This window comes from Microbacterium sp. oral taxon 186 str. F0373, assembly GCF_000411455.1.
In the GTDB taxonomy this organism is placed as follows: Bacteria; Actinomycetota; Actinomycetes; order Actinomycetales; family Microbacteriaceae; genus Microbacterium.
Genome location: NZ_KE150457.1, coordinates 863,816 through 919,587, shown reverse-complemented (window position 1 = coordinate 919,587; position 55,772 = coordinate 863,816). Strand labels below are relative to the sequence as shown.

Annotated in this window: 54 protein-coding genes, 1 tRNA gene and 3 pseudogenes (2 of these 58 running past the window's edge); 23 read left to right on the top strand and 35 right to left on the bottom strand. The window is 69.2% G+C overall.

The genetic code is table 11. The features are described from left to right. The 5 genes in view from HMPREF1529_RS04165 to HMPREF1529_RS04145 are tightly spaced (at most 10 nt apart) and all read right to left on the bottom strand, a layout consistent with a single transcriptional unit that may run on beyond the window. Window positions 1-1,201: the 5' portion of a peptidoglycan D,D-transpeptidase FtsI family protein gene (locus tag HMPREF1529_RS04165; RefSeq protein ID WP_016463825.1), read on the bottom strand. It extends 260 nt beyond the left edge of the window; only the first 1,201 of its 1,461 coding nucleotides appear in the window; its start codon is at window positions 1,199-1,201; the stop codon falls past the left edge of the window. Beyond that, window positions 1,198-2,589: an FtsW/RodA/SpoVE family cell cycle protein gene (locus HMPREF1529_RS04160; RefSeq protein ID WP_005054734.1), complete on the bottom strand. Its 1,392-nt coding sequence runs from the start codon at window positions 2,587-2,589 to the stop codon at window positions 1,198-1,200. The genes HMPREF1529_RS04165 and HMPREF1529_RS04160 overlap by 4 nt, the downstream gene beginning before the upstream one ends. Then, window positions 2,586-3,824, bottom strand: coding sequence for a PP2C family protein-serine/threonine phosphatase (locus HMPREF1529_RS04155; RefSeq protein WP_005054736.1), 1,239 nt, complete (start codon window positions 3,822-3,824; stop codon window positions 2,586-2,588). Before HMPREF1529_RS04155 ends, HMPREF1529_RS04160 begins: the two co-directional genes overlap by 4 nt. A gap of 10 nt (window positions 3,825-3,834) precedes the next feature. Beyond that, window positions 3,835-4,386: an FHA domain-containing protein FhaB/FipA gene (locus HMPREF1529_RS04150; RefSeq protein ID WP_016463824.1), complete on the bottom strand. Its 552-nt coding sequence runs from the start codon at window positions 4,384-4,386 to the stop codon at window positions 3,835-3,837. After that, window positions 4,383-5,114 (bottom strand): FhaA domain-containing protein, encoded by a 732-nt coding sequence (locus tag HMPREF1529_RS04145; RefSeq protein ID WP_016463823.1) that lies wholly within the window; start codon window positions 5,112-5,114, stop codon window positions 4,383-4,385. The genes HMPREF1529_RS04150 and HMPREF1529_RS04145 overlap by 4 nt, the downstream gene beginning before the upstream one ends. A gap of 227 nt (window positions 5,115-5,341) precedes the next feature. On the opposite strand from HMPREF1529_RS04145, the gene HMPREF1529_RS04140 reads away from it, so the two are divergent. Next, a tRNA-Leu gene (locus HMPREF1529_RS04140) sits at window positions 5,342-5,425 on the top strand. A gap of 83 nt (window positions 5,426-5,508) precedes the next feature. Here the strand turns inward: HMPREF1529_RS04140 and HMPREF1529_RS04135 are convergent. Then, entirely contained in the window at window positions 5,509-6,177 is a 669-nt protein-coding gene (locus tag HMPREF1529_RS04135) for a GntR family transcriptional regulator (protein WP_016463822.1), read from the bottom strand. 62 nt (window positions 6,178-6,239) lie between these two features. Further along, the gene (locus tag HMPREF1529_RS04130) at window positions 6,240-6,464 is read right to left on the bottom strand and encodes a hypothetical protein (RefSeq protein ID WP_016463821.1); all 225 of its coding nucleotides are present in this window, start codon (window positions 6,462-6,464) and stop codon (window positions 6,240-6,242) included. A gap of 3 nt (window positions 6,465-6,467) precedes the next feature. Between HMPREF1529_RS04130 and HMPREF1529_RS16050 the strand changes: the two are divergent. Then, a pseudogene (locus HMPREF1529_RS16050) lies at window positions 6,468-6,593 on the top strand (alpha-L-rhamnosidase-related protein); the annotation flags it as partial. A gap of 102 nt (window positions 6,594-6,695) precedes the next feature. Here HMPREF1529_RS16050 and HMPREF1529_RS04125 read toward each other — a convergent pair. Beyond that, window positions 6,696-7,382 (bottom strand): GntR family transcriptional regulator, encoded by a 687-nt coding sequence (locus tag HMPREF1529_RS04125; RefSeq protein ID WP_016463819.1) that lies wholly within the window; start codon window positions 7,380-7,382, stop codon window positions 6,696-6,698. 59 nt (window positions 7,383-7,441) lie between these two features. Here HMPREF1529_RS04125 and HMPREF1529_RS04120 point away from each other — a divergent pair, with 59 nt between their 5' ends. Together HMPREF1529_RS04120 and HMPREF1529_RS04115 are read left to right on the top strand one after the other, a co-directional pair. Continuing rightward, the gene (locus HMPREF1529_RS04120) at window positions 7,442-8,647 is read left to right on the top strand and encodes an MFS transporter (RefSeq protein WP_016463818.1); all 1,206 of its coding nucleotides are present in this window, start codon (window positions 7,442-7,444) and stop codon (window positions 8,645-8,647) included. Window positions 8,648-8,656: 9 nt separating this feature from the next. Next, entirely contained in the window at window positions 8,657-9,403 is a 747-nt protein-coding gene (locus tag HMPREF1529_RS04115; RefSeq protein ID WP_016463817.1) for an SDR family NAD(P)-dependent oxidoreductase, read from the top strand. Between the two features lie 46 nt (window positions 9,404-9,449). On the opposite strand, the gene HMPREF1529_RS04110 is transcribed toward HMPREF1529_RS04115, so the two are convergent. Next, entirely contained in the window at window positions 9,450-10,049 is a 600-nt protein-coding gene (locus tag HMPREF1529_RS04110; protein ID WP_232212048.1) for a GntR family transcriptional regulator, read from the bottom strand. A 256-nt stretch (window positions 10,050-10,305) separates the two neighbouring features. On the opposite strand from HMPREF1529_RS04110, the gene HMPREF1529_RS04105 reads away from it, so the two are divergent. Continuing rightward, window positions 10,306-10,512, top strand: coding sequence for a cold-shock protein (locus HMPREF1529_RS04105; protein ID WP_005054759.1), 207 nt, complete (start codon window positions 10,306-10,308; stop codon window positions 10,510-10,512). A 180-nt stretch (window positions 10,513-10,692) separates the two neighbouring features. Here the strand turns inward: HMPREF1529_RS04105 and HMPREF1529_RS04100 are convergent, their stop codons facing one another. The 4 genes and pseudogenes from HMPREF1529_RS04100 to HMPREF1529_RS04085 form a co-directional block, all read right to left on the bottom strand. After that, window positions 10,693-11,388 (bottom strand): HAD hydrolase-like protein, encoded by a 696-nt coding sequence (locus HMPREF1529_RS04100; protein WP_016463815.1) that lies wholly within the window; start codon window positions 11,386-11,388, stop codon window positions 10,693-10,695. Window positions 11,389-11,408: 20 nt separating this feature from the next. Continuing rightward, a complete protein-coding gene (nucS, locus tag HMPREF1529_RS04095) occupies window positions 11,409-12,101 on the bottom strand; it encodes an endonuclease NucS (RefSeq protein WP_016463814.1) in 693 nt (230 codons plus the stop codon). A gap of 50 nt (window positions 12,102-12,151) precedes the next feature. Next, a pseudogene (locus tag HMPREF1529_RS04090) lies at window positions 12,152-13,356 on the bottom strand (HNH endonuclease). After that, window positions 13,353-14,588 carry an MFS transporter gene (locus tag HMPREF1529_RS04085; protein ID WP_016463811.1) on the bottom strand — a complete coding sequence of 412 codons (1,236 nt, stop codon included), beginning with the start codon at window positions 14,586-14,588 and terminating at the stop codon, window positions 13,353-13,355. Before HMPREF1529_RS04085 ends, HMPREF1529_RS04090 begins: the two are co-directional and overlap by 4 nt. A gap of 106 nt (window positions 14,589-14,694) precedes the next feature. Between HMPREF1529_RS04085 and HMPREF1529_RS04080 the strand changes: the two genes are divergently transcribed. The 8 genes from HMPREF1529_RS04080 to HMPREF1529_RS04045 all read left to right on the top strand — a co-directional run bounded on the left by HMPREF1529_RS04080 (window position 14,695) and on the right by HMPREF1529_RS04045 (window position 22,882). Beyond that, a complete protein-coding gene (locus HMPREF1529_RS04080; RefSeq protein ID WP_016463810.1) occupies window positions 14,695-15,744 on the top strand; it encodes a LacI family DNA-binding transcriptional regulator in 1,050 nt (349 codons plus the stop codon). A 56-nt stretch (window positions 15,745-15,800) separates the two neighbouring features. Next, the gene (locus tag HMPREF1529_RS04075) at window positions 15,801-18,728 is read left to right on the top strand and encodes a Na+/H+ antiporter subunit A (RefSeq protein ID WP_016463809.1); all 2,928 of its coding nucleotides are present in this window, start codon (window positions 15,801-15,803) and stop codon (window positions 18,726-18,728) included. After that, entirely contained in the window at window positions 18,725-19,270 is a 546-nt protein-coding gene (locus HMPREF1529_RS04070; RefSeq protein ID WP_016463808.1) for a Na(+)/H(+) antiporter subunit C, read from the top strand. Before HMPREF1529_RS04075 ends, HMPREF1529_RS04070 begins: the two co-directional genes overlap by 4 nt. Beyond that, the gene (locus tag HMPREF1529_RS04065; protein WP_016463807.1) at window positions 19,267-20,832 is read left to right on the top strand and encodes a Na+/H+ antiporter subunit D; all 1,566 of its coding nucleotides are present in this window, start codon (window positions 19,267-19,269) and stop codon (window positions 20,830-20,832) included. The genes HMPREF1529_RS04070 and HMPREF1529_RS04065 overlap by 4 nt, the downstream gene beginning before the upstream one ends. Then, window positions 20,829-21,410 carry a Na+/H+ antiporter subunit E gene (locus tag HMPREF1529_RS04060; protein WP_016463806.1) on the top strand — a complete coding sequence of 194 codons (582 nt, stop codon included), beginning with the start codon at window positions 20,829-20,831 and terminating at the stop codon, window positions 21,408-21,410. The genes HMPREF1529_RS04065 and HMPREF1529_RS04060 overlap by 4 nt, the downstream gene beginning before the upstream one ends. Next, entirely contained in the window at window positions 21,407-21,676 is a 270-nt protein-coding gene (locus HMPREF1529_RS04055; protein WP_016463805.1) for a monovalent cation/H+ antiporter complex subunit F, read from the top strand. The genes HMPREF1529_RS04060 and HMPREF1529_RS04055 overlap by 4 nt, the downstream gene beginning before the upstream one ends. Next, a complete protein-coding gene (mnhG, locus tag HMPREF1529_RS04050; protein WP_016463804.1) occupies window positions 21,673-22,029 on the top strand; it encodes a monovalent cation/H(+) antiporter subunit G in 357 nt (118 codons plus the stop codon). The genes HMPREF1529_RS04055 and mnhG overlap by 4 nt, the downstream gene beginning before the upstream one ends. A 289-nt stretch (window positions 22,030-22,318) precedes the next feature. Next, complete coding sequence (locus HMPREF1529_RS04045; RefSeq protein ID WP_005054798.1) at window positions 22,319-22,882, top strand: GNAT family N-acetyltransferase; 564 nt, start codon at window positions 22,319-22,321, stop codon at window positions 22,880-22,882. Window positions 22,883-22,901: 19 nt separating this feature from the next. On the opposite strand, the gene HMPREF1529_RS04040 is transcribed toward HMPREF1529_RS04045, so the two are convergent. The 6 genes from HMPREF1529_RS04040 to HMPREF1529_RS04015 form a co-directional block, all read right to left on the bottom strand. Beyond that, window positions 22,902-24,347, bottom strand: a complete 1,446-nt coding sequence (locus tag HMPREF1529_RS04040; protein ID WP_016463803.1) for a phytoene desaturase family protein — start codon at window positions 24,345-24,347, stop codon at window positions 22,902-22,904. A 342-nt stretch (window positions 24,348-24,689) separates the two neighbouring features. Beyond that, window positions 24,690-26,543, bottom strand: coding sequence for a YhgE/Pip family protein (locus HMPREF1529_RS04035; RefSeq protein WP_016463802.1), 1,854 nt, complete (start codon window positions 26,541-26,543; stop codon window positions 24,690-24,692). Continuing rightward, window positions 26,540-27,235 (bottom strand): hypothetical protein, encoded by a 696-nt coding sequence (locus tag HMPREF1529_RS04030; RefSeq protein WP_016463801.1) that lies wholly within the window; start codon window positions 27,233-27,235, stop codon window positions 26,540-26,542. The genes HMPREF1529_RS04035 and HMPREF1529_RS04030 overlap by 4 nt, the downstream gene beginning before the upstream one ends. After that, window positions 27,235-27,858, bottom strand: coding sequence for a TetR/AcrR family transcriptional regulator (locus HMPREF1529_RS04025; protein WP_016463800.1), 624 nt, complete (start codon window positions 27,856-27,858; stop codon window positions 27,235-27,237). The genes HMPREF1529_RS04030 and HMPREF1529_RS04025 overlap by 1 nt, the downstream gene beginning before the upstream one ends. Window positions 27,859-27,918: 60 nt before the next feature. After that, on the bottom strand, window positions 27,919-29,361 hold the full coding sequence (argG, locus tag HMPREF1529_RS04020) for an argininosuccinate synthase (protein WP_016463799.1): 1,443 nt from the start codon (window positions 29,359-29,361) through the stop codon (window positions 27,919-27,921). Between the two features lie 22 nt (window positions 29,362-29,383). Next, the gene (locus HMPREF1529_RS04015) at window positions 29,384-30,133 is read right to left on the bottom strand and encodes a DeoR/GlpR family DNA-binding transcription regulator (protein ID WP_016463798.1); all 750 of its coding nucleotides are present in this window, start codon (window positions 30,131-30,133) and stop codon (window positions 29,384-29,386) included. Window positions 30,134-30,341: 208 nt separating this feature from the next. Here HMPREF1529_RS04015 and HMPREF1529_RS04010 point away from each other — a divergent pair, with 208 nt between their 5' ends. The 6 genes from HMPREF1529_RS04010 to HMPREF1529_RS03985 are packed head-to-tail and all read left to right on the top strand — an operon-like array spanning window position 30,342 to window position 35,934. Then, entirely contained in the window at window positions 30,342-31,493 is a 1,152-nt protein-coding gene (locus HMPREF1529_RS04010; RefSeq protein WP_005054816.1) for an extracellular solute-binding protein, read from the top strand. Further along, a complete protein-coding gene (locus HMPREF1529_RS04005) occupies window positions 31,490-32,437 on the top strand; it encodes an ABC transporter permease (protein WP_005054818.1) in 948 nt (315 codons plus the stop codon). Before HMPREF1529_RS04010 ends, HMPREF1529_RS04005 begins: the two co-directional genes overlap by 4 nt. Beyond that, entirely contained in the window at window positions 32,437-33,258 is an 822-nt protein-coding gene (locus tag HMPREF1529_RS04000) for an ABC transporter permease (RefSeq protein WP_016463797.1), read from the top strand. Before HMPREF1529_RS04005 ends, HMPREF1529_RS04000 begins: the two co-directional genes overlap by 1 nt. Window positions 33,259-33,269: 11 nt before the next feature. Next, window positions 33,270-34,349 carry an ABC transporter ATP-binding protein gene (locus tag HMPREF1529_RS03995; protein ID WP_016463796.1) on the top strand — a complete coding sequence of 360 codons (1,080 nt, stop codon included), beginning with the start codon at window positions 33,270-33,272 and terminating at the stop codon, window positions 34,347-34,349. Beyond that, window positions 34,349-35,077 carry a glycerophosphodiester phosphodiesterase gene (locus HMPREF1529_RS03990; RefSeq protein ID WP_016463795.1) on the top strand — a complete coding sequence of 243 codons (729 nt, stop codon included), beginning with the start codon at window positions 34,349-34,351 and terminating at the stop codon, window positions 35,075-35,077. The genes HMPREF1529_RS03995 and HMPREF1529_RS03990 overlap by 1 nt, the downstream gene beginning before the upstream one ends. Then, the gene (locus tag HMPREF1529_RS03985; protein ID WP_016463794.1) at window positions 35,074-35,934 is read left to right on the top strand and encodes an inositol monophosphatase family protein; all 861 of its coding nucleotides are present in this window, start codon (window positions 35,074-35,076) and stop codon (window positions 35,932-35,934) included. Before HMPREF1529_RS03990 ends, HMPREF1529_RS03985 begins: the two co-directional genes overlap by 4 nt. Before the next feature lie 63 nt (window positions 35,935-35,997). On the opposite strand, the gene HMPREF1529_RS03980 is transcribed toward HMPREF1529_RS03985, so the two are convergent. The 4 genes and pseudogenes from HMPREF1529_RS03980 to HMPREF1529_RS16235 form a co-directional block, all read right to left on the bottom strand. Then, window positions 35,998-36,831 carry a MetQ/NlpA family ABC transporter substrate-binding protein gene (locus HMPREF1529_RS03980; protein WP_005054830.1) on the bottom strand — a complete coding sequence of 278 codons (834 nt, stop codon included), beginning with the start codon at window positions 36,829-36,831 and terminating at the stop codon, window positions 35,998-36,000. Between the two features lie 13 nt (window positions 36,832-36,844). Beyond that, window positions 36,845-37,555 (bottom strand): methionine ABC transporter permease, encoded by a 711-nt coding sequence (locus tag HMPREF1529_RS03975; RefSeq protein WP_016463793.1) that lies wholly within the window; start codon window positions 37,553-37,555, stop codon window positions 36,845-36,847. Further along, entirely contained in the window at window positions 37,552-37,971 is a 420-nt protein-coding gene (locus HMPREF1529_RS16240) for an NIL domain-containing protein (protein WP_232212097.1), read from the bottom strand. Before HMPREF1529_RS16240 ends, HMPREF1529_RS03975 begins: the two co-directional genes overlap by 4 nt. Window positions 37,972-38,124: 153 nt before the next feature. Further along, window positions 38,125-38,558 (bottom strand): annotated as a pseudogene (locus HMPREF1529_RS16235) (ATP-binding cassette domain-containing protein); the annotation flags it as partial. Between the two features lie 210 nt (window positions 38,559-38,768). Here HMPREF1529_RS16235 and HMPREF1529_RS03965 point away from each other — a divergent pair. Then, on the top strand, window positions 38,769-40,055 hold the full coding sequence (locus HMPREF1529_RS03965; RefSeq protein WP_036282698.1) for an adenylosuccinate synthase: 1,287 nt from the start codon (window positions 38,769-38,771) through the stop codon (window positions 40,053-40,055). Window position 40,056: 1 nt separating this feature from the next. Then, window positions 40,057-41,097 (top strand): lactonase family protein, encoded by a 1,041-nt coding sequence (locus HMPREF1529_RS03960; protein ID WP_016463790.1) that lies wholly within the window; start codon window positions 40,057-40,059, stop codon window positions 41,095-41,097. A 162-nt stretch (window positions 41,098-41,259) separates the two neighbouring features. Here HMPREF1529_RS03960 and HMPREF1529_RS03955 read toward each other — a convergent pair whose 3' ends face one another. The 7 genes from HMPREF1529_RS03955 to HMPREF1529_RS03925 form a co-directional block, all read right to left on the bottom strand. Further along, window positions 41,260-42,489 carry an ROK family transcriptional regulator gene (locus HMPREF1529_RS03955; RefSeq protein WP_036282696.1) on the bottom strand — a complete coding sequence of 410 codons (1,230 nt, stop codon included), beginning with the start codon at window positions 42,487-42,489 and terminating at the stop codon, window positions 41,260-41,262. Between the two features lie 17 nt (window positions 42,490-42,506). After that, window positions 42,507-43,943, bottom strand: a complete 1,437-nt coding sequence (locus tag HMPREF1529_RS03950) for a glycoside hydrolase family 5 protein (RefSeq protein ID WP_016463788.1) — start codon at window positions 43,941-43,943, stop codon at window positions 42,507-42,509. A 22-nt stretch (window positions 43,944-43,965) separates the two neighbouring features. Further along, window positions 43,966-44,865 (bottom strand): carbohydrate ABC transporter permease, encoded by a 900-nt coding sequence (locus HMPREF1529_RS03945; RefSeq protein WP_016463787.1) that lies wholly within the window; start codon window positions 44,863-44,865, stop codon window positions 43,966-43,968. Continuing rightward, the gene (locus tag HMPREF1529_RS03940; protein ID WP_232212046.1) at window positions 44,852-45,766 is read right to left on the bottom strand and encodes a carbohydrate ABC transporter permease; all 915 of its coding nucleotides are present in this window, start codon (window positions 45,764-45,766) and stop codon (window positions 44,852-44,854) included. Before HMPREF1529_RS03940 ends, HMPREF1529_RS03945 begins: the two co-directional genes overlap by 14 nt. A 16-nt stretch (window positions 45,767-45,782) precedes the next feature. Further along, window positions 45,783-47,030, bottom strand: coding sequence for an extracellular solute-binding protein (locus HMPREF1529_RS03935; protein WP_016463785.1), 1,248 nt, complete (start codon window positions 47,028-47,030; stop codon window positions 45,783-45,785). A gap of 189 nt (window positions 47,031-47,219) precedes the next feature. Next, window positions 47,220-50,057 carry a discoidin domain-containing protein gene (locus HMPREF1529_RS03930; protein ID WP_016463784.1) on the bottom strand — a complete coding sequence of 946 codons (2,838 nt, stop codon included), beginning with the start codon at window positions 50,055-50,057 and terminating at the stop codon, window positions 47,220-47,222. Between the two features lie 111 nt (window positions 50,058-50,168). Next, window positions 50,169-51,359 carry an AI-2E family transporter gene (locus HMPREF1529_RS03925; protein ID WP_016463783.1) on the bottom strand — a complete coding sequence of 397 codons (1,191 nt, stop codon included), beginning with the start codon at window positions 51,357-51,359 and terminating at the stop codon, window positions 50,169-50,171. A 72-nt stretch (window positions 51,360-51,431) separates the two neighbouring features. Here HMPREF1529_RS03925 and HMPREF1529_RS03920 point away from each other — a divergent pair, with 72 nt between their 5' ends. After that, complete coding sequence (locus tag HMPREF1529_RS03920) at window positions 51,432-51,722, top strand: chorismate mutase (RefSeq protein ID WP_016463782.1); 291 nt, start codon at window positions 51,432-51,434, stop codon at window positions 51,720-51,722. 30 nt (window positions 51,723-51,752) lie between these two features. Here HMPREF1529_RS03920 and HMPREF1529_RS03915 read toward each other — a convergent pair whose 3' ends face one another. Genes HMPREF1529_RS03915 through HMPREF1529_RS03905 form a run of 3 tightly spaced genes read right to left on the bottom strand, consistent with a single transcriptional unit; the run spans window position 51,753 to window position 53,751 of the window. Further along, a complete protein-coding gene (locus HMPREF1529_RS03915; RefSeq protein WP_016463781.1) occupies window positions 51,753-52,439 on the bottom strand; it encodes a hypothetical protein in 687 nt (228 codons plus the stop codon). Further along, window positions 52,436-53,362 carry an ABC transporter ATP-binding protein gene (locus HMPREF1529_RS03910; protein ID WP_016463780.1) on the bottom strand — a complete coding sequence of 309 codons (927 nt, stop codon included), beginning with the start codon at window positions 53,360-53,362 and terminating at the stop codon, window positions 52,436-52,438. The genes HMPREF1529_RS03915 and HMPREF1529_RS03910 overlap by 4 nt, the downstream gene beginning before the upstream one ends. Beyond that, complete coding sequence (locus tag HMPREF1529_RS03905) at window positions 53,359-53,751, bottom strand: GntR family transcriptional regulator (protein WP_016463779.1); 393 nt, start codon at window positions 53,749-53,751, stop codon at window positions 53,359-53,361. The genes HMPREF1529_RS03910 and HMPREF1529_RS03905 overlap by 4 nt, the downstream gene beginning before the upstream one ends. 156 nt (window positions 53,752-53,907) lie before the next feature. On the opposite strand from HMPREF1529_RS03905, the gene HMPREF1529_RS16385 reads away from it, so the two are divergent. After that, window positions 53,908-54,033, top strand: coding sequence for a hypothetical protein (locus HMPREF1529_RS16385; protein ID WP_269634096.1), 126 nt, complete (start codon window positions 53,908-53,910; stop codon window positions 54,031-54,033). Between the two features lie 9 nt (window positions 54,034-54,042). Here the strand turns inward: HMPREF1529_RS16385 and HMPREF1529_RS03900 are convergent, their stop codons facing one another. Beyond that, window positions 54,043-54,804: a hypothetical protein gene (locus HMPREF1529_RS03900; protein ID WP_016463777.1), complete on the bottom strand. Its 762-nt coding sequence runs from the start codon at window positions 54,802-54,804 to the stop codon at window positions 54,043-54,045. A gap of 10 nt (window positions 54,805-54,814) precedes the next feature. Next, a protein-coding gene (locus HMPREF1529_RS03895; RefSeq protein ID WP_016463776.1) for a hypothetical protein crosses the window boundary here: on the bottom strand, window positions 54,815-55,772 show its 3' portion. 50 nt of this gene lie beyond the right edge of the window; only the last 958 of its 1,008 coding nucleotides appear in the window; its start codon lies beyond the right edge, outside the window; its stop codon occupies window positions 54,815-54,817.

Below are 55,772 nucleotides of genomic sequence, written 5' to 3'. Positions count from 1 at the left end.
TCAGCGAGGTCATCGTCGCGGCATCCGTCGTGCTCAGTGCGCGACCCAGCTCGGTGTCGGCAAACGTCTCCTGCACCGTCAGATCGGGCGCCACGACGCGATCGACCATGCGCGGCTTCATGACCATGCCCCCGTTGGCGATGCCGGCGGAGACCATCGCCATCTGCAGCGGCGTGGCGGTGACACTGCCCTGACCGAAGCCCGTGAGGGCGACCTTGTCGGCCGAGAGGGCGCCGGTCGGATACGAGGAGGTGACGACGCCGAGCGGGATGTCGATGCTTGCGTTGTTGAAGCCGTACTTCTCGGCCTCGGCGCGAAGGGCGTCCTGGCCGAGCGCGACGGCGAGCTGTGCCATCGGGATGTTGCAGCTCAGGCGCAGGGCGGTGGCGATGGTGACCTGATCGCCGGGGCCGCACGTGTTGCCGTCGAAGTTGCGGATCGAGGTCGACGTTCCCGGCAACGTGTAGGTCGCGGGGTTGGGGAAGGTCGAGTCCGGCGTGAACTTGCCCGATGCCAGCGCCGCGGAGACGACGACGAGCTTGAAGGTCGATCCAGGCGGGTTCAGGGTGCCGATCGCGCGATTGTCGAGCGGATTGACGGCGGCGTTCATCAGCTGGTTGTAGGTCTCGTTGACCTGCTGCGCGTTGTGCACGGCCATCGCGTTGGTGTCGTAGCTCGGGCTCGTCACCATCGCCAGCACTCGGCCGGTCTTGGGCTCGAGGGCGACGACCGCGCCCTGATAGGTGCCGAGCGCGTCGAAGGCAGCTTTCTGGATCGCCGGGTCGAGGGTGAGCAGAACGTTGGAGCCGCGGGCCGGCTGACCCGTGATGATCTGATCGACACGCGAGAGGAACTGCGAGTTGGCGGTTCCCGACAGCTCCTTGTTCATCGACTGTTCGAGGCCGGTGAGCGAGTTGAGCAACGGGTTCATGTACCCCGTGACCGGCGCCCACATCTGCGGGTCGGCGTACTGGCGCTGCCAGGCGTACACGTCGTCGCTCGGCACGGAGTCGGCGATGACGGTGTCGCCGGCGATGATCGAGCCGCGCTGCACCTCGAACGAGTCGTAGAGAGCGCGCTTGTTGAGCGGGTTCTCGCTGAGATCGCCGGCCTGGACGACCTGGATCCAGCTGGTCGCGCCGAACAGGGCCACGAACATGGCGAGCATGATCAGCGACAGCCGTCGCAGTTCGCGGGTCATCCGATCACCACCCTGGGGCGCGAACGCACGGCATCCGAGATGCGCAGCAGCAACGCGACGACGATCCAGTTGGCCACCAGAGACGATCCGCCCGCCGCGAGGAACGGGGTCGTGAGCCCGGTGAGCGGGATGAGACGGGTGACGCCGCCGACCATGATGAACACCTGCAGCGCGATGGTGAACGACAGGCCCGTGGCCAGCAGCTTGCCGAAGTCGTCTTGGCCGGCGATGCCGATGCGGATGCCGCGACTGGCGAACACCATGTAGAGGCAGAGGATCGCGAAGACGCCGATCAGTCCCAGTTCTTCGCCGATGCTGGGGAAGATGTAGTCGCTCTGCGACAGGGGGGTCAGCCCCGGGCGGCCGCGGCCGAGTCCCGTGCCGAGCAGGCCGCCCTCGGACAGACCGAAGATGCCGCTCACGAGCTGGTAGCTGCCGCCCGCGCTGTCGATGACGGCGGGGTTGAAGGCGTCGAGCCAGTTCTGGAAGCGCCCGCCCACGTAGCTCAGCACCTGCGAGGCGATCAGGGCGCCGCCGACGGCCAGCAGCAGACCGAGCACCGCCCAGCTCGTCTTGCCCGTGGCGACGTAGATCATCGCGATGAACATGCCGAACATGAGCAGACCCGTGCCGAGGTCGCGCTGGAAGACGATGATCGCCATCGAGGCGAGCCAGATGAGCAGGAGCGGTCCGAGCTCGCGGGCACGGGGCCACGTCATGCCGAGGAAGCGCGTACCGACGGAGGTGAGCGCTTCGCGCGTGCGCACGAGGTAGCCGGCGAAGAAGATGGCCAACGCGATCTTCGCCAGCTCGCCGGGCTGGAAGGAGAAGAGGCCGCCGATGGAGATCCACACATCGGCGTTGGCGTCGGTGCCCAGCCCCGGCACGAAGGGGAGCACGAGCAGCAGGATGCCGACGAACCCGAAGACGTACGTGTAGCGGAACAGCACGCGGTAGTTCTTCAGGAAGATCACGATCGCGACCGCAGCGGCACTCGCGATGGCCAGCCACACCAGCTGGCGGGTCGAGAGGGCGTCCCACCCGGTGCTCTGGTCCTCGATGTCGATGCGGTAGATCATCGCAAGGCCGAGACCCGACAGCACGGTCGCGATGGGGACGACGAACGGGTCGGCTTGCGACGCTTTGAAGCGCAGCACGATGTGCAGTCCGAGCACCAGCACCGTCAGTGCGCCGCAGTAGTAGAGGAACGTCCAGTCGATGTGGCCGAGCGCGCCCAGCTGCACAAGGGCGACGGCGGCGCCGTTGATCGCGAAGGCGAACAGCAGCAGACCGAGTTCGCGGTTGCGCTGCGTCTGCGGCATCCGGAGCTTTCGCAGCGCCTTCACGACCGTCGTGTCTGCCTGGACGGTGTCTGTCGCCGAGCTCATCGTTCACCCTCCAGAGTGGTGCGCAGGGTGTCGACGATCTGCTCGGCGTCCGAGAGCGAGCGCGCCGAGATCGTCGAGGTCACCGCGAGACGCTGGTAGAAGGGCAGGTCGTTCAGCACGATGCCCGTGTCCTCGTAGACGGACGACAGCGAGATCGGGCCGATGTCCTGCTGGATGCCGCGGTAGATGACGACGGTGTCGGCGTCGGCGCCGACGAAGTACCGCGTCTGGGTCCAGCCGTAGGCACCGAGAGCCGCTGCCGAGAGGGCGGCGAGAATCGCGATCAGGCCGACGACCCACCAGATGCGCCGACGCCGCGCACGGCGACGGTCTTCTTCGATGAGTTCCTCGAGGAACTCGGCGGCGGGCTCGAAGTGCGTCGGCTCGTTGGCGGCCTGGCGGGCGGTGTGCAACCAGCTGGTGCGCCCGGGGCGGGCGGCCGGCACGTCGACGCCCTGCGGGTTGGATGCCGAGCCGACGATCGTCGCGGTGCCGCTGAACATCGGGTGGCTGCCGCCGACGTCCACGATGACGACGGTGACGTTGTCGGGGGCTCCGCCGTCGAGCGCCTGCTTGAGCAGGAGGTCGGCGGTGCGGCCCGGCGGATAGTGGTGGCCGAGCACCTTGCTGGTGTGCGCGTCGTCGACGACGCCGGAGAGGCCGTCGGAGCAGAGCAGCCAGCGGTCGCCGGGCTGGGTCGGCATGATGAACGTGTCGACCTCGGGGTCGGGGTCCATGTCGCCGAGCACGCGCATGAGCACGGAGCGGCGCGGGTGGTAGCGCGCCTCTTCGGGAGTGATGCGACCGGAGTCGACGAGCCGCTGCACGAAGGTGTGGTCGGTGGTGATCTGGGTGAGCGCATCGTCGCGGTAGAGATAGATGCGCGAGTCGCCGATGTGGGCGATCACGGCGTAGTCGTCCACCATGATGAGGCCGCTGACGGTGGTGCCCATGCCGGCGAGTTCGGGTCGGCGCGCGACGGTGTCGATCAGCACCCCCGCGGTCGAGGAAATGGCTTCCTGCAGCGCCTGCTCGGCGTCCGCGGTCGAGGCGTAGGGGTGATCGAGATTCTTGAGGCGGTGGACGGCGATGCTCGAGGCGACGTCACCCCCGGCATGGCCCCCCATGCCGTCGGCGACGACGAAGAGGTTCGAGCCGGCGTAGCCCGAATCCTGATTGTTGGAGCGCACCTTCCCCGTATGGGAGATGGCGACGCTCGATCCCTCGAAGACCATGAGAGGCGGGCTACTTCCTCAGCTCGAACGTCGTCGCGCCGACCTTGATCGGCGCTCCCACGCGAACGGGAACCGGCGTGCTCACGCGGGCACCGTCGTGCCAGGTGCCGTTGGTGGAGTCGAGGTCCTGGATCATCCACTGGTCGCCCCACAGCAGGAGGCGCGCGTGGTGGCTGGAAGTGTAGTCGTCGCGGATCACGAGACCCGACTCGCTCGAGCGGCCGATCGTGAGCGCCTCCGAGCCGAGCGGAAGCTCGAGGCCGGCCTTCGGGCCGCTCGTGATCACGATGCGCGACACGGCGTCGCGGGTCGCCTTCTGCGGGCCGCCTGCGTTCGGCGCGGCGGCAGGAGTCGCGGGGGCGATGGGTGCCGTCGCCGCCTGAGCGGCGGGCGGTGCGGATGCCGCGGCTGCGACGCCCACGCCGGCGGCCGCGGGTTCGGGGAGCTTTCGCACTTTGACGCCGAAGAGGTCTGCGCGCAAGGAGTAGACGACGGCGAAGACGAAGAACCACAGCAGGATCAGGAAGCCGATCTGCAGCAGCAGGAGAGTCAACTCGCTCACGCGGGTCCTCCGATTCCAAAGGCGCGGGTCGCGTCGGCGGCAGAGGTCGTGGGGCGAGGGGGCGCGGCCTGTGCGATGACGCGGAAGACGATGTCGGTGCGGCCGATCGTGACCACCGAGTCGGGGGGCAGCGGCGCTTCGGCGATCTTCGTGCCGTTCAGCTGCGTGCCGTTGGTCGAGCCCATGTCGCGCACCATGGCGCGCTCGCCGTCCCAGAGGATCTCGACGTGACGACGGCTGGTCCCGGCATCCAGGATCGTGATGTCGGCATCGCTGCCGCGCCCGATGACGGTGCGCCCCTTCGCGAGGGTGTGCGAGGCTCCGGCGATCTCGACGACGCCGCGCCAGGCGACCTGGCCGGCCGCGGTCTGCGAGGCTACGCGCAGCGTGCCCGTCGAGAGGGTGGGGTCACCGGCCAAAGCGATGGTGACGGGGCCGGCGAAGCTGAACCCCTGCGCCTTCGCGTGGGCGTCGACGAGGGTGTGCAGTTCGGAGTCGAGCGCGCTGCCCAGACCCAGCATGCGCTCGGCATCGGCCGGCGACATGCGCACCTCGAAGGTGTTCGGGGCGAGAATGCGGTCGCGGCTGACGACAGCAGCCTTCGCGTCGAGTTCGCTGCGCAGGGCGGCCGCGATCTCGACGGGCTGAATGCCGCTACGGAAGGACTTCGCGAACGCGCTGTTGACTGCGCGCTCGAGTCCCTTCTCGAAGCTGTCCAGTAGTCCCACAGGGCTCCTCAGGATCGCCGACCGGTGCGTACATGCTAGTTGCACAGGCTGAGCAGACGCGGAACGTGCGGGGCGGGCGCTGCGTTTCGACTCGCTGCGCGCGCTCAACGACCGGGAGGTGGCCGGCCCGTGCGTGGAGCGAGGCAGGCACCGCCGAGTCGAAACGGGTCTCGGGGCGTGATATCCTCGGGAAGTTGAGTCCGTGAGATCTTCGGATGTCGCGGCTCGCGCGAGTGGCGGAATAGGCAGACGCGCTGGCTTCAGGTGCCAGTGCCCGAAAGGGCGTGGGGGTTCAACTCCCCCCTCGCGCACAGGACGTGCGAACGAAGAGGCCGGGCCGGACATCAGATCCGGGCCCGGCCTCTTCGTCGATGTACCCCCGGCCGAACGGGCCTCACGGGTGCGCGGGCTGCGCGGCGCCGGGCGTGACGCCGTACAGCCGCCGGATGGTCTCTTCGGCGCCGGCCGCGTCGCGCGCCGCGATCCGGTCACGCAGCAGCTGCCAGTTCTCGCGGCGCGGCGCGGCCTCGGCCCGGACCCCCGACCATCCGCGCAGATTGCGTTCGACGACGATCGAGGTCTCATGGATGATCGTGTCGAACACGCTGTTGCCGGTCGCCCGCGCAGCGACGATGCCCAGGCGGGATGCCGCGGAGAACACCGCGGCCGCGTTGCCGGTGTCGATGCCCGCGAGCGCGGCATCCACCGTGGCGACCAGCTCGGCCAGGTCGTCGTCCGAGCACCGTGACAGCGAAAGGCTGAGCGCATTGCCCAGGAAGTAGGCGGCGAACTCGCCTGTGTCGCGGCGCAGTGCGTCGCTGGGCGCGGTGACACGGGTGTAGCGGCCGACCGCGATCTCGACGAGCCCGAAGCGCTCCAGTCGTTGCAGTGCTTCTCGGACGGGTGTTCGCGAGACTCCCAGCTGCTGGGCGAGCTCGACATCGCGGAGGCGATGTCCGGGAGGGAAAGTGCCGTCGGCGATCGCCGCGCCGATGCGCGCGTAGATCTCGTCACTCAGGATCATCCCGCTGACGAGCTCGATCGGGGCGAGGGTGGCACTCATTTGGAACGAATGGTACGTCGCCTCACCCGGTCGCGACAGGGGACGTCGCTGCGGGCCGACACTCAGACGCGCGGCGCGGCCAACGGCGTACCGGCAGCGAACGCGCGCTCCGCGAAGCTGATGCCCATCCGCTCGTAGGCGGCGGCGTTCGGGTGCAGGCCATCGTCGAGGTCTGACACCTCGGCATCCGGGAGCAGATCCCGGCCGTCGAGGAAGAAGAGGCGCGGATCATCCCTACGCTCGGCGAGCACCCTCGAGACGGCGTCGCGCACGACACGGAGATTCATCGCGCGACGACGATCTGGGAGCGCTGGGACTCCCTCCTCCCCGACGGCAGCGTCAACCCCGGAGAGATGACGAGCTTCAACCACGACGCCCTCGGGGCGGTCGCCGACTGGATACATCGTGTCGTCGGCGTCGAGGTGGACATCGCGCCGACGCTGAGCGGGCGGGTGGAGCGCGTCGGCGTCGTCGGAACCATGCCACCGCCCACCGTCGGAAGGTGACGGGGCGCGAGCTCAGCCCGCCGCTGCCGACTCCACGATCGACAGACCTCGCCCGCGCAGCCGCAGGCGTTCCTCCGACAGCGATGCGAGCACGCGGTCGCGCGTGCCGCGGCCGTGTGCGACGACGAGCTCACGCGCGCGCTCGGCATCCCGGGCAGCGACCGCGGCCACGATCTCCCGGTGCTCGGCGGCGGCGTGGGCGCGGGAGGCGGCGCTGCGCACCTCGAGCCAGCGGGTGCGGCTGAGGCGCACGAGCGTGCCGGCGATCGCGTCGACGAGGAATGCATTGCGCGACAGTCGTGCCAGGGCGACGTGGAAGTCGCTGCCGTCGCGCAGTACGGCGTCGGCGTCGTCGTGCTCGCCGCCGGCACGGGCGATCGCGCCGAGGCTGTCCAGTTCGGCATCGTCGGCGCGGTCCACCGCGAGTGCGACGACGGCGGTCTCGAGCGCCTCGCGGTACTCCATGAGCGCGCGGATCTCGCTGAGGTCGATCGGCGTCACGCGCCAGGTGCGGTCATCGCGCCGTGTCAGTCCCTCGTTCTCGAGGCGCATGAGGGCGGCGCGGATGGGGGTGCGCGACCCACCGAGCATCGACTCGAGTCCGCGTTCGCTCAGCCGCTCACCCGGCAACAACTCGAGGGACAGGATGGCGGCGCGCAGGCGCTCGTACGGACCGCCGGTCTCGGGGGAAGTGGTCACGTCGCTCCTCTGGTGTACCAGGGTGGTATACCAGAGTGTACCCGACGGAGGATCAGACGATGCCGAGCACGAACACGACGACAGCGACGCCCACGCGGGCGTGGGTGATGCTGGCGCTGGGGGTGTTGGCGCAGGCCGCCGGAACCCTCCTCGTCTCGGCGCCGGCCTACCTGATCCCTCTCCTGCACACTCAGCGCGCCATGCCCCTCGCTCAGGCGGGTCTGCTCGCATCGGCGCCCACTCTCGGCATGGTGTGCACGCTCGTCGTGTGGGGCGTGCTCACCGACAGGTACGGCGAACGGCAGATCATCGCCGGCGGGCTCGTCCTCACCGCCGTGTTCTCGCTCGCGGCCGCTGCGGCGAGCAGTGACGGCTACGTCGCCTTCGGTGTGCTCCTCGCGTGCGGGGGCGCCGCGTCGGCCAGCACGAACGCCGCGAGCGGTCGCGTCGTGATCGGCTGGTTCCCGGTGCAGCGCCGGGGACTCGCGATGGGCATCCGACAGATGTCACAGCCGCTCGGCGTCGCGACCGCAGCACTGACGGTTCCACCGCTGGCCGAGGGCGGGCTCGCCGTGCCCTTCGTCGTCGCCGCGGGGGTGACCGGCGCGCTCGCCCTGCTCTGCGCCTGGGGCATCCGCAATCCTCCGCGTCCCGCGCGCCGCATCGGCCCGGCGGATGCCGCGACCAACCCCTATCGCGCCAGCGCGTTCCTGGTGCGCATCCACCTCGCCTCGGCTCTTCTCGTCGTCCCGCAGTTCGCGTTGTCGATCTTCGGCCTGGTGTGGTTGGTGACGGCGGTGGGATGGAGTGCGTCGGCGGCCGGCGCGCTCGTGGCGGCATCGCAGTTCGTGGGCGCGGTGGGCAGGATCGTCGTCGGCCACCTCAGTGATCGCGTCGGCACCCGCGTCGGCGTGCTGCGCTGGGTCGCCGGTGCCGGCGTGGTGGCGATGGCGGCGCTCGCGGCGGCCGGTGCCGTGCACGCGGACGCGCTCGTCGGCGTGCTGTACCTCGTCGCGTCCACGATCGCCGTCGCCGACAACGGCCTCGCCTACACCTCGGTCGCGGAGGCGGCCGGACCCTTCTGGTCGGGCCGAGCCCTCGGCATCCAGAACACCGGGCAGTTCGTCGCGGCGTCGGCGGTCGGGCCGCTGGTCGGGGGCCTCATCACTCTGGTGGGCTACCCCCTGGCGTTCGCGCTGGTCGGCTCGACGCCGCTCGCCGCACTCGCGATCACTCCGCGCCGAGACCGCGGTATGCACCGTTAGCGTGGTGTCATGAACGACCCGCCTCGCTCCACCGTCGTCGTCTCCGGTGCCGGCACCGGCATCGGCCGTGCCGCGGCCCTCCGGCTCGCCGCCTCGGGCCGCCACGTCACCCTCGTCGGCCGCCGCCTCGGTCCGCTCCAGGAGGTCGCCGCCCACGACCCGGCGTCGTTCCTCGTCGTGGATGCCGATGTCAGCACTCCCGACGGCGCGCGCCGGGTGGCCGGTGCCGTGCGAGAGGCGGGACTCGGCTGCGCGGGCGTCGTCGCCTCCGCCGGGGGGAACGCCCCCGCGGCATCCGACGACAGCCTCGAAGCCATCCGCGATCACTGGCATGCGGGATTCGACCTCAACGTGATGACCGCGGTTCTGCTGGTCGAAGCACTGCGACCCGCGCTGGAAGCCGACGGGGGACGCGTCGTGCTGCTGTCGTCGGTGGCGGCTCTGCGCGGCTCGCGCACTGGTTCGTACGGTGCGTCCAAAGCGGCCCTGCACGCGTGGATGTTCGATCTCGCCGCACAGCTGGGCCGCTTCGGCGGCACCGCCAACGTCGTCGCACCGGGATTCGTGCCCGGCACCGAGTTCTGGGCGGGGGTCTCGGACGAGGTCGTCCAGAACCGCATCGCGCAGACCCTCGTCGGCCGGGTGGGCACGGCCGAGGAGATCGGCGGGATCATCGCCTGGCTGCTCGGTCCGGATGCCGGATGGGTGACGGCGCAGATCATCTCTGCCAACGGGGGGATGGTGCTCGGACGCTGAGCGGCGCCGGGAACCCGGCATCCGCCGATCCGCGTCGGCGGGAGCCTCAGTGCAGATCGTGCAGGCGCCTCAGCGTCTCCTCGGCGCCGCGACCGTCGCGCGCCTCGAGTTGACCTCGCAGGTCGTGGAAGAGATCGACGCGGCTCCCGGCTGCGGTGACGAACGGTTCCCATCCGCGCAGATTGCGTTCGAAGGTCAGCGCCACCTCGCGAACGACACCGATGAAGACCGTGTTGTGGGTGGCGCGGGTCATGAGCGCGAACATCTGCGTGCAGCGGGTGAACAGTCCCGCGATGTCGTGGGCTGCGCTGTCGACCACGGCGTCGGCCGCCGCGAGGATGCCGTCGAGTTCCTCGTCGGTGGCGTTGGCCAGGGCGAGACGGATCGCGTTGCCCATGAGGTAGGCGGTGAACACGCCCGTCTCCCGGCGCACGCGCTCGTCGGGCACGGATACGCGGGTGTAGCGGCCGACGGCGATCTCGACGAGGCCGAACCGCTCGAGGCGCTGCAGTGCCTCCCGCACGGGAGTGCGCGAGATTCCCAGCTGCGTCGCGATGTCGACATCGCGCAGGCGTTCTCCGGGCGCGAGGGAGCCATCGACGATGGCCGCGCCGATGCGCGCGTAGACCTCATCGCTCAGGCTCACGCCAGTGGTCAGATCGTTGTGATCGATCGGGTGTAGATAAGCAGACATCTTGCTGAGACGGTTCGGGTCATCTCAGAGACGAGTGTACGGCTGCAGCCGCGTGCCGCGGGAGCATGTCGGGCTTGCCACCTTTGGCTGTGTTCTTGCAACGTTTGTGTCACCTTGTCACATCTGATAGTGCGCGCAAGGATGTCGACCGTTAGCGTGGACCCCGTCGGCGCACTCGCGTCGACGTCGCACGTCAGTAAGGCAGTTCATGAGCACCAGCGGTACCGTCAAGTGGTTCAACTCGGAGAAGGGCTTCGGGTTCATCGCTCCCGATGAGGGCGGCGCAGACGTCTTCGCCCACTACTCCGCCATCGAATCGAGCGGCTACCGCTCGCTCGAGGAGAACCAGCGCGTTGAGTTCGAGATCGCCCAGGGCCCCAAGGGCCTGCAGGCGGAGAACATCCGACCCCTGTGATTTCGGCGGCCCGCTTCACGCGGGCCGTTTTCACGTCGGAGCGAGCCGCCGTCCACACCCTGTGCGACGGCGGCTCGTTCGTCGTGAGCGAGGATCACTCCAGATCCAGTCGCACGATCTTCTCGGCGCTCACGGCTGCAGCGGCGATCGCCGCGCAGCGCCCCTCTTTCTCGGCCGAACTCAGCCGGCGTGAGACGCGGACTCTTCGTCGATGAGCAGCAGTGCCCGCAGCTGCGCCGCATCTTCCACGGCGGCGGACGCGCCATCGGCCTCGTGCGGCCAGCTGAAACCCCAGCGCACGAAGATCACCGGCACCCCCTGCGCGGAGCCGCCCTCGACGTCGTGGTGACGGTCGCCGATGAGCACCGGACGGCTCGTGTCGACTCCGGCCGCGTGCAGGCGGCGGAGGGCTTCGGCGACGATGTCCGACTTCGACGCGAGCGTCTTCTCATCGGGGGTGGAGCCCACCATCGCCGTCATGTGCGGCGCCAGGTCGAAGTGCTCCATGAGTGCGACGACCTGCACCTCCGGCTTCGAGCTCGCGGTCGCCTGGGCGATGTGTGCGGTGTCGAGGTCGGCGATGATCTCGGCCACTCCCGGGTAGAGCCGCGCTCCCGTGGTGTACCCGTCGGCCTTGCCGAGGGTGCGGTAGTACGCGACGGCCTCGGTGGCCTGTTCCGGCGTCATGCCGACGTTGTCCTGGAACGAGTTGAACATCGGCGGACCGATCCAATGCACGAGCTCGTCACGCGTCGGGGCGGGCTTGCCGAAGTGCTCGAGGGCGGTCGTGAGACGGCGGAGAATGCCGTCGGAAGCATCGACGAGGGTCCCGTCGACGTCCCAGAGCACGCACGTGAAAGGGGATCGCATCGTCATGGGTCCAGCCTAGGGTGCTGTCAGAACAGTCGCGGCGCGCCCGATTCGACGCCCTTCATACCCTCGTAGTCGAGTGTCACGCAGCGGATGCCGCGGTCGCCGGCGAGTGTCTTGGCTTGCGGTTTGATCTCCTGGGCGGCGAACACTCCTGCCACCGGTGCGAGGTGGGGGTCGCGGTTGAGCAGCTCGAGGTACCGGGTGAGCTGCTCGACACCGTCGATGTCACCGCGGCGCTTGACCTCGACCGCGATCGTGCCGCCGTCCGGGTTGCGCAGCAGCAGATCGACGGGGCCGATCGCCGTCGGGAACTCCCGGCGCACGAGAGTGAGACCCTCCCCGATCACGTCGACCTGCTCGGCGAGCAGCCGCTGCAGGTCGGCCTCGACACCGTCCTTCTGCAGGCCGGGATCGACGCCGAGCTCATGCGACGAGTCGTGCAGCACCTCGTAGATCCGCACGAGCAGGGCATCGCCGGTCTTCGCGTGGGTCACGCGCCAGTGTTCGATCACGCCGGCCGACGCCGACTCGGCATCCGGCGCCTCGACGCTGAGGGTGCACGGGGGGCTCATCCAGTTGAGCGGGGCGTGCTGGATGTCTCGATGGAACGCGACGGTCCCGTCGGCCTTGATCATGATCAGACGGGTCGCGAGGGGAAGGTGGGTGTTCAGCCGTCCGGAGTAATCGACGGAGCAGCGGGCGATGATGAGACGCACCCGTCCAGTCTCGCAGTCTCCGGGGTCGGATCATCGCCGGGCGCCGATGCTCAGAAAGGCGGCGCGGATTCGGGTGGTGGAGGTGACGGCCGGTCGATGATGAAGGCGACCGGCGGGACAGGGGCGTCTTCTCGGTAGATCCGGCCCGTGGGCGAGGTCCATTCGAGCATCCCCCGAGCGTGCTGTCGCACCGTCCAGGCGGTGAACTGCTTCATCGAATGATGTCGCTGGCACAGGTGGGCGAGGTTCCCCAGGGCGGTGGGTCCGCCCTGGGCGTGGTCGATGGTGTGGTCGATCTCGCAGCGGATGGCCGCGCGGCGGCATCCGGGAAAGCGGCAGTGCTGGTCGCGGGCTCGGAGGAACCGGCGTTGCGGTCCGGCGGTGCGGTACCGGTCGACCGAGATCACCGTGCCGTCGATCGGGTCGGTGAGCACACGGGTGAGGGTCGGCGCGTTCGCGGCAAGACGCCGAACCGTATCGGCATCCACCGGCGTGCGCCCGACGAGGTCGCAGGGCCCGTCGTCGGTGCCGAGGAGCGTGAGGACGGGCACGATCACCTGCACCTGCGCGCGGATCGCACCGAGGGTTCCCGGTCCGTCACCGGTGGCGGTGGGATCCACCGTGAGCTCACCGCTCAGCAGCAGGTCGCTGAGCACGTCGGCACGCACCTGATCCCTCGTTCGCGCATCGTCGTCTTCTGGGCTTCGTGCATCGATGATGACCGTCGCTTGCTGCGTGAGACGATCCATGACTCCTTCGGCGATGACCGTCGGCAGCGTCGCCACCAGATCAGACATGCCCTCCGCCCCGGGAACGACGCGCACGCGGCGGCACGCGGCCGCCTCACGGTGTCGCTCGGTGAACGAGCGCTCCGCCGTGCGTTCCGCGAGGATCTCCACCGCCGCCCGCACCCTGTTCGGGGTGTCGCTCCCGCAAAGCCGCACGGCTTCGGCCTCGAACTCGGCCCGGCGCTGCACCGGCACGACTCTGCCGGCATCCATGACGATCCGAACGTGCCCACGGGTGATCCGGCCCGACTCCCACGCGTCGAGCGTCACCGCAGCACCATGTCATGCTGACGCACCGACAGACGTTGTCCGGCGCCCTCACTGTCGGCGAGCTGCCCGGCGCGGGCCCGCACCCGCACCTCTGCGACCTGTGCTGCCGTCACGGCACGGGCAACGGCGGCGGTCTCGTCGACGAGGCCCGCCAGGTGTGCGAGAGCGCGGCATCCCGTCGCGACGCACCGCCTCAGTGGTGGCCTGCGCCCACCTTCGAGCCCGCGATCGGCTTGGCGGCTCCCGATGCCAGGCCGCTCATCGCGATGAGCCCGACGATGATCCAGAGGGTGTTGAGGATGCCGATCTGGTGGCTCACCCAGCCGAGCACCGGCGGACCGCAGAGGAAGGCGACATAGCCGATGGTCGCCGCCGCCGACACGGAGGCCGCCGCCTTGCGGGGATCGTCGGCCGCCGCCGACATGCCCAGGGGGAAGCCCAGCGACGCACCGGCTCCCCACAGGGCCACGCCGATGAAGGCGACGGGAAGATTCGGCGCGAGGATGAAGACGACCAGGCCCAGCCCGGCAGCCACCGACAGAGCGCGGAGGGTCCACACGCGACCGATCCGGTCGACGAGCGGGCCGCCCACCGCGCGGAGCACCGTCATCGCGACGGAGAAGACCGTGAGGAAGACCGCTCCGGTGGCCTCCGACTCGTTGTGACCGTCGACGACCGCGATCGTCAGCCAGTCGTTCGCGCTGCCCTCGGCGAAGGCCATGCCGAGGATGATGGCGCCGATCGCATAGGTGCGGGGGTCGCGCCAGACCTCGAGCGCGGCATGCAGGCGCTCCCGGCGCCCCGGAGATGCGGCGTCGGGATCGACCGCGATCCGCTCCAGCAGGGGGATGGACCGCAGCGCGTTGGCCGTGATCACGAGCCAGACGACGGCCACGGTGCCGAGGTGCCACGATGCGCCGACCCCCCACGCGGTCATCGCGACGCCGACACCGGCCCCCGCGACGGTGCCCAGGCTGAAGAACGCGTGGAACAGCGGCATGAGCGTGCGCTCGAACGCCTGCTCGACCTCGGCGGCCTCGACGTTCATCATCACGTCCGTGGCGCCGAAGCACAGGCCGAGCATCGCGAGTCCGACCACCGTCAGAGGATACGACGACAGTGCGTCCACCCCGAGCGCCGCGAGGAACAGGCCGATCGCGATGCCCACGATCGTCACGGACAATCCGCGCTTGGCGCCCCAGCGCACGACGACGACATTGGCCGACATCACACCGATGAGCGAGCCGGCACCCATCGCGAACAGCAGGATGCCGACCTCGAAGTCGTCGATTCCGAGGTTCTGCTTGACGGCCGGCAGCCGCGACGCCCACGACGCGAAGGTCACGCCGCACAGGAGGAACAGCGTGAAGATCGAGGTCCGCCAACGGACGAGCTGGCGGCGGTCGAGGCGGGAGCGGGTGATCACCACCTCACTGTATCCACTTTTCTCCGAATCGATTCGATGCCGCGACATTGAGGGTGCCAAGAGGCGGATCACCGGCCCGAAACGATTCGACGCGGGTTAGCATCGGGGAGTGACGAACCGCCGGGCCACCATCGCCGACGTCGCCCGCGTCGCGGGCGTCTCGCCGTCGACGGCGTCCGTCGTCTTCAGCGGCAAGACCCCGGTCTCCGACACCACCCGACTGCGCGTCATCGAGGCCGCCGACTCCCTCGGCTACACCGGCCCCGACCCCCGCGCCGCCTCGCTGCGCCTGGGCCGCAGCGGCATCGTCGCCGTCGTCGTCGGCTCGTCGCTGAACTTCATGTTCGTCGATCCCGTTCAGCGCCTCCTGATGGACGGACTGGCCGAGGCCGTCGCGCCCCTCGGCGCCGGACTCCTCCTCCTGCGCCGCGACGCCGAGCTCGACATCGAGAACGCCCCAACACTCACGACCGCCTCCATCGACGCCGCGGTGCTCATCGGATGCGACCGGTCGCTGCGCGAATCCCTGCCGATCGTGCAGGCCCGCGGCATCCCCGTCGTCGTCGTCGAGGGGGATGCCGGCGAGGGCATTCCGCGCATCGCGCTGGACAACCGCGAGGCGCAGCGGCGCGCGGCTGAGCACATCCGCGACCTCGGTCACACGCGTGTGGCGATCGTCACCCTCTGGCCCGACGCGGCCGGGTCGGTCGGCTGGCTCGCATCGGATGCCGAGATCACCGTGGACGTGACGCGGGACCGTCTTCAGGGGGCTCGCGACGTCTTCCCCGACGCCCCGGCCTTCGCGTGCGCCGGCAGCTCCATCGACGACGGATTCGCCGCGGGCCGTGTGCTGTTCGCCCACCCGCGCACGCGGCCCACGGCCGTCATCGCGCAGAGCGACCTGCTGGCCGCCGGCGTCATCCGTGCCGCCGAGGATGCGGGCCTGCGCGTCCCGCAGGACGTCAGCGTCACCGGGTTCGACGGCGTTCCCGTCGACGGACTCGCTCCCTACGAGCTGACCACGCTCGTCCAGCCCGCGACGGCCAAAGGCCGCGCGGCGGGCGCCGCGATCGCCGCGATGCTGGACGGACGCGAACCGGAGTCCGTCGACCTCACCTCTACATTCCGCATCGGCAATACGACCTCGCGCGCCGGGTGACATCGGTCGCCCGGTAGACTGGCCATCCGACCCCCGCGACCCGTCAGGAGGCCAGATTGCTCGTGCTCCTGGCTGCGTTCGCGGTGATTCCGCTGACGTTGCCGTGGCTGCTCGGGCGCATCGGCCCGCGAGCATTCTTCGTCGCGGCCCTGCTGCCGGTCGTGGCGTTCGTGCACGCGGCCCTGGCCACTCCCGAGATCATCGACGGACGGGTGCCGACCGAGTCCCTTCCCTGGATCCCTCAACTCGGCGTCGACCTCTCGATGCGTATGGACACCCTCGGTTGGGTCCTGACGCTCATCGTCACGGGGGTGGGAGCGCTCGTCCTGCTCTACTGCCGCTGGTACTTCGACGGAAAGACGCAAGGCGTCGGACTCTTCGCCGCCGTGCTTCTCGGGTTCGCCGGAGCGATGTACGGACTCGTCCTGACGGACGACATCATCGTGCTCGTGATGTTCTGGGAGATCACCAGCATCCTGTCGTACCTGCTCATCGGCTTCTACCACGCCCGCGGTGCGAGCCGTCGAGCCGCCCTGCAGGCCCTGCTCGTCACGACGCTGGGCGGCCTGGTGATGTTCGTCGGAGCGGTCATGCTGTCGGTGATCTACGGCACGAACAGCATCACCGCGATCGTGAGCGGCACGGCCGCGCTGAGACCGGACAGCGAGGGACTGCTCTCCACCGCGATCGTCCTGCTGCTGGTCGGCGCGCTCAGCAAGTCCGCGATCTTCCCCTTCCACTTCTGGCTTCCGGGCGCGATGGCCGCGCCCACCCCGGTCAGCGCATACCTGCACGCGGCGGCGATGGTCAAGGCCGGCATCTACCTGATCGCCCGGTTCGCGCCCGCGTTCGCCGAGAACGAGCACTGGCGGCCGATCGTCATCGGACTCGGCATCTTCACCATGCTCCTGGGCGGCTTCCAGGCGCTGCGCGAATCCGATCTCAAGCGCATCCTCGCCTTCGGCACGGTGAGCCAGCTCGGCATGCTGACCGTCGTGCTGGGCTACGGAGAGCGAAACTCAGCGCTTGCGGGTCTCGCGCTGCTGATCGGCCACGCGCTCTTCAAGTCGGCGCTCTTCCTCATCGTCGGCATCATCGACCGCCAGCTGTCCACACGCGACATCGGCGAACTGTCCGGCGTCGGGCGCCAGGCGCCCACGCTCGCCGTCGTGTCGATCATCGCCATCGCATCGATGGTCGGATTCGCTCCCACGGTCGGCTTCGTCGCGAAAGAGGCGGTGCTCACGTCGCTGCTCGAGGGTGGCACCCGCCCCGACGCGCTCATCCCGCTCCTCGGCATCCTTCTCGGCTCGATCCTCACGACCGCGTACGGCCTGCGTTTCGTATGGGGGGCGTTCTGGACGAAGAAGGATGCCGCGGGTGCGGCCCGCCCCGTCACACCGTGGCCCGATCCTCCCCTGGGCTTCCTTGCGGCGCCGATCCTGCTGGCGGCGTTGACCCTCGCTGCGGGCTTCACGGCCCCACTGCTGGACACGGCGTTCTCGGGCTACGCCGACACACTGCCCGCCGTCGGCGGATACCCGTACCATCTCGCGCTCTGGCACGGGTGGGAGCCGGCGCTGTTCCTCTCGCTGGGCAGCATCGCGCTGGGCGCGGTGGTGTTCGCCGTCGCGCAGCGCACGGGACGGATGCCGCATCGCGTGCTCCCCTTCACCGCCGCCGATGTCTACAACCTGGTGCTCCGCCTGATCGCGCGCATCGCGGTGTGGACCACGACCTTCACTCAGCGCGGGTCGCTGCCGGTCTACGTCGGCACGATCTTCGTCGTGTTCGTGGCGGCCGAGGGCACGGCACTGTTCGCCAGCGGCGACTGGCAGATCTCGCTCGACGCCTGGCAGACGCCCATGCAGCTGGTGGTCGCGCCGATCATGATCATCGCGGGGATCTTCGCGGTGCGGGCCCGAAAGCGCTACACCGGCGTCGTGCTGGTCTCGGCGACCGGACTCGGCATGGTCGCCCTGTTCGCAACCAGCGGTGCGCCCGACCTCGCGCTGACGCAGATCCTCGTCGAGACCGTCACCCTCGTGGCGTTCGCGCTGGTGCTGCGGCGGATCCCCGCGCGCCTGGGGGAGCACAACGCCTCCGTCAAGCCGATCCTCCGGGCGATCCTCGCCATCTCGGTCGGCGCGACGATGGCGATGGTCGCGATGGTCGCGACCGGAGCGCGCGTGGCGACGCCGATCTCCGAGCGTTTCCCCGACCTCGCCTACGAGCTCGGACACGGCAAGAACGTCGTGAACGTGGCCCTCGTCGACCTGCGCGGCTGGGACACGATGGGAGAGCTGTCGGTCCTGATCCTCGCCGCCACGGGTGTGGCCTCGCTGGTGTTCGTCACCCACCGCTCCGATCTCATCTCCCGGTCGATCTCGGCGCTGCCGACGGGCGTCACCCGCACGCGACGGCCCCTCATCGAAACGGCGGAGGGACCGCGGCCCCGCGGAAGCGATCCCGACAGCACGCGTCAGACATGGCTCGTGGGCGGCCAGAAGGTGCGCCCGGAGAACCGGTCGATCCTGCTCGAGGTCATCGTGCGGATCCTCTTCCACACGATCATCGTCGTGTCGATCTACCTGCTCTTCGCCGGTCACAACCTCCCCGGTGGCGGCTTCGCGGGAGGGCTCGTCGCCGGCATGGCGCTGGTCATGCGCTACGTGGCGGGCGGTCGATACGAGCTCGGCGCGGCGGCCCCCACGGATGCCGGCCGTCTGCTCGGCGCCGGGATGACGCTCGCCGTCGCCACGGCGGTGCTGCCGCTGCTGTTCGGTCTGCCGCCGCTGAAGAGCGTGTTCTGGGAGGCGGAGATCCCGATCATCGGTCACATCGAGTTCGTGACGTCGACTCTGTTCGACGTCGGCGTCTACCTCGTCGTGGTCGGCCTCGTGCTCGACGTGCTGCGTTCGCTCGGTGGCGAGGTCGACCGGCAGACGCAGGAACTTCGAAAGCGGGGGGTGATGGTCTCGTGACCGTCTCGGCCGTTCTCATCGTCATCATGGCCGCCCTCTTCGCGTGCGGCGCCTACGCGATGCTCGAGCGCAGCCTCACCCGCGTGCTGATCGGCTTCCTGCTGCTGGGTAACGCGACCAACCTGTTCCTGCTCGTCGTCATGGGCCGCCCCGGCATCGCCCCCTTCTTCGGCGCGGGTGGCGTCGATGAGATGAGCGACCCACTACCGCAGGCGCTGACGCTCACGGCGATCGTCATCACTTTCGCCGTCTCGGCCTTCCTGCTCGCGCTCATCTACCGCTCCTGGCAGCTGGGCAAGGCCGACACGGTGGTCGACGATGAGGAAGACATCGCCGTGCGTGATCGCGGTGCGGTCGAAGAGGACGAGATGGACGACGAGACGTCCATCGAAGACGACGACGAGGATGCGACGACCGACTTCATCGGCACCGAGACGGCCCCGATCACGGTGCTGCACCACCGCGACCTCGACGGCATCCGCGACGACGCACCCGTCGATCGCCCGGGTCGAGACGGCCGAGACGGGGGTGATGCGCGGTGAGCGCTCTGGTTCCCCTTCTCGTCGCCCTGCCGCTGCTCGGCGCGGGCATCGCGCTCGTCTTCGGTCGCCAGCGCCGCGTCCAGGTCGGTGTCTCGGTCATCACGCTGACGCTCGTGGCGGCGATCGCCGCCGTGCTCCTGTACACCGTCGACTCGTCGGGGCAGGCGATCGCCGTGTCGGTGGGCGGCTGGCCGATCCCGTTCGGGATCGTGCTGTACGTCGATCGACTCGCGGCGCTGCTCGTCGTGATCTCGAGCATCGTGCTGCTCGCGGTTCTGCTCTTCTCCGTCGGGCAGGGCGCGGCCGACGGCGACGACGACACCCCCGTGACGATCTTCCACCCCTCGTACCTCATCCTGTCGGCGGGTATCTTCAACGCGTTCATCGCGGGCGACCTCTTCAACCTGTACGTCGGCTTCGAGATCCTGCTGGTCGCCTCGTACGTGCTCATCACCCTCGGCTCCACCGAGTCGCGCATCCGCGCCGGGGTCGTCTACATCGTCGTCTCGCTCGTCTCCTCGATCCTCTTCCTCGCCGCCATCGCCGCCATCTACGGGGCCCTGGGCACCGTGAACATCGCACAGCTGGCCGAGCGGATGACGGAGCTTCCGGATTCGACGCAGCTTGTCCTGCACCTCATGCTGCTGCTCGCGTTCAGCATCAAGGCTGCCGTGTTCCCCCTGTCGTTCTGGCTGCCCGACTCGTACCCGACCGCGCCGGCCCCCGTCACCGCGGTCTTCGCGGGACTGCTGACGAAGGTCGGCGTCTACGCGATGATCCGCACCGAGACGCAGATCTTCCGCGACAACGACGTCAACACCCTGCTGCTGATCGTCGCGCTGGCGACGATGATCGTCGGCGTCCTGGGCGCGCTGGCGCAGGCCGAGCTCAAGCGCATCCTGTCGTTCACGCTCGTCAGCCACGTCGGCTACCTCGTGTTCGGGCTCGCGATCGCGACGCCCCTCGCCCTCGGCGCGACCATCTACTACATGGTCCACCACATCATCGTGCAGACCACGCTCTTCCTCGCGGTCGGCCTCGTCGAGCGTCGTGCCGGCTCGACGTCGATCCTGAAGGTGAAGGGTCTGATGCGTGCCGCACCCCTGCTGGCGGTGCTGTTCTTCATCCCGGCGATCAACCTCGGCGGCCTGCCGCCGTTCTCGGGCTTCATCGGAAAGCTCGCGTTGTTCGACGCCGCGGCCGAGGTCGGGACGCCGCTCATGTACATCCTGATCATCGGCGGCATCGTCACCTCGCTGCTGACCCTGTACACCCTCATGCGCGCGTGGAACCTCGCCTTCTGGCGCGAGGACGACGACCACACGGAGGAGACCGGCGTCGTCGACCGCATCTCGTACCTCGGCGACGCCCCCGCGGCCGATGACGAAGGCGCCCGCCGCGTCATCCCGCGCATCATGACCGCCACGACGGCGGGGATGGTCGCGGTCACCGTCGCCCTCACGGTCTTCGCCGGTCCTCTCTACACGCTGTGCGCGAGCATCGGCGATGCGCTGCTCACGCCCGTGACGCTCGTGCAGCTCGACGACGGGGGCGGATCGTGAGCCCGACATCATCGGTGGCCGCCGCCGTCTGGCGCCAGCTTCCCTTCTTCGTGTGGCTGGTCGCCCTGTGGATGCTGCTGTGGGGTCAGTTCTCGGTGCTCGCCGCCGTGACGGGCGTCATCGTGGCGGTCGTGGTGACGCGGGTGTTCCGACTGCCGGCGGTCGAGCTGTCGGGACGAGTGAACCTCTGGTATGGCCTCGTCTTCGTGGTGATGTTCTTCCTCGCTCTCATCCGCGGCTCGCTGCTCGTCGCCTGGCAGACCCTCCATCCGCGGCGCTACCCGGGGACGGCTGTGATCGCGGTGCCGCTGCGCACCGACGACGACCTGATCATGGCCCACGTCGGGGTGACCGCCTCGCTCATCCCGGGGTCGTTGATCGTCGACGTCGACCGTGACCGCCGCATCCTCTTCCTGCATGTCCTCGGCGTCTCGTCCGACCATGACGTGGACAGACAGCGCCGCGCCGTGCAGGGCTGGGAGTCGCGGATCGTGCGGGCCGTCGGCTCGCGCGCCCAGCTGGAGACGATCCGCGCGGCGGGCGCCCAGACGCCGCGCGAGGGAGGTGCCGGGCTGTGAGCATCCTCATCGTCGCCGTCTACGTCGTGTTCGCGATCGCGGGCGTGCTCACGCTCTGGCGCATCATCGTCGGACCGTCGATCCTCGACCGCGCGGTGGCGTCGGACGTGCTGCTGACGCTCGTCATGTGCGCCCTGGGCGCGGACATGGTGATCAACCATCACACCCGGTCGCTTCCGGCGCTGCTGATCATCGCCGCCGTCGGCGTCTTCGGCTCCATCGCCGTGGCGCGCTTCGTCGCACGGAGGGACAACACCGACCGATGAACGACATCCTCGATATCGTGGCCCTCGTCCTCGTGCTCCTCGGCGGCCTGCTGTGCATCACGGCCGCGATCGGGCTGCTGCGCTTCCGCGATGTGCCGACGCGTCTGCACGCAGCGACGAAGCCGCAGGTGCTCGGGCTCATCCTCATCTGCCTCGCGATCGCGCTCTCGCTGCGCAGCTGGCCGGTCGTCGCCTTCCTCGTCCCCGTGGTGATGATGCAACTGGCCACGGCGCCGCTGTCAGCGCACATGGTCGGGCGCCAGGCCTATCGCAACGGCACGATCGACGAGCGCTCGCTGTACGTCGACGAGCTCGACGAGGCCCGTCGGACGCCCCCCGCCGCGGGCGGCTGAGCGCGCCGACTCCTCCACAGGCATGTTCCTGCGCTGGATGCCGAGACGGGCTGTGGACAACGGTGCGCGTACTCCGCCTCCCGTCCACACTGGACGAGTCGGGGGCCGGACCGTCAACTGGGGGGTCACGGGTCCGGCCCCGACACTCTTCGCCGGGTGCGGCCGGGCGCACTCGGGTGTTCGGGGTGAGGACCCCCCCGAACCGGGGATCAGCACCGGTCAGTCGGCCGATGTGCTCGGCGGGTGCGGAGTGTGTACTGGAAGCACCGCTCCAGAGAGGCACCACACCTTGACGACCACGACCCCACCACCCCTGACGCTCGAGCCGGCGCTCCCCGACGACCTTTCCGACTTCAGCACGCGCCTCCAGGCGTCGTTTGCGCCAGCGGTGGAGAGGGAGACGGGACACCCCAGCCCCGAGCCCATACCCAGCGATCAGGAGCTGGCAGCGTCGTTCGATGCGCCCGGCGCAGAGGTCTTCCACGTCATCCAGGGGGGCGAGCGCGTCGGGGGCGCGGTCGTCGTCCCTGGGCGCGAACCCGGCCACCGGTCGCTGGAGCTGTTCTTCATCGACCTCGGTCGAGAAGGTCAAGGACTCGGGCGGCTGGCGTGGCGGGCGATCGAGGAGCACTATCCCGACACGAGGGTCTGGGAGACCTTCACTCCACACTTCGAAGTGCGCAACATCCACTTCTACATCAACGTCTGCGGCTTTCACGCGGTGGAGTTCTTCCACGAGGGGCATCCTCACCCGGAGCCGCCCGGCGGTCCGACCCCTCCGGAGGGGTCGGCGGAGAGCTTCGACGGTGAGGACCGGGGCTTCCGTTTCGAGAAGGTGATGCCGACGCGGTGACGCGGCCGGAGCAGGGATCTCAGGGCGCGAGCGAGGGCGTGTGCGGCATTCCGAACTCGTGCCGTAACACGCTGCGTGCCGCGAACCATCCCGACTGCCCGTGGACCCCCGGACCGGGACTCGTTGCGGCCCCACAGAGGTAGACGCCCGGCAGAGGCGTACGCCACGGCTCGGTGCTGAGGACGGGGCGCGCGAGCAGCTGACGCAGTGTCGCGGCGCCGGCCGCGATGTCGCCGCCGATGTAGTTCGGGTTGTCGGCTTCGAGCTGCGCGGCGGTCGTACTGTGCGACGCGATGATCACATCGCGAAACCCGGGTGCGACGTTCTCGATCGCTCGGATCACGGCCTCGGTCTGGTCCACCGTCGAACCGGCCGGCACGTGCGTGTACGCCCAGAGGGCGTGGTGGCCTTCGGGTGCGCGGGTGGAGTCGAAGACCGACGGCTGCGAGACGAGCACATAGGGGGATGCCGCGTGTCGCCCGGCGAGCACGTCGCGCTCGGCCGCGGCGATCCGGGCACGCGTGCCGCCGATGTGCACGGTGCCGGCTCCGGCGATCCGTTCGTCGGCCCAGGGGACCGGCCCCGACAGCGCGAACTGCACTTTCGCGGAGCCGCTGCCGTAGCGGAATCGCTCCAGGCGTCGTCGATAGGACCCCGGCATCCGCTCGCCGGCGAGTCGCACGAGTGCGCGGGGCGTGACATCGAGCACCACCGCTCGGGCGCTCAGCTCGTCGAGCGAGGTGATCTCATGGTCGAGAACGATCTCGCCGCCGTGTGCGCGAAGGTCGTCGGCGAGAGCGTCCGAGATCGCCTGCGAGCCGCCGATGGGGATCGGCCATCCGGCCGCGTGCGCGTGCGTCTGCAGGGCGAGCCCGGCGGCCGCGGCGACCACGCTCGGCTGCGGTGCGATCGCATGGGCGGCGACACCGGTGATCATGGCCGGTGCGACGGCGCCGGTGAAGGGCGCATTCCACGCGGCGCTGCCCTGGACGAGCGCGCGCACACCGAAACGGGCGGTGACGAGCGGATGCGGCGGCACGCGCAGCAGCGGGGACCCCGTGAACCGGGCGACCTCCCGCGCGTGGCTGGCGAGAGGGGCGATCAACCGTCGGTAGGCGGCACCGTCGCGGCCGAGGCCGTCGACGGTGCGCTCCAGGTCGCGGTACGCGATGCCGGAGCCGCCGTCGATGGGGCTCAAAGGATGCGCGAACGAGATCTCCGGGGTGACGAACTCCACGCGCCGCGCGAGCCCGAACGCGCGGAAGAAGGGAGAGGCGAGCGCGAGCGGATGCACGGCTGAGCAGGTGTCGTGGCGGAACCCGGGTGCCACCGTCTCGGCGGTGCGGGCTCCGCCGCCGAGCTGTGCCATCCGTTCGAAGACGCGCACCGACAGGCCCGCCCGCGCGAGCGTGACCGCGGCGGCCAGGGCGTTGGGGCCCGATCCCACCACCTCGACGTCGGTCATGCCCGCCCCGCCCCCTCGTTGTGTCGCGGATGGCGATTCCGCCGCGAGTCGCCGAAAGTGGCGGATGATCGCTCGTCGTCGAACTGCCGAGCGCTGGTCGCCATTGAGTCTCCTCCGGGTCCCTTCCGATCGTAGAGGCCTGCGGGTCGGCGCCGGTGGGGGTGACGCGCGGATGCGCCTGCCTGCCCCCGCCTCTCCGCCTCTCCGTGTTCCGTCTTCAGTCTCCGCCGGCTCACGCTCGGCCGGCCGACCCGGAATCCCGCGGGTGGGGCTGGTCGCCGTGCTCTCGCGGACTGAATACGGAACGTGGCGCGGGCGGGCGGGCGGAGTCCGCGCCACGCACTACCCGATGAGGCTCGGCTGCAGGTCGCGGAGCGTCCGGCGGTGTGTCATCCGTGTCACTCCCACGGCCGCCAGGGCCAGCGCCCCGCCGAGCCACAGCAGCAGCACACTGATGTCCGTGCCGACGCGGGCGAGATCGCCGCCGTACATCAGCTGGCGCATGGCGTCGACGACGTATCCCATCGGCAGCACGTGGTGCAGCGCCGCCAGCGGCGCCGGCAGCGTCTGCCAGGGGAAGGTCCCTCCCGCCGTCACAAGCTGCAGCACCATGAGTACGAGGCCGACGAACTGGCCGACCGAGCCCAGCCAGACGTTCAGCGCGAGGATGATCGCCGCGTAGGTGAAAGAGGCGAGCATCAGGATGCCGAGAGTGCCGAGCGGGTTGGCGAACCGGAAGCCGAGGGCGAAGGAGAGCACCCCGAACAGCGCAACCATGCCCACGCTGCCCAGGAAGGCAGGGGTCAGCCAGCCGGCGATGGTCACCCGGAGGGGCGAGCGCAGCGCCGTGACGGCGCGGCGCGAGATGGGCTTGACGATGAGGAAGAGCGCGTAGATGCCGATCCAGCCGGCGAGAGCCGCGAAGAACGGGGCGAGCCCGGCGCCGTAGTCTCCCGCCGAGGTCTGCGCACTCGAGCTCACCGCGACCGGATCGGAGATGGTCTTGGCCTGCGCATCACGGGTTGCGGCATCCGTGTCGGGAATCGCCTGCACCCCCGACGCCAGTCCGTCGCGCAGCGAGCCGGCGCCGCCGGCGACCTGACCCGTCCCGGCCGCGAGGGCCGCAGCCCCCGCCGCGGCTTGGTCGGCGCCGTCGCGGAGCGAGCCGGCGCCGCCGGCGACCTGCGCCGCCCCGGAGGAGACCTGTGCGGCGCCGGAGGCGACCTGCGCCGCCCCAGAGGCCAGCTCGTCAACCTGCGACACCGCGGCCTGAAGGCGGTCGTTGCCGGTCACCGCGGCATCGCCGATGGGATCGAGCGCAGCGAGCACCCGGTCGATCGTCGGCTGGTCGACTCCGCGGTCGGCCAGCAGTTTCGCGATGTCGGTGCGGGCCTGCGGGATCGCGGCGACCACCTGCTGCCCTGCGGATGACGCGCGATCGGCGTAGCCGTCGAGCGTCGCCGTGCCTGCCGACACGCGGTTTGCTCCGTCGGCGACCTGCGCGGCGCCCGAGGCGACCTGGTTCGCACCGTCGGTGAGCGTTCCTGCGCCCTGCGCGAGCGCCGCGGTGCCCTGCGCCAGCGTCGTGCTGCCTGCGGCGACCTGGGAGGCGCCGTCGGCGAGGGTGGTGGCACCGTCGGCCGCCTGCACGAGCTGGGCGCGGATGTCGGCGAGGCCTCCGAGCAGGCGCGACGCCGCCTCCTGACCGACGAGCTCGGCGACCGAGCGACGGATCTTCTCGACAGCCTGCGTGCCGATGGTCGAGGCCAGGTAGTTGTTGGCGTCGTTGGTCTGCAGCCCGATCGTCGCCTGGTGCGGTGCGGTACCGCCGGAGGAGACGAGGGCCGCGGAGAAGTCCGAGGGGATCGTCACGATGAAGTCGACCGTGCCGTCGTGGAGCGCGGTCGCGGCATCCGCCTCGCTCATCGCACGCCAGTCGAAGGCGTGACCGTCGATGAGCTGCTGCGAGACCTGGCTGCCGTACTGTGCCGCATCGCCGCCGGTCCCCGACCCCTCATCGAGGTCGACCAGTGCGACGGGAACCTCCGAGAAGTGCCCGTACGGGTCCTGGTTGGCCCACAGGTAGAGCCCGCCGTAGAGGACGGGCACGAGCATGAGGGCGACGAGGGCGATGACCGACATCCGCGTCGCCGTGAGGCGCCGCAGCTCGGCAGCGATCATGGCGGGGATCTTCATCGGTGGCCTCCAGCGAGGGGAGCGGTGGTGCGCAGGCGCACGCGACTGGGCTTGAGGACGCGGGCGCTGGAGGGATGTGGCGCCAGGGATGCCGAGGTGTCGGCCAGTGCAGCAGCGGCCGCTTCGCCGGCGATGACGAGCACGGCGAACCCTCGGTCGGCGAACTCCTCGGCGAGCTCCCACCACTGGGCGGGGTCGCCGCCGTGGCGGTCGGGGGAGACGAGGACGAGGCCGTCGACCCCGGGACGCGCGGACGCGAGTTCGAGAAGAATGCGCAGCCGGTGCGCCGGTGCGAGGTCGGCGATCGGCAGTCGCGCCGACGATCGGAGGTCGTGCTCGTCGAGCCACCGTCGTGCCGACAGCGGGTCGGATGCGAGGCCAGCGAACATCAGCTCTTCGGCGACGACACCGGCCACCGCGATGTTCGGCGCAGGCTCGCTCACATCGGGGGCATCGACGAGGGCGACGCGGCGGCGCAGCGCGTTGCGGGCGCGGCGGTCGATGGCGTCGTCCAGTGCGACGGTGCCGGCATCCGGGCGCATGCGCCCTGAGGAGATGAGCCCCAGCACCGTGGGGCGCTGCTCGGTCTCGGCGACCGCGAGGGTGGCGCGGCCGCTGCGGTAGCTGAGGCTCGTCGCGCCCAGGGCCTCTCCGCGGCGGCCCTTCTGCACCCCATCCAGACGCACGCGCATCAGTTCGCCTCCAGCACATCGGGGTGGGCGTTCAGCAGCGCTTCGGACTCGCGCCAGGACAGTCCGGCGATGCTGAGGACGGCGCGCACGGCGAGCGAGGTCGCGATCGGTGACGACGCGTCGATGCGGCTGACCGCGGCGCGCGCCGTCTCTTCGATGAGACGCGCGAGGGTCGGGGCGGCCATGTCGACGCGGAGGGTGCCGTCGTCCTGACCGGCGCGGACGACACCGACGAGCGCGCGTCGCAGGGGGGCGAGCGCGGTGGCGGTCTGCTCGAGGTGCGCCTCGTCGAGCGCGAGAGCGGCCGCGACCTGCACATGGGCGGCCTCGGTCCACAGCGCCGCCGTCAACCGGGCCAGGGCGAGCGGAGGGTGCGGCTCGTCGAGCGACGAGGCGATCGCGTTGAAGCGCTGGGCGCCCGCGGCGATGAGCTCCGTGAGCAGCGCCTGGCGGTCGTCGAAGTGTCCATACAGTGCACGCCGTGACAATCCGGCGGCGCGGGCGATCTGGTCGATCGAGGCAGACGGGTCGAGCGCCAGGGTGGTCGCAGCCGCCTGCAGGATGCCGGCACGGTTGGCGGCGGCATCCTTTCTCGGGCGTCGAAGGGGTGCGGGGGTGGTCACCCGGTCAGTGTATTAACTTGCACACTGCTGTGCAAGTTTCGAGGCGCCGTGAGCGCGCTGTCAGTCGGCGCCGAAGTCGAACGACGCCGACTCGGATGCCTCGTCGACCGCCTCCGCGAGCTGTTCGCGCGCCTCGTCGAACGGGGCCACGTGTCCGGTGATCTCCGCCGACGCGCCCGACGCGAGGTCGCCGACCAGTTCGGCGGTCGCGCCGCCGATGAGTCCGAGGCCCGCGTACTGCTCGAGACGGGCCCGCGAGTCGGCGATGTCGAGGTTGCGCATCGTGAGCTGACCGATGCGGTCGGTCGGCCCGAACGCGGAATCTCCGACGCGCTCCATCGAGAGCTTCTCCGGGGCGTACGACAGGTTCGGCGACACGGTGTCGAGGATCGTGTAGTCCTCCCCGCGGCGAAGGCGCAGGGTGACGGTGCCGCTGATGGCAGAGCCCACCCATCGCTGAATCGACTCGCGGAGCATGAACGACTGCGGCTCCAGCCAGCGTCCCTCGTACATGAGGCGGCCGAGTCGGCGACCCTGCTCGTGATACGTCGCCAGCGTGTCCTCGTTGAGGATGCCGTTGACGAGGCGCTCGTACGCGATGAACAGGAGCGCCATGCCGGGTGCCTCGTAGATACCGCGGGACTTCGCCTCGATGATGCGGTTCTCGATCTGGTCGCTCATGCCCAGTCCGTGACGGCCGCCGATCGCGTTCGCCTCTCTGACCAGGGCGACGGCATCGGCGAACTCGACGCCGTTGATGGCGACCGGCCGGCCGGCCTCGAAGGTGATCGAGACGTCCTCCGTCGCGACCTCGACGGTGGGGTCCCAGAAGCGCACGCCCATGATCGGGTCGACGATCTCGAGCGAGACGTCGAGGTGCTCGAGGGTCTTGGCCTCGTGGGTCGCACCCCAGATGTTGGCATCGGTGGAGTATGCCTTCTCGACCGAGTCGCGGTACGGGAAGTCGTGCGCGACGAGCCACTCGCTCATCTCTTTTCGACCACCCAGCTCGGTGACGAAATTGGCATCCAGCCAGGGCTTGTAGATGCGCAGCGCCGGGTTGGCGAGCAGGCCGTAGCGGTAGAAGCGCTCGATGTCGTTGCCCTTGTACGTCGAGCCGTCGCCCCAGATGTCGACGCCGTCTTCCTTCATCGCGCGCACGAGGAGCGTGCCGGTGACGGCGCGGCCGATGGGCGTCGTGTTGAAGTAGGTGCGCCCGCCCGAGCGGATGTGGAACGCACCGCAGGCGAGGGCGACGAGGCCCTCCTCGACCATCAGCGGCTTGCAGTCGATGAGGCGCGACTTCTCGGCGCCGTACTGCAGGGCGCGACCGGGGATCGCATCGATGTCGTCCTCGTCGTACTGGCCCAGATCGCCGGTGTAGGTGTACGGGACGGCGCCCTTGTCGCGCATCCATGCGACGGCGACGGAGGTATCGAGCCCCCCGGAGAAGGCGATGCCGACGCGCTCGCCGACGGGCAGGGACTGAAGGACCTTCGACATGCCGCCCAGCCTACCGGCGGGTCTAGACGCGCACGATTCCGACGCCCGCGAGAGCGGCCGCGTCGAGGGTCTCGGCATCTCCTGCGCGCGTGGTCACGATCGTGTCGAAGTCGATCAGCGAGGCGATGCGGTACGAGCCGCTGCCGGGGAACTTGGACGTGTTGGCCACGAGGATCGACCGATCCGCCGCCTGCCGCATCCTCCCCTTGATGCTCGCTTCCTGCGTCAGGTCGGTGACGACCGCGCCATCAGGCTCGATGCCGGTGCTGCTGATGACCGCGACGTCTGCACGAACCTGTGCGAGCGCCTCCTCGGTCAGGGGCCCGACCAGTGTCCGCGGCTTGGACCCGACGAGTCCGCCGAGGACGACGAGTGAGATCGCGTCGTCGTCGCGCAGGGTGTCGAGCACGGCAAGGCTGTTGGTGATGACCGTCAGGGAGCGTCCACGCAGGTGGCGAGCCAGTCGCAGCGTCGTGATACCGATGTCGAGCAGCACCACTTCGCTGTCCCTGATCATCCCGGCCGTCGCACGGGCGATCGCTTCCTTCTCGCGCGTATCGGCGTCGAGGTCCTGCACCGTCACGGGCTCGGTGTGACGGGCCAAGGTGGCGCCACCGTGCACACGTCGCAGGCGCGCGTTCAGCTCGAGCCGCTCCAGGTCGCGCCGGATGGTCGTACCGCTGACATCCAGCAGACGGGAGAGCTCGTCGACCGTCACGCTTCCGACGGCTTCGAGCCGCTCGAGGATTGCGGCCTCACGTTGATGCGTCAACAACGCCTCCTCCTTCTCTGCCGGGATGATTCGAGGATGTCGGTGCGCATTTGCGCTCATGTTAACGGCCGATGAACGGCATCGGGCGCTCATTTGAAACCTCACTATGACATATCGCCAGAAATGAGCGCCCGAGTTAGCGTGACATCGGTCGCCGCGATCCCGACGCGGCGGTCGACCCAAACCTCTTCCCCCCCAGGAGTGCTCTGTGAATCGTCCACGTCTGATCGCCTCTCTTGCGGCCCTGTCGGCCGCCGCCCTTATGTTCGCGGGCTGCAGCCAGAGTCCCGCCGGCGCGTCCTCGTCGGGCTCCGCCGACACGGCCCTCACTGTGTTCGTCAGCGCCGACACCAACATTCAGGACCTCTGGCAGAAGACCCTGATCCCCGCCTTCGAGAAGGACAACCCGGGATACACCGTCGCCATCGACTTCGACCTGCACGGCACCCACGACCAGCAGACCGTCGCCAAGCTGACGGCGGCGACCGTGCAGAACCGCGACCCCGGATACGACCTGGTCGATGCAGGCTTCGTCGTCCAGGCGGCCGCTTCCGGTCTCCTGGAGAAGGTGGGAGCCTCCGAGGTTCCCGGAATCGCCGACATTCCGAGCGCTCTCGTCCAGGCCGGTGGTGACGGAGCGATCCCGTACCGCGGATCGAGCGTGGTGCTCGCCTACAACACGGCGACGGTGCCGCAGCCGCCGAAGACGCTCTCGGACCTTCTGGCGTGGATCCAGGCACATCCCGGGCAGTTCACCTACAACTCGCCCAGCACCGGCGGCAGCGGCGCGGCCTTCGTCACCACCGTTCTCGACCAGAACGTTCCCGACGCCGACCGCACCAAGCTCGTCACCGGCGCCGCCCCCGAGGTCGAGGGCGACTGGGACAAGGGCTTCGCCACACTCGCCTCGCTCAACCCCTTCGTGTACCAGAAGGGCGTGTACCCGAATGGCAACAGCCAGGTGCTCGACCTGCTCTCCAGCGGTCAGATCTCCATGGCGCCGGTGTGGAGCGACCAGTTCGTCACGGGTGTCAAGAACGGCCAGATCCCCTCGAACATCTCCTACACGCAGATCTCGAACCCGTCCTTCACCGGCGGGGCGAGCTACCTCGGCATCCCGTCGGCCACGCCGCGCAAGGCCGCTGCCCAGAAGCTGCTCGCGTGGCTGCTCACCCCGACGGCGCAGAGCCTCGTGGCTGACAGCATCTCGGGCTACCCCGTGATCGCTCTCGACAAGCTCCCCTCGTCGGTGCAGAGCACGTTCCAGAACGCCAACATCGCAGATCTGCGGCCCACGTACTTCGCAACGAACTCGGCTGACATGAACAAGGCCTGGGCGCAGAAGGTCCCCGGCAAGTGACCGTGATCGCCGATGCGACGGCGACTCGCGCCGCGGATCGCGGAGCCCGTGCGGCTTCGCGGTCCGCGGTCGCGGGCTTCCTTCTCGCCCTCCCCCCGGTTCTCGTGATCGCGGCCTTCGTCGGTCTGCCCGTGCTGATGGCGCTCGCTTTCAGCGTCGGGTTCACCGGTGGGCTCAACGAGGTTGCCGCCGCGGTGGGCCAGAACGTCCATCACGCCGACGGTGCCGTGCCGACCTTCGCCGCCTACGGCGACGTGTTCGCCACCGCCGAGTTCTGGAACGATCTCGGCCTGACCCTCGTCGTGACCCTGCTGTCGACCATCCTCGTTCTCCTGCTCGCCGGCGGCGTGGGGCTGTACCTGCGTCTTCACGGCGGTTGGCTGTCTCGACTGCTGTCGACGGTGGCGATCGTGCCGCTGTTCATCCCGGTGGTCATCGCCTCGTGGGCGATCTTGACCTTCACCTCGGCGGACGGCTTCATCCGCACGCTCTGCGCCCAGCTCGGTATCGACGGGCCGATCTGGTCGTACTCCGTCGTCGCCGTCGTGCTGGGCTCGGCGTGGACCTCGCTGCCCTTCGCCGTCCTGATGATCGCCTCGGGGCTGCAGTCGATTCCCGATGCGCTCATCGATGCGGCACGGGATGCCGGGGCGGGCACCGGGCGCATCGTGCGCACCATCTTGCTGCCCATGAGTGTCATTCCGATCGTGATCGCCGTGACGTTCACGGCCATCGGGGTGATCGGCTCATACACGGTGCCCTACTTCACCGGCGCGAACGCGCCGACCATGCTCGGCGTGTCGATCGCCAACTACTTCACCTCTTACAACCAGCCGCAGCAGTCGCTTGTGATGGCCTTCGTCGTCTTCCTGATCGCATCAGGGGTGGGCGCCCTCTACGTCTGGGCCAACTTCCGCACCGCGCGGCGGGAGGGAAAGATCTGATGCCGCTCCTGCGTGCTCCCCTCATTCGCGGCGGTGTGATCGCCGTGTTCACCCTCGTTCTGACCGTCTTCGTTCTCGGGCCCATCGTCTGGCTGGGCGCGCACGCGTTCGCGGAGAGTTGGACCTACCCTCGCCTTCTTCCCGACGGGTGGACACTGCGGTGGTGGTCGGCGGTGCTGGCCGATCCCGCCCTCGGCGCGTCCATTCAGAACTCGCTGACGATCACGCCGATCGTGGTCCTCGTGTCTGCGGTGGTGTGTCTTCCCGCGGCGTACGCGTTCGCCCGTTTCGACTTTCCCGGCCGGCGCCTCTTGCTCATCGGTCTGTTCGCCACGAACGCGTTCCCCAAGATGGGGCTGTTCGCCACGCTCGCGTCTGTGTACTACGCGCTCGGGCTGATGAACACCGTGGCCGGCGTGGTCATCGTGCAGCTGCTCGGCACGATCGTGTTCATGACGTGGATCCCGTCGGCGGCGTTCGCCGGCGTTCCCCGCTCGCTCGAAGAGGCCGCGCGCGATGCCGGGGCCTCCCGCCTGCGCGTGTTCTTCACCGTCACCTTGCGGATGGCGCTTCCCGGCATCCTGGTCGGCGCGGTGATGGCCTTCCTGGCCGCGTTCGATGAAGCGCAGGGCACCTATCTGGTCGGAGCACCCGACATTCTCACCATGCCGACGCAGATGTACAGCCTCGTCCTCAACTACCCGAAGCAGGTCGCGGCCGTGTTCTCGATCCTGCTCGCCATTCCCTCCGTCGTTCTGTTGCTCGCCGTGCGCAAGCACGTGATGGGCGGCCAGCTTGCCGAGGGATTTCAGATCAAATGAAGGAGTACCCCGTGATCACCCTCTCCGATCCGGCCGTCAGCAGTCCGCCTGTCGACCCGGCTCCCGCGCAAGCCACCGACGGTCTGCAGCTTCGCTCGCTCACCAAGGTGCTCGGCGGACGGCGGATCATCGACAGCCTCGATCTCACGGTCGAGCGCGGCGAACTCGTCTCCTTGCTCGGACCCTCGGGCTGCGGCAAGACGACGACGCTGCGGATGATCGCGGGCTTCCTCACGCCCGATGACGGCGACATTCTGATGGCGGGCCGCGACGTGACCCGGCTGGGACCGGATCGACGCCCGAGTGCCATGGTCTTCCAGAACTACGCCCTCTGGCCGCATATGACGGTCATGAAGAACGTCGCCTATCCGCTGCGCGTGCGCCGTCGGCCGCGAGCCGAGGTCGCGCAGCGGGTGGAGGTGGTCCTCGAGCTCGTCAACCTGCTCCACCACAAAGACTCCCGTCCGCCGCGCATCTCCGGTGGAGAGCAGCAGCGCGTCGCACTCGCTCGCGCGCTGGTCCAGGAGCCAGAGGTGTTGCTGCTGGACGAGCCGTTGAGCAACCTCGACGCGCAGTTGCGCGTCAAGGTCCGCGAGGAGATCCGTGAACTGCAGCAGCGTCTGGGCATCACCACGGTCATCGTGACGCATGATCAAGAGGAAGCCATGTCGATCTCCGACCGCGTGGCCGTGATGAACGCGGGGCGCATCGAGCAGTTCAGCACGCCGGTCGAGCTGTATCGGCATCCCGAGACCGAGTTCGTCGGCACCTTCATCGGCACGCTCAACCGCGTCGAAGGCGCTTTCGATGGCGAGCGGGTCGTCGCCGGCGACGGCGTGGTGGGCGTGCGCCCCGAAGACGTCGTCTACTCCGCGCAGCCGCGCGCCGGCGCCGTCCCCGCGGTCGTGGAGCGTGTCGTGCCCCACGGCCACTTTCACGAGGTGCGGGTGCGCCGCGACGATGTCACCCTGAGCGCTTTCGTGTCGGGTTCTGCTCCCGCCGTCGGTGAGGCGGGCTTCGCGACGATCGACGCCGCCCTCATCTACCGGGACGGGCGACTCGTTCGCCGCGTGGAACGGGCGGTGCGCTGATGGTGAGCACACCGGTTCGGACGCGGGCGTGCGCCCACCGCGGCGACAGCGCCGTCGAGCGGGAGAACACGCTGCCCGCCATTCGCTCGGCCGTCGCGAAGCGGGCCGCATTCGTCGAGATCGACGTGCGGCTCACCGCCGACGGGGATGTCGTCGTGCTGCACGACTCGACGCTGGAACGGCTCTGGGGCGACGAACGCGCCATCGACGACGTCTCGACGGCGGATCTGGCGGCCATCGGCGACGGCGATCACCGACCTCCCCTGTTGGCCCAGGTCCTCGCGGAGCTGGTCGGCGCGCCCACCCGCTTGGTGATCGACATGGATGCCGCCCGCTTCGCCGCCCCGGCCTATGAGGTCGTCGCGGCATCCGGCGTGGAGGTCGATTGGTGCGGCGACGTCGAGGCGATGCGGGTGCTGCGCTCCCTCTCCGGCGAGGCCAGACTCTGGATGCCGTGGCGCTCGCCGAGCCCCCCGCTCGCCGAGGACCTCGCCGAACTCGCACCGGTGACGGTCAACGTGCCTTTCGTGCTCGTCGATGACGACTTCGTCAGCGCCGTTCACGACAGCGGGTACACGGTGACGGCGTGGACCGTGGATGCCGAGGCCGACCTCGCCCGCGCCATCCGGCTCGAAATCGACACCGTCACCACGAACCGCCTCGACCGGCTGCAGGCCCTCCTGGCCGACGAGGGCCCGGCGGCAGACAGGAAAGAGGAGACGCGATGAACCGCGATGACATCATCGACGCGCATGCGATGGCACTCGAACTCGGCGCGTGGGCCAGCGGCGAGACGCGTGCATACCGAGTGACCGACGTCGCGACCAAGGCGCACCCCGCCGACCTCGTGACAGAGCTGGACCGCGGAATCGAACGGCACGTTCGCGCCGTGGTCGGTGCGCGCTTTCCCGAGCACGCGTTCGTCGGCGAGGAGTACGGCGGCACCGCCGCTCCGGACCGCCCGACGTGGTATCTCGACCCCGTCGACGGCACCACCAACCTCGCCAACGGCGTGCCCTGGACCTCCTTCTCGCTCGCCCTGGCCATCGGGGATCGGCCGCTGCTGGGCGTGGTCGCCGACCCGTGGCGCGGGATCGTCTTCGATGCTCTCGCCGGCGAGGGTGCGCGTCGCAACGGTGAACCGTTGCTCGTCGGCGACACCGCGGTGCTGCAGGGAGGCGTGGTCAGCACCGAATTGGCGGGCCACGAGCCCTGGCTGGGGATGCACGAGTTCTCGCGCGCCCTGACCGAGCGCTTCTGCACGCTGCGCGTGATGGGCTCGGGAACGCTCACGCTTCTGGGACCGGCGGCGGGGCGGGGGAGCGCAGCCGTCGTGCATCGGTTCAGCCCCATCGATCACCTCGCTGCGGTGCTGATCGCGCATGAGGCCGGCGCCGTCGTGCTCGACGAGCAGGGCAGCCGATCGCTGTTTCCCCGCACCGGAGGGGTGCTGGTTGCGGCGCCGCGCGTCGCCGATGAGGCCTTCAGCGTGTGGGCGCACGCGCGCGCACTCGCCGCCTCCGCCCCGGAGTCGGCCGCGGCATCGTCGCACGCTCAGTTCCCCGAGGCCGCAACGCACGTCTGATCGCCGGCAACGCGAACGCCCCCGCCGCCCGAACCGGGCTGGCGGGGGCGTTCGCGTCTCCGGTTACGGCGTGACGACGGGGACGACCAGACCGCCCCAGGTGGCTTTCTCGAAGTCGGCGGTGTCCGGGGACGTCAGGAGCGTGTAGAGAGCCTGCACGCGGGGGTCGCTCTGGAGCTCGGGACGGGTGGCGAGCACGTTGTAGTACTTGCTGTCCGAGCCCTCTTTCAAGATCGCCTGATCGCTGGTGAGACCGGCGGGAAGAGCGAAGGTGATCGTCACGAACGCGGTGTCGACGTCCGGCAGCGCCTGGGGCAACGTCGCGTTCTCGATCTCCTTGAACTGGAAGTTGCGGGGGTTGGCCGTGATGCCGCTGAGGTCGCTGACCCCGTCGGCCACCGAGATCAACCCGGCACCGGCCAGCATCTTGAGCGCGCGTCCCTCGTTGGTCGGGTCGTTCGGGATCGCGATCGACGCGCCGTCCTTCAGCTCGTCGAGCTTCGTGATCTTCTGCGAGTAGAAGGCGGCGGAGGGCAGGTAGGCCTCGCCGACCGAGACGAGGTTCGATCCGGTCTTCTGGTTGAAGTTCGCGAGGAACGTCGCGTTCTGGAACAGGTTCGCATCGATCGAGCCGTCGGCCAGGGCCGTGTTGGGGGTGTTGTAGTCGGTGAACGGCACGAACTCGATCGTGAGGCCGAGCTGGGCGGCACCGTTCTCGGCGACGTGCGCCAGGATGTCGCCGGCGGGGGTTTGCAGCGCACCGACCTTCAGCGTGCCGAGTGCGTCGGTGCCGCCGGATGCCGCGGGGGCGGCCGTCGACGAGCCGGCGCAGCCGGTGAGGGTGAGCGCGAGAGCCGCGCCGAACGCGAGCAGGGTGAGGCGGGGGGTGCGGGACATGGAGGCTCCTGTGTCAGGTGGTGATGAGGGCGGGTGCGGGGCGGGAGGTGCGTCGAGCGAGCCTGCGCGCTCCCCACGCGGCGAGCGACTGCAAGATCATGACGATCGCGAAGATGATCACGATCACCGAGACGATGTGGATCCAGCTGTACTGCTGGTAGCCGTACCGGATGGCGACATCGCCGAGTCCGCCGCCGGCGACCGTGCCGACCATCGCGGAGAAGTTGATGATCGACGTGACGGTGGTCGACAGGCCGAGCAGCATCGGGGGTGCGGCCTCGGGAAGCAGCACCTTCGTGACGAGCTGCCAGCGGCTGGCGCCGAGCGAGGATGCGACCTCGAGCAGGCCCGGGTCGACCTCCTTGATCGCGATCTCGACCATCCGCGCGAAGAACGGGATCGCCACCGCCGACAATGGCACGATCGCCGCCGTCGGCCCGATGAAGGTGCCCACGAGGGCGCGGGTGACGGGGATGAGCGCGACCATCAGGATGATGAAGGGCACCGATCGGCCGAAGTTCACGATGAGATCGAGGACGCGGTTGATCACGAGCCCCGCCGTCCGCGAGCCGAACGGCCGCTGGAGGAAGCGCCCCGGCTCGGTGCCGACGAGCACGACTCCCAGCGGTAGTCCGATCAGGACGGTGAAGACGAGCGAGATGCTCACCATGTAGAGCGTCTGTCCCGTGGCGACGAGCAGCACCGGGAAGAGTTGGGCGTTCACGCGATCCCTCCGTTCTGTGCGGCGGCGTCGGCGCCGCGCAGCACCTCGACGAGCAGGCCTTGGCGGCGGAGGTCCGCGATCATGGCGGCGGATGCCGCTGCGGGCAGCTCCAGGCGGGTGCGTCCGGCCTGGGTGCCCCCGATGCGCTCGATGAGAGCTCCGAGGATCGACACGTCCACCTGGTGATCACGCGCGAGCTGTGCGATCACGGGACGGTCGGCGGTGCCGCCGGCGAAGGTGATGTCCACGACGGTGGCATCCGACGCCACGTTCTGCGGGATCGAGCCGATGGGGAACAGTTGCGCGGTCAGGCGCGAGCCGGGGGTCTGGATCAGCTCGACGAGGCGTCCGCTCTCGACGACGCGGCCCGCCTCGAGGAGGGCCGCGGAGTCGCAGACCGACTTCACGACGTCCATCTCGTGCGTGATGAGCAGCACCGTGAGGCCCAGCTCGGCGTTGATCCGCCGGTAGAGGTCCAGGATCGACGCGGTCGTCTCGGGGTCGAGGGCGCTCGTCGCCTCGTCCGACAGCAGCACGCTCGGGCGCGCCGCAAGGGCCCGCGCGATGCCGACGCGTTGCTGCTGACCTCCGGAGAGTTCATGCACCGAGGCGTGGCACGATGGCCCAGACCGACGAGGTCGAGCATCTCCTGCGCGCGCGCCGCGCGCTGCGCTCGCGGTGTACCGTCGAGCTCCAGTGCGAGCTCGACGTTGCCGCGGACGGTGCGACTGCCGAGCAGGTTGAAGCGCTGGAACACCATGCCGATGCGTCGACGCGCGACCCTCAGTTCGGCGTCGCGGAGGGCTGTCAGCTCGGTGCCGTCGACGCTCACCGTGCCCCGATCCGGGCGCTCGATGAGGTTGACGATGCGGGCGAGTGTGCTCTTTCCGGCACCGCTCTGGCCGACGATGCCGTAAATCTCGCCCGTCGGGATCGTGAGCGACACGTCGTCGACGGCCGCAACGCCGCCGAAGGACCGGGAGACGTGTTCGAGTGCAATCATGTGGGGGGCTGTCGCGGACGGGGCTGGCGCGGGTTCGCAGGCCTGCGCGACGCCTCTCCATCACATCGGTTGTGCATCGCTTCCGCGAAAGCGCGTTACGCAACGTTTCACCTCGGCGCCGTCGCCCGCAGGCCGACGCATTCTCGGGTCCTTCGCCGCCGCCCCGATAGGATGGGGTGTAATCCCTCCTCGACAGAAAGGGAGATCCGCATGCCAGGAATCGTGATCGTCGGCGTCCAGTGGGGAGACGAAGGCAAGGGCAAGGCCACCGATCTGCTCGGTGAGCGCACCGACTGGGTCGTCAAGTTCAACGGCGGCAACAACGCCGGTCACACCGTCGTCATCGGCGATGAGAAGTACGCGCTGCACCTGCTGCCCTCCGGCATCCTGTCGCCCGGCGTGAACGCCGTCATCGGCAACGGCGTCGTCGTCGACCTCGAGGTGCTCTTCGCCGAGCTCGAGGCGCTCAACGCCCGCGGCCTCGACACGTCGCGCTTGAAGATCAGCGCGAACGCGCACGTCATCACCCAGTACCACCGCACGCTCGACAAGGTCACCGAGCGCTTCCTCGGCAAGCGCATGATCGGCACGACCGGTCGCGGCATCGGCCCGACGTACGCCGACAAGATCAACCGCGTCGGCATCCGCATCCAGGACCTCTTCGACGAGAACATCCTCCGCCAGAAGGTCGAAGGCGCGCTCGATCAGAAGAACCACCTGCTGGTCAAGGTCTTCAACCGCCGTGCCATCACCGTCGACGAGGTCGTCGACGATCTGCTCTCCTACGTCGAGCGCCTGCGCCCCATGGTCTGCGACACCGGGCTGCTGCTCAGTCGGGCATTGGATGCCGGTGACGTCGTCGTCTTCGAGGGCGGCCAGGCCACGATGCTCGACGTGGACCACGGCACGTACCCGTTCGTGACCTCCTCCTCCGCCACCGCGGGCGGCGCCTCGACCGGTTCGGGCGTCGGCCCCAACCGCCTCGACCGCATCGTCGGCATCGTCAAGGCCTACACGACACGCGTGGGCTCCGGCCCGTTCCCGACGGAGCTGTTCGACGACAAGGGCGAGTGGCTGCGCAAGCGCGGCTTCGAGTTCGGCACGACGACGGGTCGGCCCCGCCGGGTGGGCTGGTACGACGCGCCGATCACGCGCTACGCGACCCGCATCAACGGCATCACCGACCTCGTCCTCACCAAGCTCGACATCCTCACCGGACTCGAGCAGATCCCCGTGTGCGTCGCATACGACGTGGACGGCGAGCGGTTCGATGAGGTCCCGGTCAATCAGAGCGACTTCCACCACGCGACCCCGATCTTCGAGTACTTCCCGGGCTGGCAGGACGACATCTCCGGCGCACGGAGCTTCGAGGACCTGCCCGTCCCGGCGCAGGAGTACGTGCTGGCTCTCGAGGCGATGAGCGGCACGCGCATCTCGGTGATCGGCGTGGGGCCCGCCCGTGACGCGGTCATCGTGCGTCACGATCTCGTCGACTGAGGTGCGCTTCTTCCTCGGCGGATACTCCGCCGATATGGGCGGCCGCGCGGAGGGCGTCGGAACGCTCCTGGCGGGCAACGCCGATGACGTGTCGGCCGGCGGAGAGCTCGCCCGGCGCACGGAGGTCGCGGTGCGCGCCGACTCGCCGTCGTGGCTCGCGTGGCATCCGACCCTTCCCGTCGTCTACGCGGCTCTCGAGCGGCGCGGTGTGGTGCAGGCATATCGCCGCACCGGCGAGGAGAGCTTCGTCCGGCTCGGTGCTGCCGTGGAGGCCGGCGAGGCCGTCTGCCACATCGATGTCGCCCCGGCCGGCGACGCACTGATCGCGGCCTGCTGGGGCGACGGGCGCCTCGTGCGCATGTCGCTGGATGCCGAGGGTCGCCCGTCGAAGCCGACCGTTCTGGCCGCTGCGTCCGATCCGTATGCTCTCGCCGGCATAGCGCAGCAGACGCGACCGTCGCGCGCGCACCACGTGCGCTTCCTCCCGCGCGACACGATCGCGACGACCGATCTCGGGCTCGATCTGGTGCGGTTGTGGCGGGGTGACCCGGCGCGGGGCTCGCACGACGTCGCTCTTCCGCGGGAGACCGGGCCGCGCCACAGTCGATGGCATCCGTCCGAGCATCTGTTCGTGGTGACCGAGCTGTCGAACGAGCTCTACGCACTGGCCCCCGATGCGAGCGGGCAGTGGCGCGTCGTCGCCGGGGTCGCGCTGTCACCGGGCGCTCTCGCCGGAGACGCCGCCGCAGAGCTCGCCTTCTCGCGCGACGGTCGCTTCGTCTACGCGGGGCTGCGCGGTTCGAACACGATCGCCGTCGTGGAGGTGCGCGGTGACGGGGCCCAGCTGCGTCCGATCGCGCTCGTCGACTCCGGCGTGGACGGGCCGCGGCATCACGTCGTCGTGCGCGACACCCTCCTCGTGGCGGGTCAGCGCTCCGACGAGATCGCCGCGCTCACGCTGGATGAGCGCACCGGGGTGCCGGGGCGCGCCCGACGCTGCGTGGACGCCCCCTCGCCCACCTGCCTGCTCGCGGCATCCTGACCCGCCTGCCGCCGTCGCGGCCCGCCCGCCGCGCCGCGGCGCCCTGCCCAGCGCAGGCGATCTGCCCAGAACAGGCGAACTGCGCGCGAATCGGCCTGCCCTCGGCAGATTGCCTGCGCCCGGCACGCACGTCGGATGCCGAGAGAGGATGCCGAGGCGGGATCAGACGGCGAACAGCTCGCTGCGGGGGGTATCGATGAGCGCCGTAATCGGCATCAGCGCGGACCCTAGTGCGACGGTGTCTCCGCCGAACGTCGCCGCGACGAGTTCGAACTGCGCCCCGAGGCGCTGCAGGCAGTTCCGCCGCACCGCAGCGGCGATTCGCTCTGCGCCGTGCTCCATCAGGCGCATGCCGACCCACCCGCCGACGACGATGCGCTCCGGGTTGGTGAGGTTGACGACACTGCCCAGCGCCGCACCGAGCGCGTCGACGGTCTCGTCGACGACGGCGCGAGCATTCGGGTCGCTGTCCGCGGCGGCGAGGAGGGCGCCGATCGCCTGCCATCCCGAGCCCTCGAACGAGCCGCCGCGGGTCTGCCACCCGGCAAGGATCGCATCGGCACCCAGGTAGGCCTCGACACAGCCGTTCTGCCCGCATCGACAGCGGGCGCCGCCGACGTTGATCTTCGTGTGGCCCCATTCGCCTGCGCTGCTGAAAGCGCCGTGGGCGAGCGCTCCGTCGATGATGACGCCGAGCCCGACACCGCGTCCGAGCAGAGCGACGACGGCGTGGTCGATTCCGCGTGCCGCGCCGTACCAGAGCTCGGCCCGCGCCTGCGTCTTCGCCCCGTTCTCCGCGAACACGGGCAGATCCGCGTCGAGATCGCGCGGGATCGGCCACGGCTCCCAGCCGAGACTCTGGGCGTAGAGCACCTGGGCGCCGTCGGGTCCGGTCTCCACGACGCCTGGAAGACCGAGCCCGATGCCGAGGACGCGCGGCCACCGCTCCTGATTGCGCGCGCGCAGCGCAGCGATCGCTTCGACGAGATCGCGGTGGATGTCCTGCGGAGTCTCATCGTGACGTCCGCCGCGGAACTCGCGGTCGACCATTGTCAACGACAGATCGAAGAGCTCGACGGCGACGCCCCGCTCGCCGACATCGACACCGATCGCGTAGGCGCCCTCCGCGCGCGGCGCGATGAGCGAGATCGGTCGGCCTCCGCGGGACGATACCGAGCCGACTTCGGCGAGCAGCCCGTCGTCGATGAGTTCCGACGTGATGTTCGCGGCGGATGCCGCGGAGAAGCCGCATCGCCGGGCGAGATCGGCTCTCGTCGTCTCGCCCTGTTGCAGCACGAAGCGCAGGGCCGCCGCGCGATTCTGCTGACGCAATGTCGTGACGGTCGCCGAGGCTCGCGCCCGGGAGCCGCCCCCCCGGGCCTGTGCACTCATGGTTCGACGATAGCCCGTCACGTGCTGACCTCCAGTCGTCGCACGCGCATGCGCGCCGCTGCGTTCAGCTGCAGGCAGCCGTCGCGCCACTCCACCGATACGGCCTCGGGAACGTCGACGTCGACGGTCCAGGATGCCGGTCGGGACGAGAAGACGAACGAGAGCCGGTTGCCAGCGGCGATCTCGACGGGCGCGTATTCGTCGGGCGCGTAGGCGGCTCCCGCGGTGTGATGCCAGATCCCCTCCGGCAGGGGTGCGGCGACCCGACGGGCGATCGAGTCCTCTTCGAGGTCGTCGACCCCTGTCCACGCGGGGAGGTCCAGGTCGGGGCGCGCGAAGAGCGCATCCAGGACCGGCGTGCGCACCTCGCAGCGGTCGGCCGCCACCGCCGCCAGGTAGTCCTGGAGGGTGCGCCAGGCCAGGTCGGCGTCGATCTGAGCCGTCGGGTCGGCGATCAGCTCCCAGCCCTCCGGTGCTCGAGCCGAAAGGGGGGAGGTGAGTGTGTCGAGCTTCTTCCAGGGCCAGAAGTTCCAGCCGATGCCGTGGCGTTCGTACAGGCGCGTCGCGGCGTAGACCCAGCCGGGAGTGTTCTCGCCGCCCTCGCCCATGTAGATCGGCAGAGCCGACTCGCGGCGCAGCTGCAGGAAGTCGGCGATGCTCGTCTCGTCGGGCGCGCACCAGTACCGGTGGAACTGCACCGCCTGGTTGTCGTCGTAGCGCATCCGCACGGGCTCGGGGTTGGTCGCCCAGTGGCTACCTTCGTACATGAGCAGATGGTGCGGATCGATCTCGCGGATCGCCGCGGTGAGCTCGCGGTAGAGGGTGATCAGCTCGTCTTGATAGCGGTGCTGCCACTCGTTCGGAAGGGGCTCGTTGAGCAGATCGTAGCCGAGCACCGTCTCGCTGTCGCGGAAGCGACGGGCGATCTCGCGCCACAGTGCGACGGTGTGCGCGCGGTGCCGCTCCGACATGAATAGCTCGGGGATGCCGTGGGGCGAGTCGTCGATGTTGGTCCCCGTCTGCCCGCCCGGAGCGCCGTGCAGATCGATCAGTACCCGCAGACCGTGGCGTTCGGCCCTGACGACGGCGCGCGTGATCAGAGCGAAGCCGTCGTCGAGGAAGCGGCCGTCGTCGTCCATCACGCCGCGCGCGTTGATCGGCAGCCGCACGTGATCGAAGCCCTGCGCCGCGATGAGGGCGAAGTCCTTCTCTGTGATGAACTCGTCGCGGAACCGGCGCCAGAACTCGGCCGCCCGTACGGGGCCGACGAGCGCGGCGATCCGCGCTTCGATCTGACGCGGAGAGGCAAGCTCGTCGCCGAAGCGCCACATGTACCCTTCGGCGAGCAGCCAGTTGCCGAGGCCCACGCCGCGAAGCAACAGCGGCCCGTCGTCGTCGACGAGCTCGGTGCCGACGGCGCGGACGAAGCCGCGGGGGCGAGGGGGCGGGGTCATAGTGTTCCTCACGGGCGGGGCCTCACTTCAGGCCGGACAGGGCGAACCCTTGGACGACGTAGCGCTGGAAGACGACGAAGACGATGAGGATGGGCACGACCATCAGCGTCGAGGCCGCCATCTGCAGCGACGGGTTGGTGGAGATCTGCTGATTGAGCAGCGAGATGCCCACCGAGAGCGTGTACAGGCCCTGGTCGTTGGCGATGATCAGCGGCCACAGGAAGCTGTTCCACCCGGCGATGAAGGTGAGGACCACCTGGACGGCGAGGATCGGTCCCGACATGGGCAGGATGATCCGGAAGAAGATGCGCCATTCGCCGGCGCCGTCCATCCGCGCCGCTTCGAGGATCTCGGTCGGGATCGTGGCCATGAACTGGCGGAAGAGGAACACGGCGAAACCCGACACCAGCATCGGCAGCGCGATGCCGATGAGCGTGTTGGTGAGCTTCATCCCGTTGAGGATGAGGTAGCTCGGGATCATCGTGACCTGACCCGGGATCATCATCGGGACCAGCACGAGGAAGAACAGGGCATCCCTGCCGGGGAAGTCGAACTTCGCGAAGCCGTAGCCGGCTGCCGCCATCAGCAGCAGACCGACCATGCAGATGATGACGATGAGCAGTGTGTTCAGGAGGTAGCGTCCGAAATCCAGCTCGGTGAACAGCTGGACGAAGTACTCGAATGTCGGATTGCGCGGCATTAGCTGCGGGGGGAACGCGACGGACTCGCTGCGCGGCTTCACCGAGGCGAAGATCATCCACAGGAACGGGAACGCGGTGATCAGCGCGCCGACGGTGAGGAGCGCGCCGATCACGATGGTGCCGGTGCGTCCGCGGCGCCGTCCCGGGCGCACGACGCGCGACGCGGACGGATGCGAGGCGAGGCGCCGTCCGCCGCGGGTGACGAGCTCAGTGGTCGACATCGGACCTCCTCAGACGCAGCTGGACGACCGTGATGGTCGCGATGATCGCGACGAGGACGATCGAGCCCGCGCTCGCATAGCCGAACTGACTCGACGAGAAGCCCTTCTGATAGAGGAAGAGCGCGATGGATGTCGAGGACCCGAGCGGGCCGCCCTTGGTGAGCACGAAGGGCTCGTCGAAGAACTGCAGCCACGCGATGACGGTGGTGATCGTGACGAAGAAGATGGCGAAGCGCAGCAGCGGGAGGATGATCGAGAAGATCCGTCGCAGCCCGGACGCGCCGTCGATCGCCGCCGCCTCCAGGTACTCCTTCGGCACGCCCTGCAACGCGGCGAGGAAGATGATCACGTTCAGCCCCAGGCCGCGCCAGACGGCGACGAGCCCGACGGAGAACTTCACCACCGTGGGGTCGGAGAGCCAGGGAACCGGCGGCAGCCCGACGAGCGAGAGCAGGTAGTTGAACAGGCCGAACTGCGTGTTGTAGAGGTAGCCCCAGACGAGGGCCACGGCGACGATGGCGGTGATGGCCGGGACGAAATAGAACGAGCGCAGTGCGCGGAAGAAGCGGCCCTGCGACCTGTTGAGCGCGAGCGCGATCGCCAGTGAGAGGACGATCACGCTGGGCACGCCGACGACCGCGAACAGCGCCGTGTTTCCGAGTGCCTGCCAGAAGTCAGGGTCCGCGAACAGCGCCGTGTAGTTGTCGGCGCCGATGAAGTGAATGCGCGACCAGTTGCCCAGGCCCGCGAGGTTCATGTCGGTGAAGCTCACGAGGAGCGCCACGGCGATCGGCAGGATGCCGAAGACGATGAGCAGGAGCATCGCTGGAGCGATGAACGTATAGGGGACGATGCGGTTCTTCATGGCCTCAGGGCCGGGGGTGCGCGGTGATCGGGTCACCACGCACCCCCGGAGCTCAGTTCGCGGGGGTCCCGGCGGTGGTCGTGAACAGCGTCTTCAGTGCGTCCTCGCGGTTCGCACCGGTGAGCACAATCGAGTTCAGCGAGTCGAGCAGCGCCTTCCCCGTCTCGCCGTCCCAGTTCGGTACGAGCGGCAGCAGGCGGGAGGACGCGAGCTGCTTCGTGTAGACCGACACCATGGGGTCACCGGTGAGCGTGGTGTCGGTGAGCGCCTTCTTCACGGTGGGAAGCTGACCGTCGGACTGGTACCAGCTCACCTGCACATCGGGCTGCGACAGGTAATCCAGTAGCTGGAGAGCGCCCTCCTTGTTCTTGGTCGAGCCCCAGATGCCCAGGTTCGAACCCGCGAGCAGCGAGGTGTCCTTAGCTCCCGACGGAACGGTGGTCACGTTCCACTTGCCGGCCAGCTCCGGTGCCGACTGCGAGATGGCGGCTGCGAGGTAGGGGCCGCTGACGAGCATGGGCGTGCTTCCCGTGATGAAGCCCTGCGTCTGGTCGAAGTCGCTGTTCGTCGGCACGCTCTTGTCGGCGTAGAGCCCGGTGTACAGGTCGACGGCCTTGCCGAACGCGGGGGTGTCGAAGTCGATCTTGCCCTGGCTGTCGACGATGTCGCCGCCCTGGTCCCACGTCATGATGACAGGAAGCGCGCTGTCCCACTGGGGGATGTAGTAGCCGTACGAGCCGTTGCCGCGCCCCGCGAGGGTCTTCGCGTCGGCGCGCAGCTGATCCCAGGTCGCGGGCGGAGAGCTGATACCCGCTGCCTGGAGGATGTCGCTGCGGTAGAAGAGAACGCGTGTGTCCGACACCCACGGCACGGAGACGACCTTGCCGCCGATGGCTGTCGCATCGCCGGCGACGCCGTCGACGAAGTTGGATGCCGCGAGGTTCTCATGACCGGAGAGCGCGGCGTCGTCGAGCGTGAGCAGCGCGCCGCTGTCGGCGTACGTGCGCAGCTTGGAGAGTCCGATCTGCAGCACATCGGGGCCGCCGCCGGAGGCGACGGCCGTCGTGAACTTCTGGTCGACGCTGTCCCAGGGGATGGCGACGGTCTTCACGTCGATCCCCGTCTTGTCTTCGAACGGCTTGACCAGCGCATCGAAGTGGGCCGAGCTGTCGCCCATGACCCAGACGGTCAGTTCCTTCGGGGCGGTGCCGCTGTCGCCGGGTGCGGATGACGAGCATCCGGCGAGGGTGGCTGCGGTCACGGCGGTGACGCCCAGAGCGATCCAGCGCATTCTCTTCATCGAGATGTCCTTTCGGGGTGCAGGAGGTGCGATGCCGAATCGGGATTCGGCGGCGAGAGGACGGGAGCAGACGTCGTCGTCCTTTCTCTAAGCCTTAGATTAAGGCATGTTCGATGGTGAAGCAAGAGCAGATTCGCCGCACACGACGCAGGGAGTCGCGACCCGCGCGACCCCCTGCATCGATCGCGCTCAGTAGGACGAGTAGACCGTCACCTCGTCGATCGACCACCACTGCGGCGCGACACCGGTCTGCGTGATCCGGATGTAGCGCGCACTCGCCGGTGCGATCGAGATCGGCCGCTTCCACCCATAGGCGATACCCGTCGCGGCCGTCGACCACGTCGTGCCGTCGAGGGAGGTCTCCACGGTGAACCCGCGGGGATAGTCCCAGGTCGACGAGCTGTCGGTCTGTACCGTCACCATCGCGACGGTGCGGGCGGCGCCCATGTCGATGCGGTACCACTCCCCGCCCGCCATGGCCTGCCCGCTCTTCCACGATGTGCCGTTCGCACCGTCGATCCCCGCGGCCGGCGAGCTGCCCGCCGCGGTGGTGGATGCCGTCGCGGTCCAGCCGGTGTGGCTCACCGCGGACGGGGCGAACGCCGACAGGCCGCCGGCGTACTTCGCGATGGTGGCGACGAAGCGCGCGTTCTGCGTGAAGTTGGCCGTGCCGAACTGCGACAGCTTCGACTGGAAGGTCGCCGCGTCATCACTGTTGATGACCGGCACCGGCTTGCGATCGTCGTAGTACATGCCCCAGTACGCGAACCCGTCCTCGGCGGAACCCTTGACCTTGTACGACCAGCTCGACCACGACACCTGCGAGGCGTTGAGTCCCGCCATGAACCGCGCCCAGACGTCATCGTTGTAATACAGGGAGTACTCGCCGTAGAGGATGGGCACGCCGGGATTGGACAGCTTCGCGGCCAGCCCGCCCAGCTCGTTCGTCACGAGCTGGTTCTGCGCCGTCCAGTCCTTCGAGTTCGGCATGTCGTACGGGTGGTACTCGTAGACCACGTTCGTCCACCCGTAAGTCGAAGGCGCAGCCAGCTTGTCCAGTCCGAAGAACGCGCCGAGGAAGATCGCGTGATCCGCATCGATGGCGCGCACCGCGGTGTACAGCCGGTTGTAGTAGTCGCTCTTCTGCGCCACGTCGTCGCTATCCTCGTTGTAGTCGATCAGCGGCTCGTTGATGAGGTCGTAGCCGGCGACAGCGGGGTTGCCGTTGTAGCGCGTCGCGATCTTCTTCCAGATGTCCTCGACCCAGTTCTGATACGTCGCGCTGCCCCAGAACCCGTTGGGATTCGGGCCGATGCGACCGCATGAACCCCACGGGCAGCCGCCGCCCGGCACCGTGTGCAGGTCGATGAGGACGTAGATTCCGCGCGCTGCGGCCTCGTTCACGACCCAGTCGATCTTCGACCAGGGGTTCGACTTCCAGGTGCCGTCGAGGTTCAGGAACACGTTCCACCCGATCGGCACGCGGATGAAGTTCATCCCCGTGGCCTGGATCGTGTCGAGGTCGTTCGCCGTGAACCAGGTGTCCTGGTGCGTGCCGACGACGGCGGCTGTGGTGGCGGTGCCGAAGCGCGCGGTCATCGTGTTGGTCAGCGAGTAGTCGTCGTTGTAGAGACCGGCGGTGAGCTCGCCGATCGACCACCAGTTGCCCGCGCTGCCGGTCTGGGTGAGTCGGAAGTAGCGCGCCGCCTGCGCCGTGAACCCGATCGTCGAGGCCTTCTTGGTTCCCGCGCCGGTGGCCACGGTGCTCCAGCTCGACCCGTCGCGCGACAGCTGGAGTGTGTAGCCGCGCGGCCAGTCGTCCTCGTCGGTGGTGTTCTTGGCCGTGTCGGTCGTGACGTTGTTGAGCGTGATGAGGGCGCCCATGTCCACCGTCACCGACTGTCCCGGTGCCTGCGCGGTGCCGGTGCTCCACCGCGTCGAGGTCGTTCCGTCGAGCATGTTCGCGGGGGAGGTGCCCACCGAGGAGGTGACGGCCCATCCGCCACGGTCGACGGAAGTCCCGCTCGAGATGGCGATCTCCGCGACCGACCACCACTGCGACGAGGTGCCGTTCGAGGTGATCCGCAGATAGCGACCGTTCTTGGATCCCTGGAAGTCGGCCTGCACCACACGGTTCGCGCCGTACCCGCTTGCCACCTTCGTCCAGCTCGCGTTGTCGTACGACGTGAAAACGTCGTACACCCGGGGATAGTCGTTCGCCGTGGCCGCGCCGGCGTCGAACAGCACCTTGTCCATGTCGACGTTGCGGCCCAGGTCGACCGTCAGGGACTGGCCGGGCGCCTGCGGGGCGCCGCTCTGCCACACGGTGGAGACGTTGCCGTCGAGCGTCATCTGGGCGTTCGTGCCGGGGGCGCTGGAGGTCGCGGTGGCCGTGTGCGTGCCGTTGAACAGCACCGGGTCACTATAGAGGTTGATCTCTCCGACCGACCACGGCGCCGCGGCGGCGCCGGTTTGCGTGACCCTCACGTACCGCGCCACCTGCGGGCTGAACTTCACCGTCGTGAGACCGTCCGCTCCGGGCTGCGTCGCCACGCTCGTCCACGTCGAGCCGTTCGCCGAGGTCTCGACGGTGAGCGCCCGCGGCCACTGTCCGCCGTTGGCCGTGTTGTCGATCGTGAGCCGGTTGAAGAGGGTGGGCGCCCCCAGGTCGATGCGGATCCATTCGCCGCCGGCCTGGTTCGCTCCGGTCGTCCATCGGCTCGTGCCCGATCCGTCCAACGCGTTTGCGGGGGTCCCCGCCGAGGCCGTCGCGGTCCAGCCGGTGCGGTCGGCGGCGAACTCGCCCAGCGGCGACATCCAATCCTCCTGGGTGAGCCATCCGCCGATGTTCGTGCCGCGGAGGTTCACCGCGGCCCCGGTCCCCGACGACTTCTTCAGGACGTTGCCGCTGGCTTTGAGGAAGTCGGGGGAGGTGAGGGCGGCGGCATGCGCCGCCGCCACGGGTAGGACGGCGGTCGCCGCCACGGCCGCGGCTGTCACCAGCGCGGCGAGAACATGTCGTTTCACGATCCTCCTTGATCAGCGCGGAACCTGACTGGGTTCCGTCGCTGGTCAGCATCGCGAGCCGACGTCTACTTTGTCAAGGACTTAAAATAAGCCCAGCAATTACAAATGTGCTCAGGTCGCGGCATCCTGCTTGGGGATGAAGACCTTCTTGATGATGAGCAGGATCGATGCCGTCACGGGAATCGCGACGAGGGCGCCGAGCAGACCCATGAGCGTGCCGCCCACGAGGGCGCCGATCACCACGAGTGCGCCGGGCACGGCGATGGCCTTGTTCATCACCTTCGGGGTGAGCACGTATGCCTCGAGCTGCATGTAGACCAGATATGCGACGGCGAAGATCAGCGCCGACAGGGGGCTGGCGAAGAGGGCGACCACCGAGGCGATGCCCCAGAACAGCACCGTACCGACGAGCGGGATGATCGTGAGGCAGAAGGCGACCACGGCCATCAGGGCGGGGAAGGGCAGACCCAGCACCGTGTAGAGGATGAAGCTCACCACGGCGTTGAAGAAGGCGAGCACCACCATGCCGCCCAGGTAGCCACCGACGGACTCGGTGATCTGCTCAGTCAGGTCGGCGGTCAGTGAGCGACTGCGCGCGGGCATCAGGCGGTAGAACGCCTGCTTGATCTCGGGCAGCGAGGCGAGGAAGTACAGGCTCAGCACGATGATGATGATCATCCCGGAGATCGTGGTGCCGATGGAGATGCCGATCTGCAGCACGCCTCCGCCGATCGCCGCGAGATGGCCCGGGTCGGTGAGGAACTTCTGCACCTCGGCGACGATCGCGGGCACCTGGTCGCCGAACTGATCGCGGGCCCAGTGGTAGAGGTCGGTCTGCTGGAAGGACGTCACGAGGGTGGGAACGTCCGTGATGAACTGGGCGATCTGGCGCACCACCGTCGGCACGATGAGCCACAGAACCGCGACCAGCAGCAGCGCCAGGGCGAAATAGACGATCACGATCGCCCACGCGCGACCGACGCCGTGCCGCTGCAGTCGCTGCACGACGGGGTTGAGCCCGAGGGCGACGAACAGGGCGAAGGCGACGTAGATCCACACCGTGACCAGGCTCGTGACGGCCATGCCCAGAAGGATCGCCACCAGCCCGCCGAGCGTCAGGAAGAAGCCCACGGCGAAGGGGCGGTTCAGGGTCGTCCACACCGCTCGCCCCGCGTGTGAGCGGTGCGCAGGGGCATCGGATGACGCCGCACTGTCGGCCGGGTTCGCGCGGTCGGAACCCGCCGCGGTCTTCGTGCCGCGCCGGAGCGAACGCGAGCGGGGCTCGTTCGATGCTGCTGCCATGGTCACACTCTAGGGCTGTCAGCGGATGCCGTCCGGAGAGGCGGTAATGTCGGCGAGGACGAGAGGAAGCCCATGACCGACGCCGCCGTTCACCTGCAGCGCCTGCGTGCCAGCATCGACAACATCGACGCGGCGCTGATCTTCATGCTCGCCGAACGCTTCCGCTGCACCCAGCAGGTCGGGGTGCTCAAAGCGGAGCATCGGATGCCGGCATCCGACCCCGCTCGTGAAGAGCAGCAGATCGCGCGTCTGCGTCGGCTCGCGCTGGAGGCCGACCTCGATCCCGAGTTCGCCGAGAAGTGGTTCAACTTCGTCGTCGCCGAAGTGATCCGCCACCACGCCGCCGCCGCGGCCGCCGACTGATTCCTGCGGCCGGGCGACGGCGTCGCCGGGTCAGGGGGTGGCGCGCCGCAGCGTGAGGAACGATGCGGCGCCGAGGACGACCGTGAGCGCAGCCAGCACCGCCGTCAGCCCCATCGGTCCCAGGCCGGCGAGCCATGTCCATACCGACGCCCAGGCATCCATCCGCCCGACGAGCCACAGCGCGGCGACCAGCACGATTCCGAGACCCGACAGCGTCAGCGTCAGGCCGAGAGCCCCGAAGCGGCGGTAGAGCGTCGCTCCCCAGAAGCCGGCCACGAACAGCACCATTCCCACCACGGCGAAGAAGACGCCCGCCCCGACGGGGCCGGCGGTCCACACCCAGTCCAGCGAGAAGAAGTAGCCGTTGACGCCCCAGCCTCCGGTGGCGCGCTCGATCGCGCCGCCGACGGCGAAGACCGCGCCCAGGAGGACGGCTGTCGCCAGGGCCGCGAGCATCGTGCCGAAGAAGAACTCCCGACGGGTGATGCTGAGCGCCTGAGAGAACGGGAACGTGTAGCTCAGCGACATGATGCCGAGGCCGAAGAAGTACCAGATCGGGGCCTGACTTCCGCCGCCGTACTTCGCCCCGCCGTAGGGGATGAGCGCGAAGATCGCGATCGAGAGCACAAGGCTGACGACGAGGATGATCAGCGGCAGCCACACGAACGTGTACTTGTTGACGAACTGCATGCGGGTGACGGTGAGAACCCGGTTCATCGGCGTGCTCCTTCGGCGGGGGTGGTCGCGGCGGCGCTCGCCGCGACCGAGGATTCGGCGTCGTGCTGGGTGAGGCGGACGATCAGCTGCTGCAGAGAGACCGCACCCACCTCGAGCCCGGATGCCGCCAGCTGTGCCCTGTCCTGCGTGTCGAGTTCGCCGAGCAGGGTCGCGCTGGCCACGCGGCCGAGGCTCTCGCGGTGCAGCACCTCGCGCCCCGCGGTGAAGGCGTCGACGGCGACGGCGTCGCCGATGATCGTCGAGGCTCGACCACGCACGGCATCGGTCTCCTCATCGAGGATGATGCGTCCGCGGTCGATCACGATCACCCGTTCGATGAGGTCGGCGACTTCGTCGATGAGATGGCTGGACAGCACGATCGTGCGGGGGTGTTCGGCGTAGTCGGCGAGGAGACGGTCGTAGAAGATCTGGCGCGCGACGGCATCCAGGCCGAGGTAGGGCTCATCGAAGAACGTGAGCTCGGCACGCGAGGCGAGTCCGATGATCACGCCGACCGCCGACAGCTGCCCGCGCGAGAGCTTCTTGATCCGCGTCTTCATGGGCAGCTGGAACGCGTCGATGAGCTCGTCGGCGAGCTCCTGGTTCCAGTTGGGGAAGAACATCGCCGCCATGCGGAAAGCGTGGACGGGCCGAGCATCGTCGGGGTAGCGCTGGCTCTCGCGCACGAAGCAGATGCGCCCCAGCACGCGGCTGTTCTCGTACGGATTCTCACCGAAGACGCTGACCTCGCCGCTCGTCGCGAAGTTCTGTGCGGTCATGATCGACATCAGGGTCGTCTTGCCGGCGCCGTTGCGGCCCAGCAGACCGTAGATGACGTTCTCGTGGAGGGTGAGGGACACCCCGTCCAGAGCAGCGGCGTTCTTGTAGCGCTTGACGAGGTCGGTCACCTGGACGACGGTCATCGGGCGCCTCCTTCCGGGGTCGATGTGGGGTGGGCCGCCGCCTGGTCGCGGACCATGGCAGCGAGTTCGTCGGCGCTGAGGCCGAGCGTGTGCGCCTCCGCGAGCAGGGGCTGGATGAATCGCGCGGCGAAGGCGGCGCGGCGCTCGGCGCGCAGGCTCTCGCGGGCGCCGACCGCCACGAACATGCCGATTCCGCGGCGCTTGACGAGCACGCCCTTTTCCACGAGCATGTTCACTCCCTTCGCGGCCGTGGCCGGGTTGATGCGGTAGAACGCCGCCAGTTCGTTCGTCGACGGCGCGCGGGTGTCTTCGGGAAGGCTCCCGTCCACGATGGAGTCCTCGACGCTCTCGGCGATCTGCACGAAGAGCGCGCGTCCCTCATCGATCACGTGGCCTCCCGGCATCCGGTGGGTTGGTTAGTTACTTGACTAAGTAACCACAGAACAATCGTCTCGTCAACCCCGCGCCGCGTCCAATTTGCGTGCGCATTCAGGCGGATGAAACGGTGGTGCTGGCCCTTCTCGGGGCCGACCCCAGACCAGTCCGTGACCGCTGTCGTGCTCGCAGGCACCGGCGGACGTAGGGTCGGCGGCCTGTGCCCGGACTACGCGCCGGTCGTCACGCAGTGGATCGCCCAGCACCAGGAGTGGGTGGACAGCCTCACGTCCTGACGCTGTCACTCACGAACGGGGTCCGGCGTCGGTCGGGCCCCGCTCGTCGTCGGGCGTCGGCTGCGGACGCTCGAGCTGCAGGGCGACCTTCGTCTCGAGGATCTCGACGGCCTCGTCGGAGAGGGCCAGCAGGCCGTCGACCTCTTCGCGCACGCGCCGGTAGGCCACCTGCCGCTCGGCGGGTGTCGCCGAGTCGTCGAGCGCGACGGTGAGCAGCTGCTGGGCGGTGGCGAGCCGCTTGCGCTCCGTCTCGCTGAACTGCGAGTCGCGCACGCGGCGCGCTTCCCGCTCGGCGAGATCGAAGGCCACCTCGTAGTCGGTCACGGCCGCGCGGTACTCGGCGACCTGATCGGGATTCACCCGGGCCTCGGCCGAGGGCGGGCGCAGGCGGTCGGCGACCTTCTTCGCGCGTAGGAAGGCCGCGGTGAGCGGCTGCCGACCGTCACTCATGGTCGGGAAGGCGATCATCCGGGCGACGTCGAGCTCGTACTCCAGCCAGCGCGCCGTGACGTCGTCGTGCACCGCGAAGAGCTTCTCGAGCTGGTCGGGAAGGGGCGATGGCTTGGTGATCGGCTGCGGGTCGTCGGGACGGGTGACCCGGGTGGACGCGGTGACGGTCTTCAACTCGGCCTTCGCGCGCATCACCTCGAGCCGGCGCGCGTGGCGGCGCTGCGCGAGCACGTCCCAGCGGCGTACGAACCCGCTCGCGATGCCGAGAACGGGGAACACCAGCCACCAATAGTGCTGGGCGAAGATCCAGAACTGGTCCACGGCCTCAACCCTATGCGCGCGGGCGTCGGGGAACGGGCCAGATCGGGCGTGCGCCGCGCTCCGTCGTGTCCGCCCCGCCCGGCGCGGCGACGTCTGGACCTTCCGCGGGCGGAGGGGATGGATGCCGGGGCGCACCCGAGCGCGGCGCGGCGGCGTCATTCGGCGCGGTGCGCGGGGGGTTCGACATCGCGCGGCCGACGGCCTCGGCGCCCTTCGCGAGCACCGTCTGCGCGAAGGTCTGGGTGAGGTTCTGCGCGATGACGGTCCACTGCCCGACGGTGTCCGTGCCCGCGCGCGAGGCATCCGGATCGCCGGGCGCGGGTCTCGCGGGCGCGTCGCCCGCCGCGCGCGCCTGCCGCCAGGCCTCGGCCTCGGCCACGGCGAAGGCGCGCCCGGCGGCGGCCACCGCGTCGCGGTACGCGGTGAACTGCGCGGGCGTGACGCGGGCGTGCGCGGAGGCCGGACGCTGCTCCCGCGCCGCCTTGTCAGCGGCGAGGAAGGCGGCGGTCAGCGGCTGGCGCGCATCGGTCATCGCGGGGAAGGCGATGAGCCGCGCCGGATCGGTCTCATAGGTCATCCATCGGGCGATGATCTCGTCGTGTGCGCGCATCATGCGCGCGACCGGTAGGTGGGCGTCGTCGCCGGCCGCCGGCAGCGCGGCCCGCGCGGCGGTCACGTGCGCGCGCCGCGACCGGGCCGTCGCCGTCGCGACGCGGACCTCGTCGGTGGCGCGGTCGAGCTGCCGCCGCGCCGCGGCGACATCTGTCGCACTCGCGCGACCGGTCGCGCGTTCGGCCTGCAGCCGATCGAGCTCTGTGCGCGCCACCCGCACCGCGGCACGGGCTGTCGCCGCATCGCGCTTCGCCGTTCGCAGCTCCAGCCGGGCCGCGTCCAGCTCGATGCGACGGCGACGCGCGCGGCGTTCGCGGCGCAGCCCGAGCCAGCCGAGGGTGCCGGTACCGATCGTC

Excerpts from the sequence above, each read along its gene's own strand:
- HMPREF1529_RS04160 (WP_005054734.1), bottom strand. The coding sequence starts at position 2,589 with ATGAGCTCGGCGACAGACACCGTCCAGGCAGACACGACGGTCGTGAAG.
- HMPREF1529_RS04155 (WP_005054736.1), bottom strand. The coding sequence starts at position 3,824 with ATGGTCTTCGAGGGATCGAGCGTCGCCATCTCCCATACGGGGAAGGTG.
- HMPREF1529_RS04135 (WP_016463822.1), bottom strand. The coding sequence starts at position 6,177 with ATGAGTGCCACCCTCGCCCCGATCGAGCTCGTCAGCGGGATGATCCTG.
- HMPREF1529_RS04130 (WP_016463821.1), bottom strand. The coding sequence starts at position 6,464 with ATGAATCTCCGTGTCGTGCGCGACGCCGTCTCGAGGGTGCTCGCCGAG.
- HMPREF1529_RS04120 (WP_016463818.1), top strand. The coding sequence starts at position 7,442 with ATGCCGAGCACGAACACGACGACAGCGACGCCCACGCGGGCGTGGGTG.
- HMPREF1529_RS04115 (WP_016463817.1), top strand. The coding sequence starts at position 8,657 with ATGAACGACCCGCCTCGCTCCACCGTCGTCGTCTCCGGTGCCGGCACC.
- HMPREF1529_RS04105 (WP_005054759.1), top strand. The coding sequence starts at position 10,306 with ATGAGCACCAGCGGTACCGTCAAGTGGTTCAACTCGGAGAAGGGCTTC.
- HMPREF1529_RS04100 (WP_016463815.1), bottom strand. The coding sequence starts at position 11,388 with ATGACGATGCGATCCCCTTTCACGTGCGTGCTCTGGGACGTCGACGGG.
- mnhG (WP_016463804.1), top strand. The coding sequence starts at position 21,673 with ATGAACGACATCCTCGATATCGTGGCCCTCGTCCTCGTGCTCCTCGGC.
- HMPREF1529_RS04040 (WP_016463803.1), bottom strand. The coding sequence starts at position 24,347 with ATGACCGACGTCGAGGTGGTGGGATCGGGCCCCAACGCCCTGGCCGCC.
- HMPREF1529_RS04035 (WP_016463802.1), bottom strand. The coding sequence starts at position 26,543 with ATGAAGATCCCCGCCATGATCGCTGCCGAGCTGCGGCGCCTCACGGCG.
- HMPREF1529_RS04030 (WP_016463801.1), bottom strand. The coding sequence starts at position 27,235 with ATGCGCGTGCGTCTGGATGGGGTGCAGAAGGGCCGCCGCGGAGAGGCC.
- argG (WP_016463799.1), bottom strand. The coding sequence starts at position 29,361 with ATGTCGAAGGTCCTTCAGTCCCTGCCCGTCGGCGAGCGCGTCGGCATC.
- HMPREF1529_RS04000 (WP_016463797.1), top strand. The coding sequence starts at position 32,437 with ATGCCGCTCCTGCGTGCTCCCCTCATTCGCGGCGGTGTGATCGCCGTG.
- HMPREF1529_RS03990 (WP_016463795.1), top strand. The coding sequence starts at position 34,349 with ATGGTGAGCACACCGGTTCGGACGCGGGCGTGCGCCCACCGCGGCGAC.
- HMPREF1529_RS03985 (WP_016463794.1), top strand. The coding sequence starts at position 35,074 with ATGAACCGCGATGACATCATCGACGCGCATGCGATGGCACTCGAACTC.
- HMPREF1529_RS03980 (WP_005054830.1), bottom strand. The coding sequence starts at position 36,831 with ATGTCCCGCACCCCCCGCCTCACCCTGCTCGCGTTCGGCGCGGCTCTC.
- HMPREF1529_RS16240 (WP_232212097.1), bottom strand. The coding sequence starts at position 37,971 with ATGGACGTCGTGAAGTCGGTCTGCGACTCCGCGGCCCTCCTCGAGGCG.
- HMPREF1529_RS03965 (WP_036282698.1), top strand. The coding sequence starts at position 38,769 with ATGCCAGGAATCGTGATCGTCGGCGTCCAGTGGGGAGACGAAGGCAAG.
- HMPREF1529_RS03955 (WP_036282696.1), bottom strand. The coding sequence starts at position 42,489 with ATGAGTGCACAGGCCCGGGGGGGCGGCTCCCGGGCGCGAGCCTCGGCG.
- HMPREF1529_RS03950 (WP_016463788.1), bottom strand. The coding sequence starts at position 43,943 with ATGACCCCGCCCCCTCGCCCCCGCGGCTTCGTCCGCGCCGTCGGCACC.
- HMPREF1529_RS03945 (WP_016463787.1), bottom strand. The coding sequence starts at position 44,865 with ATGTCGACCACTGAGCTCGTCACCCGCGGCGGACGGCGCCTCGCCTCG.
- HMPREF1529_RS03935 (WP_016463785.1), bottom strand. The coding sequence starts at position 47,030 with ATGAAGAGAATGCGCTGGATCGCTCTGGGCGTCACCGCCGTGACCGCA.
- HMPREF1529_RS03925 (WP_016463783.1), bottom strand. The coding sequence starts at position 51,359 with ATGGCAGCAGCATCGAACGAGCCCCGCTCGCGTTCGCTCCGGCGCGGC.
- HMPREF1529_RS03920 (WP_016463782.1), top strand. The coding sequence starts at position 51,432 with ATGACCGACGCCGCCGTTCACCTGCAGCGCCTGCGTGCCAGCATCGAC.
- HMPREF1529_RS03915 (WP_016463781.1), bottom strand. The coding sequence starts at position 52,439 with ATGAACCGGGTTCTCACCGTCACCCGCATGCAGTTCGTCAACAAGTAC.
- HMPREF1529_RS03910 (WP_016463780.1), bottom strand. The coding sequence starts at position 53,362 with ATGACCGTCGTCCAGGTGACCGACCTCGTCAAGCGCTACAAGAACGCC.